We start from the raw sequence: 57,386 nt of genomic DNA, 5'->3' as shown, positions 1-57,386 counted from the left end.
GCCCAGCCGGCGCAGCGTCTCGAAAACGAGGAGTTTCTGACCGCGCCGAAAGCCGCATGGGATTTCGCCACCTACAAGAACCGTTTCGACCGCCTGCACCGCCATCTCATGCAAGGCGACTGTTACCAGGCCAATCTCACCATGCCGATTGAAGCCCGCTGGTCCGGCAACCCGCGCGCCGCGTTCTGGTCGCTGATATCACGTCAGCCGGTGAAGTACGGCGCGCTGGTCGACCTCGGTGGCCCGATCATCCTGTCGCGCTCGCCCGAGCTTTTCTTCCGCACCGACGAAAACGGCTGGATCGAGACGCACCCGATGAAAGGCACCGCCAAGCGCGGCGTTACCCCCGCAGAGGACGATGCGATCAAGGCCGAAATGCTCGCCGACATCAAGACGCAGGCCGAGAACCGCATGATCGTCGACCTCCTGCGCAACGACATATCCCGCATATCGGAAGTCGGCACGCTCGATGTCCCCAGGCTCTTCGACATCGAGACCTACCCGACGGTGCACCAGATGGTGAGCCATGTGCAGGCAAAGCTGCTGCCCGGCCTCGAAATCCGCGACATCCTCGCCGCCCTCTTTCCCTGCGGCTCGATAACCGGCGCCCCGAAGATCAGCGCGATGACGATCCTGCACGAGTTGGAAGACGGCCCGCGCGACGTCTATTGCGGCGCCATAGGCATGATCGCACCATCCGGTGCCATGCGCTTCTCCGTTGCCATCCGCACGCTGACCCTCTTCGACGACGGCCGCGCCGTCTTCAACGTCGGCGGTGGCATTGTCATCGATTCCACCGCCGAGGCCGAATACGAGGAGTGCCTGCTGAAGGCCCGCTTCGCCATCGGCGACCAGCCGATCGCAGGCACCGGGAGACCATGACAGTGGCCGATTTCTCGCTGATCGAGACCATGCGCTACGAGCCGGACACAGGCTTCATCCGCCAACGCCTGCATCTCGCCCGCCTCACCCGCTCCGCCAGACGCATCGGCTTTTCCGAGCCGGTCGATGCATTGGCAAGGCTCAAGGAAGCCGTTTCCGGCGCGCGCTCGGCCCAACGCGTTCGGCTAACCTTCGACGACAAGGGAAATATCTCAGTAACAACTGCGCCGTTCACGCCGCTCGCGCCCGACACGATATGGAGCATCCGCATTGCCGATCAACGGCTCGATTCCACCGACAAGCTGCTAAGAATAAAGACGACCCGTCGCGCCGTCTACGAGGCCGCCAGAGCCGAGTACCCGGCATCGGACGCAGACGAGGTCCTGATGCTGAACGAGCGCGGCGAGGTCTGCGAGGGCACGATCACCTCCATCTTCCTCGACGACGGCTCCGGCATGTTGCGCACGCCGCCGATCTCCTGCGGACTGCTGGCCGGCGTGCTTCGCACCGAACTCATCTGCCAGCGCAAGGCCCGCGTCGGCCGCATCACGCTTGATGACCTGAAAGCCGAAAAACTCTATGTCGGCAACTCGCTGCGCGGGCTGATATCAGCCAATCTCATTATCTAGGCGACGATCCGCAGCCTGTCCCGCCCGCCCTGCTTGGCGTGATAGAGAGCTTCATCCGCTCGCGCATAAAGCTCGCGCGCGGTTTCGCCGGGATGCAGTTCCGCCAGCCCCGCCGAGCAGGTGTAGGAGAAATTGGGCACGTTGCGGATCGGGCGAGCACCCCGCACGGTGGTCAGGATGCGCTCGACGATCAGCTCGCCCTGCGCCAATGTCGTGTCCGGCAGGATCAGCATGAACTCCTCGCCGCCGATCCGTCCGAAACTGTCGCGCCGCCGCACCAGCGGATGAACAAGACGCACGAAATCCACCAGCACGTCGTCTCCGGTCTGGTGACCATAAAGATCGTTGATGCGCTTGAAGTGGTCGAGATCGATGATGCAGATGCAGCCGCCCACCGGCTGTGCCACAGCCTGCCCGTTGGCGAGAGTATCGAGCGCCTTCATCATGAAGCGGCGGTTGGAAACGCTGGTCAGTTCGTCGGTCTGCGAGGCCTTCAGCGCGAAATCGCGGTCCTGACGAACATCCCGCTCGCTGGCTTTCAGATGCGTGATGTCGCTGGCGATGCAAAGCATCCAGCCGTCCTTCTGCACGGTCTCCGTCATCCAGAGCCAGCGTCCGTCGACCACATCCGTCTCGAAGGCGCGGAACGGAAGCTTGCCGCGGCGCGATTGCGCGGAGACCAGCCATGTCTCGAAATCCGTCGCGACGATGACCGTGCCCTTTCCCTCGCGGGTATTGCGCCGCATCAGGTCCGCCCACAGCGGGCATTCGTCCGGATCGAGCGCATAGGTGCTGCGAAATGCCGGGTTCGCGTAGCGCAGGCGATCGTCCTGATCGTAAAGCGCGATGAGGACCGAACTCTCCTGCTGCAATTCCGCAAGCCGCTCCGATATCTGGTTCATCCGATGGTTCCGGGGCGTAGAGATAACGATGATTCGCAGTCTGGAACAGAAATCTGAAAAGAAGATGGATGGTTCCCGGGTATTTGCATTATTCAGATGTTTCGGAACGCGACGCCTTGAAAGGAATTATCTGATGTTCATCCTCTCCCTGACCTATGTGAAGCCGAACGAAGAGGCTGACAAGCACATGGAGCCGCACATGGCCTGGGTGAAAGAAGGCTATGCCAAAGGCTGGTTCCAGGCTTCGGGACGCAAGGTCCCTCGCACCGGCGGCGTCATCCTCTCGCTCGGCACCCGCGCCGAGATCGAAGCCTACGTCGCCACCGACCCGTTTACCGTTTATGGCATCTGCGAATACGAGATCACGGAAGTGGCGATCACCACCGCGAATACCGGGTTGGAGATGTTGAAGGGGTGAGGCAATGAGCAACGAACTGCGCGACCAAATCCGCTTGCTCGAGGAACGGTTGTTCGACCAGAGTGTCCGCAACACGCGCAGTTCGCTCGAAACCCTGCTCTCATCGGATTTCCGCGAGATCGGCAGCTCCGGCCGCCTCTACTTTTATGAGGAAATCATCGTCGCCCTGCTGGAAGAGCCCAGCGACGGCACGACGCGCCATCTGACCGATTTCGAGGTTCAACCGCTGGCGCCGGACGTCGTGCTTGCCACCTATCGCTCGGAGCGCATTGTCCACGACGCTCCGCCGGTTCGCGCACTCCGCAGCTCCATCTGGCGCCGCAACGCCGATGGCACGTGGCGCATGGTCTTTCATCAGGGAACGCGGGAGCGTTAGAGTTCATCCATGACGCCACCGACCTACACCCCATATGACGGCACGGCCAAACCCTTCACCATCGGCCTGATGCCGCTCGACCCCAACCGTTGGATCGAGCCCGATGCCGATTGGGCCCGCTACGTCGGCGAAAAGCGTGCGCTGGTTGAGAGCAGCCGCGACGAGGTCTTCGTGGCGGTGGCCGATACCCTAGACGCCCAGCGGGAAGCACTCGTCCTGCTGCGGCAACATCTGCGTGAACACCATCCCCATCTCTGTCCTGACATCCCGGACAAAGACGCCTATCTGCCGCCGCTGCTCCGCGCCGGCCTGATGATACAAGATGATCTCGTCATCATGCGCCGCAAGGACGACGGCTGGCATCTCGTTGCCGGGTTCGTCGCCTTCCCGTCCTCGTGGTCGCTGCGGGAAAAGTTCGGCCGGCCGATGCAGACGATCCATGCCGATGTGCCAGGTTTCGGCGAAGGCACCCGCAATGCCGCGCTGATCACACGCATCTTCGACAATCTGCAGGTCGCCCAGCCGGTCGAACGGCTGAACTGGTCGGTGAACACCACAAGCGACCTATTCCTCCCGCTCTCGAAGCACCGCCGCCCTCCGCAGGCCGAGCCTTTCACGCTCTTGGAACGCTTCGCCCGCGTCGAGCGCCAGACGCTGCGCAAGCTGCCGCAGTCCGGAGACATCCTCTTCACGATCCGCGTCTATGTCGATCCGATCTCGGCCATCGCCGACCATCCGCAGGCGCCAAGGCTCGCCTCAAGTTTCGCCGCGCAGCTGGAAAGCCTCGACGACGACCAGGCAGCCTACAAGGGCCTTACCCTGCAGAAGCGCGAACTTGCAGCAAAGCTGCACGCGCTTGCAAGCCGAACCGGCTTCATCTGATATTTACATTCCCCGCTGGAACACTCTTTATTGTGACGTGATTTTATGGTTAGAGCCGGTCACTCAGCGGTATTTGAACGATTTCAGATGAATTGTTAAAGGCCGATCGCGCCTTCCTCGCCTTCCACAGGAGAAAAGAATGACGGAACAGAACCACCCGGTATATGCCGAAATTACCGGCCCGATCGTCATGATCGGCTTTGGCTCCATCGGCCGCGGCACGCTGCCGCTGATCGAGCGCCATTTCAAGTTCGACAAGAGCCGGATGGTCGTCATCGACCCGCGCGAAGAACCCTCCGACATGGAGATCCTCAAGCAGCACGGCGTCCGTCACATCAAGGAATATGTGACCAAGGACAACTACAAGGAGCTGCTGAAGCCGCTTCTGACTGAAGGCGAAGGCCAGGGCTTCTGCGTCAACCTCTCGGTTGATACCGGCTCGCTCGACCTGATGAAGCTCTGCCGCAAGCTCGACGTTCTCTATATCGACACGGTCGTCGAGCCGTGGCTCGGCTTCTATTTCGACAAGAACATGAAGAACGCCGACCGCACCAACTATGCGCTGCGCGAAACGCTCCGCAAGGAGAAGGCGAAGAACCCGGGCGGCACGACCGCCGTTTCCACCTGCGGCGCAAACCCGGGCATGGTTTCCTGGTTCGTGAAGCAGGCACTGGTCAACCTTGCCAACGACACCGGCCTGAAGTTCGACGAGCCGGATCAGCATGACCGCGAAGGCTGGGCCAAGCTGATGAAGAAGCTCGGCGTCAAGGGCGTCCACATCGCCGAGCGCGACACGCAGCTGACCAAGAACCCGAAGCCGCTCAACGTCTTCTGGAACACTTGGTCCGTGGAAGGCTTCATTTCCGAAGGTCTGCAGCCCGCCGAACTCGGCTGGGGCACCCATGAGAACTGGATGCCGAAGAACGCCAAGAAGCACAAGAAAGGCTGCAAGGCCGCCATCTACCTCGAGCAGCCGGGCGCCAACACCCGCGTCCGCACCTGGTGCCCGACGCCCGGCCCGCAGTACGGCTTCCTCGTCACCCATAACGAGTCGATCTCGATCGCCGATTACTTCACCGTCCGCGACAAGGACGGCGAAGTCACCTTCCGCCCGACCTGCCACTACGCCTACCATCCGGCAAACGACGCCGTTCTGTCGCTGCATGAAATGTTCGGCAACGGCGGCAACGCGCAGCCGGTTCACCACGTTCTCGACGAACATGAACTCGTTGATGGCGTCGACGAACTCGGCGTGCTGCTCTACGGCCACGAGAAGAACGCCTACTGGTTCGGCTCGCGCCTGTCCCTCGAAGAAACCCGCCGCATCGCGCCTTACCAGAACGCAACCGGCCTGCAGGTGACCTCGGCGGTTCTCGCCGGCATGGTCTACGCGCTCGAAAACCCGAAGGCCGGCATCGTCGAAGCCGACGAGATCGACTACAAGCGCTGCCTCGAAGTGCAGCTGCCCTACCTCGGCCCGGTCGAAGGTCACTACACCGACTGGACCCCGCTGGACGGTCGCCCGGGCCTCTTCCCCGAGGACCTGGACACGAAGGATCCCTGGCAGTTCAAGAACATTCTCGTTCGCTGATCGTTGAATGAACCACATCCAAAAATGCCCGCCGAAAGGCGGGCATTTTTGTAACGCCGGCTGTATAAATTCCCGCGGATGCCAGAGAAGCCTTGCCTTCCCGGAAAGCCCGCGCCATGTGTTCCTTAACCAAACGTATCTTTTCGGCCTGAATTTTCCGGGAGAATCTTATGAAGCTCAAAATCCTCCTCGTGATCGCGTCCGCCTCTGCCGCCTTGTCGGCCTGCGTTTCGCAGTCGCCGGGGCCGATGCCCGTCGCCGCGCGGCCGGCGCCCGTTGGTGTCGAAGGCTCCTGGGCCGATCCGAACGGTATCATCTCCACCTTCCAGGCCGGCACCTTCACGACCCGCACGACAGACAGCAACCAGATGCTGGCGTCTGGCACCTACATCAACACCTCCCCGACGGTGGTCGAGATCAACATGACCTCGCTGGTGCGCAAGACGCAGTCCAAGGTCAATTGCGCCCTGGTCACCCAGAGCCAGCTCAACTGCACCTCCGACAGCGGATCGCAGTTCAGCCTCACGCGCCACATGTAAGCGCCGCTTCAGCGCCTTCGATCAAAGCTCCCCTAGCGGGAGCTTTTTTTGTTTACCGCTCTTGGAATGGCGCCCCCTTGTCACAGGTTTTTCTCTTGCGGCCATTATTGGTTGATGAAACCATCGATCGTGCAGGGACGGCGAGGCATGGGGGACCGGTGGTCTGGTCCGGGCTCCGCCAGTAAAACCAGGAGAACAGGATGACGAAATCGTTTCAATTCGGTCTGCTGACCGCGTCCGTATTGGCGCTGTCGAGCAGCGCCGCCTTTGCCGATTACCAGCTCAATATTTTGCACATCAACGATTTCCACTCCCGCATTGAATCGATCAACAAGTTCGATTCCACCTGCTCGGCCGAGGAAGAAGGCAAGAACGAATGCTTCGGCGGCGCCGCCCGCCTGAAGACCGCGATCGACCAGCGCCGCGCGGCATTGGCCGGCCAGAACGTCTTGACGCTGAACGCCGGCGACAATTTCCAGGGGTCGCTGTTCTATTCGACCTACAAGGGCACGGCCGAACTGGAGATGGTCAACGCGATCAAGTTCGACGCCATGACGCTCGGCAACCATGAGTTCGACGACGGCGAAAAGGCGCTGGCGCCGTTCATGGACAAGGTCGCCTTCCCCGTCACCGCCGCCAATGTGGAGATCTCTGACGCCTCGACGATCAAGAAGAAGCCGGAACCCTCGGTCGTGCTCGATATCGGCGGCCAGAAGATCGGCATCATCGGCGTCGTCACCACCGAGACACCGGAGCTTGCCTCCCCCGGTCCGAACATCAAGTTTACCGACGATGTCGCGGCCATTACCAAGGAAGCCGCCAAGCTCAAGGCCGAGGGCGTCAACAAGATCATCGCGCTGACCCATGTCGGTTACACCAGGGACCTCTCCGCCATCGCCAAGATCCCCGATGTCGATGTGGTCGTCGGTGGACACTCGCACACGTTCCTGTCGAACACCGATCCGAAGGCCGAAGGCCCCTACCCAACCATGGTCGACAATCCCGGTGGCTATAAGGTCCCTGTCGTCACCGCCGCCTCCTACAGCAAGTATCTCGGCGATGTCGTGATCACCTTCGACGACAACGGCGTGATCAAGGAAGCCAAGGGCGATCCCATCCTGATCGACAGTTCCTTCAAGCCGGATCCCGAAATCGCCGCTCGCATCACCGAGCTCGCCAAGCCGATCGAAGACCTGCGCAAGAAGGTCATCGGCTCCTCCGAGGGCCCGATCGAAGGCGATCGCAAGGTCTGCCGCGTCGAGGAATGCTCGATGGGCAACCTCGTCGCCGACGCCATGCTCGATCGCGGCAAGAGCCAGGGCATGCAGATCGCCATCCAGAACGGCGGCGGCCTGCGCTCTTCGATCGACGGCGGCGACGTCACCCAGGGCGAAGTCGTCACCGTGCTGCCCTTCCAGAATACGCTCGCAACGTTCCAGCTGACTGGCGCCGATATCCGCAAGGCACTGGAGAACGGCCTCAGCCAGATCGAGGAAGGCGCGGGCCGCTTCCCGCAGGTGGCAGGCATGAAGTACAGCTTCGACAAGTCGAAGCCGCCAGGCAGCCGTGTCGTCTCCGCAGACGTCAAGGACGGCGACAACTTTGCGCCGCTCGACGATGCCAAGACCTACGGCGTGGTCACCAATAACTACATGCGCGCTGGCGGCGACGGTTATTCCATCTTCGCGACAGCGGGCAAGAACGCCTATGACTTCGGCCCCGATCTCGCCGACGTCACGGCAGACTTCATTGCCGCCCATTCGCCCTACAAGCCCTACACGGATGGACGCGTAACTGAGGTCGCCGCTTCGGCCGCAGCGCCTGCACCGACGGCATCGGACGCGCCCGCTGCACCATCGGCACCGGCCACCCCGGAAGCACCGCCCGCTCCCGCCGCCCCGGCGGCAACGGCACCGTCCACGGAAGCCCCAGCTCTCGCCCCGAACACGCCGACCACCCACGTCATCGCATCGGGCGACACGCTGTGGGATCTCGCCAAGCAGTTCTATGGCGACGGCACGCTCTGGAGGAAGATTTCCGAGGCCAACGGCAAGCCGACGCCGCGCCACCTGACCATCGGCAAGGAGCTGCAGATCCCGTCCAAGTAAGCTTCCGGCAGCACGGAAGTAAGACGATTTGTCCCAATGACGCGAGCCGGTCCGGGGTTTCCCGGGCCGGCTTTTGTTCCTATAGGGTGAACCATTCGATCTCGTCCGCGTATGAGCGGTCGAGCAGCTGACCTGAGGTTTGAATGACGACCGTTGATACCACGCACCATCCGGCGAACCACCCGCAGGTGAACTATGGCAAAGTGGGCGTCCTGCTCGTCAATCTCGGCACGCCTGATGGTACCGACTACATCTCGATGCGCCGCTATCTCAAGGAATTCCTGACCGACAAACGCGTCATCGAATGGTCGCCGTGGAAGTGGTATCCGATCCTCTTCGGCATCGTCCTGAACACCCGCCCGGGCAAGGTCGGCAAGGCCTATGAGCTGATCTGGAACAAGGAGAAGGACGAAAGCTACCTGCGCACCTACACCCGCAGCCAGTCCGAGCTGATGGCCGAGCGGTTGAAGGACTTGCCGAACGTCAAGGTCGACTGGGCCATGCGCTATGGCACGCCATCGATCGCCTCGCGCATCCAGGCGCTGAAGGACGACGGCTGCGATCGTATCGTCCTGTTCCCCCTCTATCCGCAATATGCAGCCGCCACCACCGCGACGGTCAACGACAAGGCCTTCCAGCAATTGTTGAAGATGCGCTGGCAGCCGGCGCTGCGCACCGTGCCCGATTACCACGACGACGACACCTACATCGAGGCGCTCGCCAACTCGATCACCCGGCATCTGTCGACGCTGGACTGGCAACCGGAAAAGATCATCGCCTCCTTCCACGGCATCCCCATGTCCTACTTCCAGAAGGGCGACCCCTACTACTGCCAGTGCCAGAAGACCGGCCGCCTGCTGCGCGAAAAGCTTGGCCTGTCGAAGGACCAGTTCATGATCACCTTCCAGTCCCGCTTCGGCCCGGAGGAATGGCTGCAGCCCTATACCGACAAGACGGTGGAGCAGCTCGCCAAGGACGGCGTGAAGAAGATCGCGGTGCTGAACCCCGGCTTCGTCTCCGACTGTCTGGAGACGTTGGAAGAGATCGCCGAGCAGGCGGCACATTCGTTCCATGAGAACGGCGGCGAGAAGTTCGCGCATATTCCGTGTCTGAACGACAGCGAGGATGGAATGGCGGTGCTGGAGAAGGTGGTGCGGCGGGAATTGTTGGGGTGGGTTTGAGATAAGTTACGCTGCGACCAGCAACACCCCCTCTGGCCTGCCGGCCATCTCCCCCACAAGGGGGGAGAAGACCCGCGGCACTCGACTGCCTCAATTGCGCACCGAGGGCGAGGCTAGGTTAAGCCCTCCCCCTTGTGGGGAGGGTTGGGAGGGGTCTTTTTATCGAGCCCCAAAAAGACCACTCACACCCCCCGCCGGTTCCCCCACAACAACACATGCAGTTGCGGCAACACCCGCGCCGAAAACCACCGATCCTCGGTCACCTTCCCCACCAGCCACAACATCCGCTCCATGATCCCATCGATATCGATCCTGGCATCATCGTCATCGGCAGGCGGCGGCGTGTGGTTTCCGGGCTGCAGGTAAACCGGCAGATCCGGATACCGCGCGGAAGCCTCCCGCGCATATCGATAATCCCGCTCATCGAACACGACGATCTTCAGCGCGATCTCAGGCCCGCCGGCGGCCTTCCGCAAACAGTCCTCGAACAGCGCCCAGTCCGTCTCCATGCCGCTCGACGGCGGCTTCGGGCTCAAGACCAGCGTGTCGAGATCGGCAAACCAATCTCTGGCGACACTGCCCTGCGTCTCCAGCGCGAACCGATAGCCCTCGCCATGTCCGCGCGCAATGAGCGGCCCGAGCGGCTGGATCGCAGGGTTGCCGCCGGAGAGGGAGACGGTGAGCGGCTGCCCGCCCGAGAGCGAAACGACCTCCGCCCAGATCTCGTCCACCGACATCGGCGTCCACTGATCGCGGTATTCGCTGTCGACGGCATGCAGCGTATCGCACCACGAACAGCGGTAATCGCAGCCGCCGGTGCGCACGAACACCGTGGGCAGGCCGATCAGCACGCCCTCACCCTGGATCGTCGGCCCGAAGATCTCGCTGACGCGGATCTTGTGATCGGCGCTCATGGCCGATACTCCGCCCACGTCTTCGGCGTCTCGCTGACCCGAACGGCCGACGTCTCCGGCAGGATCGCCTTGCACCAGTCGTAGAAATGCTTGGCGAGATATTCCGACGTGACACGATCATGACCAAGCACCTCGTTCAGATGCCGGTGATCGAAGCGCTCGTCGATATAGCGCTTCAGCGGCGACAGCTCGTGATAGTCGCGCACGAAGCCGTCCGCATTGAGCTCTGAAGCCGCAAGCTCGACGACGACGATATAGTTATGCCCATGCAGCCGCGCGCACTGGTGATCACAGGGCAGATGCGACAGCTGGTGCGAGGCGGAGAAGTGGAATTCCTTGGTGATGCGGAACACGAGCCTACACCTCCGTGGCCGCAAAGCCCGAGGTCGCCGCTTTCCAGAAATCGGGATCGTCGTATTCAGTGGGATCGGTCACGCCGGCGAGATGAAACGCCTCGCGCCGCTCGACACAGGTGCCGCAACGCCCGCAATGGCGCGCCCCGCCCTTGTAGCAGGACCAAGTCTCAGCAAACGGCGTCCCGTGCTTTTCCCCATCGGTCACGATGTCCGCCTTGCTGACGTTGACATAAGGCGCCTGCAGCCGGACGCTGGCATAGCCGTCGAGGGCCGCATCCTGCATCACCTGGAATGCGTCGATGAAACCGGGGCGGCAATCCGGATAGATGAAATGGTCACCGCCATGCACCGCGACGGCGACCGCATCCGCCTTCTGCGCGGCGGCTAGCCCAAAGGCGATGGCGAGCATGATGGCGTTGCGGTTCGGCACCACGGTCGATTTCATCGTCTCCTCGGCATAATGGCCGTCGGGGACGTCGATATCGTCGGTCAGCGCCGAGCCGGTGAGGTGGCTGCCAATCGGCCTGATGTCGATGATCTGATGCGGCACGCCGAGCCTAATGGCGCAGGCCGCCGCATAGTCGAGTTCCTTGCGGTGGCGCTGGCCGTAATCGAAGGAGAGCAGGCCGATGAGTTGCTGTTCCGCGGCGATCCTGTGCGCAAGCGAAACGGAGTCCAATCCGCCGGAGCAGATGACGATAGTCTTCATGATGTGTGATCCCTTGTTTTGACCGGGTGGGCTGCGACCGGATAGGCGCGTTCTAGGCCAAAGGGACCGCATTGTGAAGAACCAATCGAACTCCCATATCTGAAGGGCAAGGCTGCACGACGACCTGAGAGCGTGGCTTTTGAAATCGTCTCGGCTAAGGTGCGGCTATTCGATTCGGGTTTTGGGGAGGTATTTCATGGTTTTGGGCGGCTTCGACATCGTGGTCATCGCACTGGTGGTCTTCGTCATCCTGGTGCTCTTCGCCGGCATCAAGACGGTCCCGCAGGGCTATCAGTACACCGTCGAGCGCTTCGGCCGCTACACCCGCACGCTGGGTCCCGGCCTCAACATCATCACCCCCTTCATCGAGCGCGTCGGCGCCCGCATGAACGTGATGGAGCAGGTGCTCGACGTCCCCACGCAGGAAGTCATCACCCGCGACAACGCCTCCGTCTCGGCCGATGCCGTCGCCTTCTACCAGATTCTCAACGCCGCGCAGGCGGCCTATCAGGTCTCCAACCTCGAAAACGCCATCCTCAACCTGACCATGACCAACATCCGCTCGGTCATGGGCTCGATGGATCTCGACGAACTGCTCTCCAACCGCGACGCGATCAACGATCGCCTGCTGCGCGTCGTCGACGACGCCGTGCAGCCCTGGGGCATCAAGGTCACCCGCGTCGAGATCAAGGACATCCAGCCGCCGCGCGATCTCGTCGACGCCATGGCCCGCCAGATGAAGGCCGAGCGCGAGAAGCGCGCCCAGGTGCTGGAAGCCGAAGGCTCGAGGAACGCCCAGATCCTGCGCGCCGAGGGCGCCAAGCAGTCGGCGATCCTGCAGGCCGAGGGCCAGCGCGAATCCGCCTTCCGCAACGCCGAGGCGCGCGAACGCCTGGCCGAGGCCGAAGCCAAGGCCACCAAGATGGTTTCCGAAGCGATCGCCGCCGGCGACGTGCAGGCGATCAACTACTTCGTGGCGCAGAAATACACCGAGGCGCTGACCGCGATCGGCTCGGGCAACAATTCCAAGGTCGTGCTGATGCCGATCGAGGCCTCCGCCATTCTGGGCTCGCTGAGCGGCATCGGCGCCATCGCCAAGGAAGTCTTCGGCGGCGACGACAATCCGCCCGCAGCCCCTGCCCCGCGTCAGGTCCAGGCCCCGCGCACGACGCCGCAGGTCAACCCGTTCAACCCGAACCCGGAGCGCTGATCGATGCTGGCTGCCATCACGTCGGAACTGGGGCCGTGGAGCTGGTGGGTCGTCGGCCTCGTGCTGCTCGCCGCCGAGATGCTGGTGCCCGGCTTTTTCCTCGTCTGGATCGGGCTGGCGGCAATCGCCGTCGGCGCGCTCTCGCTGCTCTTCTGGGATAGCGCCTTCTGGGTCTGGCAGCTGCAGGCGATCCTGTTCGCCGCCTTCGCCGTCGCCGCCACCTTCATCGGCCGCAAGCTGACACGCGATCACGGCGAGACGGACGAGCCCTTCCTCAACCAGCGCGGCGCCAGCCTCGTCGGTCGCACCGCCACGCTCGCCGAGCCGATCGTCGAAGGACGTGGCCGCATCAAGCTCGATGACACCCAATGGAAGGTGAGCGGCCCGGATCTGCCGGTCGGCGCAAGGGTCAAGGTCATATCGAGCAACGGCCGCGACCTCACGGTCGAGGAAGCTTGAGAGCTTACCTCTAAAGCCGCGTCAAGCAGGATGGATCAGGGCGAGGCTCAAGCCACGCCGATCCTCAGCAGATCATGGAAATGAATGAGCCCGACCGGCCTGTTGTCGTCATCGACGACGATGAGCGCGCCGATGCTGTGCTTGTTCAGCAGGGCCAGCGCCGCGGTAGCGAGCACGTTCGGCTTTACCGTTTTCGGTGAGCGCGTCATGATATCGTCGACGATGAGTTCCGACAGGTTGCGCGTCAGATTGCGCGCAAGGTCGCCTTCCGTCACGATACCGCAAAGCCGCCCATCCTCATCGAGAATGCCGACGCAGCCGAAATGCTTGCGCGACAGCGTCGAGATCGCCTCGGGCAATGGCGTGCCCCTGGCCACCAGCGGCACGCTATCGCCGGTGTGCATGACATCGGCGACATGGCTGAGTGCCGCGCCGAGCTTGCCGCCCGGATGAAAGACATGAAAGTCACGCGCCGTGAAGCCGCGTGCATCGAGCAAAGCGATCGCCAGCGCATCGCCCAGCGCCAGCTGCAGCATCGTCGAGGTCGTCGGCGCCAGGCCGTGCGGGCAGGCCTCTTCCTCGTTCGGCATCAGGAGCACGATATCGGCAGCACTGCCGAGCGAGGATTTTTCCGCGCAGGTCAACGCAATCAGCGGGATGGAAAAGCGGCGCGTATAGGCGATGACGTTGCGCAGTTCCGCACTCTCGCCACCCTTGGAAAGAGCGATAACGGCATCCGTCGCGCCGATCATGCCGAGATCGCCGTGATTGGCTTCGGCAGCATGCACGAAGAAGGCGGGCGTTCCGGTGGAGGCCAGCGTCGCGGCGATCTTGACGCCGATATGGCCGCTCTTGCCGACACCCGTCACCACCACCCGGCCTGATATGGCAGAGATCGTCTCGACGGCCCGCAGGAACGGCCCGGCAAGGCCATCGTCGAAGGCAAGCTCCAGCGCTTCCAGGGCTCGTTTCTCGGTACGGACAGTGCGCTTGGCGGAAGCGAGAACGCCGTTTTCGATGAGATTTGCAGCTCTTCTGTTCATGCCCCTGCCTACCGGTTTTCCTGCCGCAAGTCCATCGGCTCCACCCGCTGTCAGCATCATCCGGAGCAATAGGCGTGATCCGGCCGAAACGATTGATTAACCACAAGGCTTTACGTTCGGGTAACGAATTCTAGGAATGCCGGACGCCAGTTTCATGGTCCATTGGAAAGACACGAGCAGTTTGACGCCGCTCCGCGCGGCAGGCTTTGCCGTGTCCGCCGCGCTGCTGGCCAGCATGCTTTCGATCCCGCAACCTGCACTCGCCCAGTCCGCGCAGACAACCCGTCAATCCACCGGCATGACGACCCCGCGCCCCGCCGCCGGTGCGACGACATCGACAGCTGAGGCTGACGATCCCCTTTTCCAGCCGACCGATGGCACCGCATCGACCGACCCGAACGCCCCGATCGGCGACGACACGACGGCGCAACAGACGACAACTCAGGCCACGACCGGTCAGCCGGTCAGCGACGAAACCACCGGCTCGATCCTCGACGAGGACATGATGCGCCTCAACACCCGCGAAGCGCCGATCGACGAGCGCCTGCCGGCGCGCAAGCCCGAGCCGAACATCGCTACCGAGGAGACGCCGGGCATCCGCATCGGCACCTTCGTGCTCCGCCCGACCGTCACCCAGAGCATCAACGGCGAAACGAAGCGCGACGGCGGCACCAAGACCAGCCGGACCTTCCTCGAAACCGACATGCTAACGACGCTGACCTCGGACTGGGCGCTGCACCAGTTGACGGTCACCACGGAAGGCGCCTGGCAGAAGAACATCGGCGGCACGGGCGAAGAACAGCCCGACTTCAAGATCAATGGCGATCTCCGGCTCGATCTGCCGCAGGATACGACAGCGCATCTGACGACCGGCTACCACTTCTACCGCGAGGATACCGACGACCCGAACGCACTGCAGGATGCCGACAAGCAATCCGACGTCCAGCAGTTCGACGTCGGCGCCTCGATCGAGCGCGACTTCGGCATCCTTCGGGGGAGCACCGGGCTCGAACTCAGCCGCACGATCTATTCCGACGCCACGCTCTCGGACGGCACCACCGTCTCCCTCAGCGATCGCGACCAGACATCAGGCACCCTCCGCGGCCGCATCGGCTATGAGCTTTCCCCCGCGCTCATTCCCTTCATCGAGGCCAGTATAGGCAAGACCGTCTACGACGAGACCGCCGATGCCCAGGGCTACCGCCGCTCCGGGCAAAGCTACGGCGCCAAGGCTGGCGTCGAGATCGACATGGGCGAGAAGCTGCGCGGCGAAGTCGGCGTTGGCTACGAGATCGCGACCTTCGACGACGATCGTCTCTCCGACATAGACGCAGCCGTCATCGACGCCAACCTGCTGTGGTCGCCGCTGCGCGGCACGGACGTCAATTTCGGCCTGCAGACCAGCATCCAGCCCTCCACCACCGCAGGCGAATCCGGCTATGTCTCGCATGCATTGACGACGACCATCGCCCACCAGCTGCGCGACAATCTTACGGGCACGGTTCTCGGCGGCATCACGCTCCGGGACTATCCGTCGGACAGCAGCACCAGCGACGAAACGGTCTACACGACAAGCGCGGGGCTGACCTGGAACATCAACCGCTATCTCGATCTGACCAGCACGATCGGCTACGAGCTCACCTCCCGCAAGGAGGGCAGCGATTCCCAGCAGTGGCGGGCGGGCGTCGGCCTGAAGCTGAAGCGCTGAACGCAACGGACGAAACAAAAAAGGCCGCGCTCCCTTCGAAGCGCGGCCTTTTTCGTCATATGAACGATCAGATACCCTTCAGCAGGTCCTTGAAACCGTCGATCACGGTCGGGCGGATATCCGCGCGCTCGAGAGCGAAGGCGACGTTGGCGAGGATGAAGCCATCCTTGGCGCCGCAGTCGTAGGTCGTGCCCTTGAAGTGGTAGCCGGCGAAAGCCTGGTCCTTGAGCAGCTTCAGCATGCCGTCGGTCAACTGGATCTCGTTGCCGGCGCCGCGTTCCTGGGTCTCGAGGATCTTGAAGACCTCGGGCTGCAGGATGTAGCGGCCGTTGATGAAGAAGTTGGACGGCGCGGTGCCCTTGGCGGGCTTCTCGACCATGTCGGTGATGCGGAAGCCGTCGCCGATCGCGTCGCCGACGCCAACGATGCCGTACTTGTGGGCCTGGTCTGGCTCGCACTCTTCGACGGCGATGATGTTGCCGCCGCTCTGTGCATAAAGGTCGATCATGCCCTTCATGCAGCCCTTGCCTTCGCTCTTCATGATCATGTCGGGAAGAAGCAGGGCGAACGGCTCGTTGCCGATGATTTCGCGGGCGCACCATACGGCATGGCCGAGACCGAGCGGCTCCTGCTGACGCGTGAAGCTCACCGTACCAGCCTTGGGCAACTGGCCGGCGAGCAGCGTGATCTCGGCCTTCTTGGACCGTTCGCGCAGCGTCTGCTCGAGTTCGAAATGGATGTCGAAGTAGTCTTCGATGATGTGCTTGTTGCGCCCGGTCACGAACACGAAATGCTCGATACCCGCCTCAAGCGCCTCGTCCACCACGTATTGAATGATGGGCTTGTCGACGACGGTCAGCATTTCCTTGGGAACGGCCTTCGTAGCCGGAAGGAAACGAGTCCCGAGGCCAGCGACCGGAAATACTGCTTTGCGAACTTTTTTATGCTCTGCCACACAATCCTCCTGCGATATCGTTATCGCTTGAAATGAAAGGAAATTTTGTCCCGAGTAGATAAGATCTGCTACGTTTTTGCAAATGAGTGACTGCGTTCTTTAGTCATGGTAAAGATTTTGTTGACTCCGTTCGGTTAGTCTTCGGCCTGAACGGAACTGCGCGTTCCGCTGTGCCTGAAACGAAAGGACGGATGACCGCCGATGACTCAAAATCACAGAAACTCCCTTCGTGGTCTTGCTCTCGCATTCATCTTGACCGCGTCTGCCGGTCTGGTCCCGCAAAACGCGAAAGCCGACCAGCGGTTCCAGAAGTGGATCGCGGACTTTTATCAAACAGCCGCTCAAAGTGGCATCAGCAAGGCAACCTATCGTAAAGCTTTCGCCGGTGTGAGCGATCCGGACCCGACGGTCCTCGAGAAGGCTGCCTATCAGCCTGAATTTACGACTAAAATCTGGGATTATGTGGATTCTCGTGTAAATCCTTATACCGTTCAGATTGGTCGCCAGATGGCGGCGAAACACGCCTCCACGTTGAATTCGATCGAGCGCCATTTCGGTGTCGACAAGACGATTCTGCTCGCCATCTGGTCGATGGAATCGAACTACGGCGCCGTTCTTGCCAAGGATGACCGCCTACATTACGTGCCCCGCGCATTGGCAACGCTGGCCTATGCCGACCAGAAGCGCGCCAAGTTCGCACAGAAGCAGCTGATCGCCGCCCTGAAGATCCTGCAGAACGGTGATATCTCGCCCGACGGCATGACCGGTTCCTGGGCAGGTGCCATGGGCCACACCCAGTTCATTCCGACCAGCTACTTGCTTTACGCCGTCGACGCCGACGGCAACGGCCACCGCGATATCTGGAACTCGGTTCCCGACGCGCTCGCCACCTCCGCCAACCTTCTGATGAAGAACGGCTGGGAGAAGGGCAAGACCTGGGGCTACGAGGTCGTCGTTCCCGACAGCGCCCGCAAGTATGTCGGCAAGACCTACACGCTGTCGCAATGGGCATCGCTCGGCATGAAGCGCCCGAGTGGCAAGGGCTTTCGCGACGGCGGCACCAGGGCTGTCCTGAAGATGCCGGCCGGCGGCGACGGTCCGGGGTTCCTGATGACAAGCAACTTCTTCACGATCAAGAAGTACAACGCCTCCGACAGCTACGCGATCGGCGTTGGCCTCCTGGCCGACGAGATCGCCGGCTATGGCGGCATGCAGCAGCGCTGGCCGCGTCCGGGCGGCACGCTCGACGTCAAGGAAAAGTTCGAGTTGCAGACCCGCCTGAAGACGCTCGGCTATTATGACGGCGAGGTCGACGGCAACTTCGGCAGCGGCTCGAAGGCCGCCATCGCCGCCGTCCAGGCGCGCATGGGTCTAGAACAGGACGGCGAACCCTCGCTGCCGCTGCTGAAAGCCCTGCGCAAGTAAGCGCGGGCAAAGAGCACGGACAGCCGGTGGGATAAAGCACCGCCACCGACAACAGGGTGTGGACGCCGGTCCGCACTCCATGCGAGAATACGGCAGATGCGAGGCTGCTGACGATGCGTAAACGAGTAAACCGGCCAACACTGCGTTTGGGCGCGCTGGGCGCGACCGTGCTGGTCGTCACCGCAGCCGTCATGCCGCCCCTCAATGTCGCGGAAGCCCAGGAGCGCTATTACCAGCGCCGGTCGATCCTCGATTTCTTCCTTGGCCGCCGCTACATCGACGAATATCCGGCGCCCCCGCCCGGGCAGAACGCCGCCCCGCGCCGACAGGTCGTTCCCAAGAAGAAGGTCGCACCCAAGGCCGTCGCTACACCACGCCCGTCAGCGCCTGTCGTGCCCGAGGAAAAGGCCGTTCAGAAACTGGACAACGCTCAGAAGATTCTCGTCGTCGGCGATTTCCTGGCCGGCGGCCTCGGCGTCGGCCTCGAAGCCGCGTTCCAGGATTCGCCCGGCATTGTCATCGAGACCCATAGCAACGTCTCCTCCGGCCTCGTTCGAGACGACTATTACAACTGGCCAGCCCAGCTGACGAAATTCATGGACGAGGCCAAACCCGCCATGGTCGTCGTCATGCTCGGCGCCAACGACCGCCAGCAGATGGTCACCGACGTCGGCAAGGAGAAGTTCCGCACGGATGGCTGGTACGCCGAGTACCAGCGCCGCGTCGTCGCCTTCGGCAAGCAGGTGACATCCCGCAAGATCCCGCTCCTCTGGGTCGGCCTGCCCGCATTCGATTCGCCGTCGATGACGGCGGATGCCGTGCAGATGAACCTGCTCTACCGCAAGCAGGCGGAATCAGTCGGCGCCGAATTCGTCGATATATGGGACGGTTTCGTCAGCGAAGGCGGCGATTTCATCGTTACCGGTTCCGACATCAACGGCCAGCAGGTGCGCCTGCGCACATCCGATGGCATCAACCTCACCGATGCCGGCCGCCGCAAGCTCGCCTTCTACGTTGAAAAGCCCGCACGCCGCATTCTCGGCACTCAGGCGAGCCCCGATCTCGTGCGTCTCGATACCGGCAATGGTCCGGGCCTGGACCTGCCGGCGAATACCGTCGGCCGCACCGAGCCGATCAGCCTGTCCGACCCCAATCTCGACGGCGGAACCGAACTGCTCGGCGGCAGGGCGCTGCCGACGGGCAACGGCAAATCGCCGCGCGACCTGCTTGTCGAGCAAGGCGAGATGGCTCCCGCCCCCACCGGCCGTGTCGACGACTACCGCATCACCTCCGCAAAGGCGGAACCTGAGGTTTCGACAAAGTAGATCGCTTGCGTTTCAGGTGGGGTCAGGCCCGTCGCGCCTGCCTATCCATCACGTCCATATGACCACCACGACCGGTGAGCCCCAATGCCGGTAAGATTTTTTTTGCCGAAGCCTGCTATCTTCGCACTTGGCCTTGGTTGACGCGCACGAAACCTATAAGAACTCAAGCCGGATAACACTGCCGCCCTTGGCGCTGCTCTCAGTGCCGACACCTTACGACGTTGGAATCGCGATGAACCTTTATTTGGATTACCTGGCCGAGATCAAAAGCAGAGAAACCCAAGGGCTTGCTCCCAAGCCGATCGATGATGGTGCGCTCACCGGCGAGATCATCACACTGATCGAGGACTCCGGCAGCGAACACCGCGCCGATGCACTGAAGTTCTTCATCTACAACACGCTGCCGGGCACGACGAGCGCCGCAGGCGTCAAGGCCGCCTTCCTGAAGAAGATCATCCTCGGCGAGACCATTGTCCCCGAGATCACCCCGAAATTCGCCCTCGAATTGCTGTCTCACATGAAGGGTGGCCCGTCGGTAGAAGTGCTGCTCGACGTCGCGCTTGGCAACGATGCCGAAATTGCCTGTCAGGCCGGCGACGTGCTGAAGACCCAGGTCTTCCTCTACGACGCCGACATGTTCCGTCTGCGCGATGCGTACAAGGCCGGCAATGCCGTCGCCAGGGATGTTCTCGAGAGCTACGCCAAGGCGGAGTTCTTTACCAAGCTTCCCGAAGTTGAGGACGAGATCAAGGTCGTGACCTTCATCGCCGCCGAAGGCGACATCTCGACCGACCTTCTCTCCCCGGGCAACCAGGCGCACTCGCGCTCCGACCGTGAGCTGCACGGCCAGTGCATGATCACGCCTGAGGCGCAGGCCGAGATCGTCGCCCTGCAGCAGCAGCACCCGGACAAGCGGGTCATGATGATCGCCGAAAAGGGTACGATGGGCGTCGGCTCCTCGCGCATGTCCGGCGTCAACAACGTGGCGCTGTGGACCGGCAAGCAAGCGAGCCCCTACGTGCCCTTCGTCAATTTCGCCCCTGTTGTCGCCGGCACAAACGGCATCTCGCCGATCTTCGCGACCACCGTCGACGTTACCGGCGGCATCGGCCTCAACCTGAAGAACTGGGTCAAGAAGCTCGACGAAAGCGGCAAGCCGGTCCTCAACAACGAAGGTAACCCGATCCTTGACCAGAAGTTCTCGGTCGAAACCGGTACCGTGCTGAAGATCGACGCGAAGAACAAGAAGCTGCGCGACGAGGCCGGCAACGAGCTGGTCGATGTCACGTCTTCCTTCACGCCGCAGAAGATGGAGTTCATGAAGGCCGGCTCGTCGTACGCCATCGTCTTCGGCAAGAAGCTCCAGACATTCGCCGCCCAGACGCTCGGTGTCGAAGCGACCCCGGTCTTCGCGCCGAACAAGGAAATCGCGATCGACGGTCAGGGCCTGACGGCGGTCGAGAAGATCTTCAACCGCAACGCTGTTGGCGTGACACCCGGCAAGGTGCTGCATGCCGGCTCCGACGTGCGCGTCAAGGTCAATATCGTCGGCTCTCAGGACACCACCGGCTTGATGACCGCGCAGGAACTGGAAGCGATGGCGGCAACCGTCATTTCGCCGCTGGTCGACGGCGCCTATCAGTCGGGCTGCCACACGGCATCGGTCTGGGACAAGAAGGCTCAGGCCAACATCCCCAAGCTCATGTCCTTCATGAACAATTTCGGCGTCATCACCGCGCGTGACCCGAAGGGCGTCTACCACTCGATGACTGACGTCATCCACAAGGTGCTGAACGACATCACCGTGGACGACTGGGACATCATCATCGGCGGCGACAGCCATACGCGTATGTCGAAGGGCGTCGCCTTCGGTGCCGACTCCGGCACTGTGGCGCTGGCGCTCGCCACCGGCGAAGCCACCATGCCGATCCCTCAGTCGGTCAAGGTCACCTTCAAGGGCACCATGCAGCCCTACATGGATTTCCGCGACGTCGTGCACGCCACCCAGGCGCAGATGCTCAAGCAGCACGGCGACAACGTCTTCCAGGGCCGCATCATCGAAGTCCACATCGGCACGCTGCTCGCCGACCAGGCCTTCACCTTCACCGACTGGACGGCCGAGATGAAGGCCAAGGCATCGATCTGCATTTCGGAAGACGAGACGTTGATCGAGTCTCTCGAGATCGCCAAGTCGCGCATGCAGATCATGATCGACAAGGGCATGGACAATGAGGCGCAAACCCTGAAGGGCCTGATCGCCAAGGCCGATCGCCGCATTGCCGAGATTCGTTCGGGCGAAAAGCCGGCGCTCAAGCCGGATGATAATGCCAAGTACTTCGCCGAAGTGGTCGTCGACCTCGACCTGATCGACGAGCCGATGATCGCCGACCCCGACGTCAACAACGCAGACGTCTCGCGCCGCTACACCCACGACACGATCCGCCCGGTCTCCTACTACGGCGGCACCAAGAAGGTGGATCTCGGTTTCGTCGGTTCGTGCATGGTGCACAAGGGCGACATGAAGATCGTTGCCCAGATGTTGAAGAACATCGAGAAGAACGAAGGCAAGGTCGAGTTCAAGGCGCCACTCGTCGTCGCCGCACCGACCTACAACATCATCGACGAGCTGAAAGCCGAAGGCGACTGGGAAATCCTCCAGAAGTATTCGGGCTTCGAATTCGATGACGTGAAGCCGAAGACATCGAACCGCACCGCGTACGAGAACATCCTCTATCTCGAGCGTCCGGGCTGCAACCTGTGCATGGGCAACCAGGAAAAGGCCGAGAAGGGCGACACCGTTCTCGCCACCTCGACCCGCCTGTTCCAGGGCCGCGTGGTTGAAGACACCGCCGAGAAGAAGGGTGAATCGCTGCTCGCATCCACGCCGCTGGTGGTACTGTCGGCGATCCTCGGTCGGACACCGAGCATCGAGGAGTACCGCGTCGCTGTTGAAGGCATCAACCTGACGAAGTTCGCGCCGCCGAAGACCAAGCCGATCGATAGCCTGTCGGTTCATTACTAGGTCAGGCTAAAATAGAAGACGCCCCCTAGATGAAACACTTTGGGGGGCGTTCTTTCTATTGTGTGCCGCAGCCTTGCCGTATCGTCAGTCGATCTTTACGAGCGCAGGGGGCCAATAGGTGCCATTGGCAACACCATCGAGTGGCCCGTAGAAGCGGAAGGTTAGCCTGAACTTCTGACCTCTTGGGATGGGCAGCCAGTTTCCGTCGGGAGCATCAGCGGGCTTCTCCATGGCGAAGTACAGTGTCAGCGACCCATCCGGCCCATATTGCGGGTTGGTCTGTTCATTGAGCAGAAACCGGTTGATCGAATTGGGCAAGACCCGAAAACGCACATTGTCGACAGCGATGACCGACCAGAAGTATTTTGCAAATCGCGAAGGCAGCGCGTCTTTGGGGAAAATCATCTTGTAGGTGTGGTCGCCAGTCAAGTCAGCGCCACTTTCGTCCTTTCCTCCCCGGTAATACAGCACTTCCGGCTTGACGTTAGCCCATATGCCGCCGTTGTTCACGAGCGTTCGCGCGATATAGTCCAGACCGTACTCTCCGACGACACCGGGTCTGGCCCAACCATTGTGAACGACCCCATGACCAATGGTGAGGCCGGCCTTGGCGATCTCGGGAAGCGCTAGCTGTTTGATGACCGCATCGACCCGCTCGCGGTCTTTCGCGTTGCCCTTGATTTCGGCTGCGATCATCCGGGCGTGCTCTTGCAGTTGTTCCAAACCAGGATTTATGTCCTGCTCGCTGTCGAGCGCCACCAAGGCCGCGTCAAACGCCTCTACACCTGGAAGATGTTCCAGTTCGCAAACCGGGGTCTTCGGGATAGCGGGCAATTTCGGGCTTCCGGTCGCCCGCAGCTTGAACTGGTGCTGCAGTTCGACGGCGCGCTCCGGATCGCTGCCGAGCGCGACACGTGCAAGGACACGAGAGTGCTCGACGGGAAGATCGATGCGCATGGCGTCGGGAGGCAGGTCGACCTTGGCACCTCTCAGACACATCGCGAAATCGCCGGAGCGCCTGTTGGGGAAAACACGCTCGTTGATGTTGGCGAGGGTTTCACCCCATCCGTTGAGGAACTGAACCGTGTAGTATCGATCTTCGATCTTCGGGACGGTGACAATGGTGCAACTCGTGTTGTCGACCGCTACCCACGCCTCGGAATAGGCCACATCTAGGTTTGGGTTGGGCCAGTCGACCGCACCTGGCCTGCGATGGACGAGTTCGTTCCACCTGAAACCTTCGCGAAAGTCGAGTTGCTGCTGTCGGGTGATCAGCAATCTCCCGAGGAGGTAAATATAGGCCTGGCTGATTTCGCTTTCGCCAATAGGGCTCGCCGCAAAGGTTTGATTACCCGTTGCCAACACGGATACAAGCGCGGCGACAATAGTCACTTGTTTGTGAAACATCGCATGTCTCCCTGGGAAGGAGATTGGCCACGATCTGTCTGTCCGAAAAGTACGCAACGGTAAATTTCACCACACACTCCGCCTTTGCGGCCCTTGCCCACAAACGACTTCGGGGCCGCGCAAGGCGGCCCCGAGATAAAATCAGTCAAAGCGTCCTGGCGCTTACCGCGGCAGAACCGTCGAGCCCATCAGCGCCTCGTCGATGGCGCGGGCCGCCTGACGACCTTCACGGATCGCCCAGACGACCAGCGACTGGCCGCGGCGCACGTCGCCCGCCGTCCAGAACTTGTCGACCGAGGTCTTGTAGTCCTTATCGTTGGCAACGACATTGGTCGAGCCGCGACGGTCCGTGTTGAGAACAAGCTTGCCGTCGAGTTCCTTGAGCACGCTCGTGGTGAACGGGCCGCTGAAGCCGATGGCGATGAAGGCGAGGTCGGCCTTGATGATGAACTCCGTGCCGGCGATCGGCTTGCGGCGCTCGTCGACTTCGCAGCACTTGACGCCGGTCAAGACGCCGTCTTCGCCGATGAACTCGAGCGTCGCCACCTGGAATTCGCGGACAGCGCCTTCGGCCTGGCTGGAGGAGGTGCGCATCTTTGTGGCCCAGAAAGGCCATACCGCGAGCTTGTCTTCCTTTTCCGGCGGCTGCGGGCGGATGTCGAGCTGGGTGACCTTCACGGCCCCCTGGCGGAACGCCGTGCCGACGCAGTCCGATGCGGTATCACCACCGCCGACGACGACGACATGCTTGGCGCCTGCTAGGATCGGATCCGATGCCCAGCCGACGCTGTCGATGTTTTCGCGGCCGACGCGCTTGTTCTGCTGCACGAGGTAAGGCATCGCGTCGTGGACGCCCGAAAGCTCGGTGCCCGGGATGCCGGCCTCGCGCGGGGTTTCCGAACCGCCGCAGTAGAGAACCGCGTCATGATCAGCGATGAGCTGCTCGACCTTCAGGTCGACGCCGACATTGACGCCGTAGTGGAAGGTCACGCCTTCGCCGGACATCTGCTCGACACGACGATCAATGAAGTTCTTCTCCATCTTGAAGTCGGGAATGCCATAGCGCAGCAGGCCGCCGGCCTTGCTCTCGCGCTCGTAGACATGAACCTCGTGACCAGCTCGACCCAGCTGCTGCGCAGCCGCCATGCCGGCAGGGCCGGAGCCGATGATCGCCACCTTCTTGCCGGTGCGAACGGCGGCCGGCTGCGGCCGGATGAAGCCGAGCTCATAGGCCTTGTCGGCGATCGCCTGCTCGACGGTCTTGATGGCGACAGGCGTATCCTCGAGATTCAGCGTGCAGGCTTCCTCGCAGGGCGCGGGGCATACGCGGCCGGTGAACTCGGGGAAGTTGTTGGTCGAATGCAGGTTCTGGATCGCCGCTTCCCAGTTGTTGTTGTAGACGAGGTCGTTCCAGTCGGGGATCTGGTTGTGCACGGGACAACCGGTCGGGCCATGGCAATAGGGGATGCCACAGTCCATGCAGCGCGCGGCCTGTTTCTGCACTTCCGGGTCCGACATCGGGATTGTGAATTCGCGGAAATGCCGGATACGATCCGACGCCGGCTGATACTTGGCTACCTGCCGGTCGATTTCCAGAAACCCTGTTACCTTACCCATGCTGCTGTCTTCCCTTACACTCATGACCGCCTCTTTCGTCAGCGCAGCCAGTTCAATCTATGTCCAACTTCGGCGTCTCAACAGGCCAAGTCTCGTTTTTCCATTCAACGAACGGATTAAACCTTGCGTACAACTCTTCTGCGGCATGCTCTTCTGCCGGGTAGATGGAGATTGTGCCGTCTCGATCCTGAAGGACCGTTACCTCTTCGCCGATCAGAAAGAACTCTTCCGGAATAACCACCATCCGGACGCCGTCCTTCTGAACGACCTTGCTTTGCGAACGCTTCGTAATTGGTCCCATCGGCGCCTCCAACATTGAGTTTCACTCATATCATGAGGCGCCGGTGAGTAACTACTCCGCGGCGATCCCCATCCGGGCCCGCTCCATTTCCTCGAGCGCACGACGGTACTCGACCGGCATGACCTTGCGGAACTTCGGACGATACTCCGCCCAGTTATCCAGGATCTGCTTGGCACGGGTCGATTCCGTGTAGTGCAGATGGTTGGAGATCAGCTGGTAGAGACGTTCCTCGTCATGGCGGGTCATGTCGCCGGAGACGTCGACGCGTCCCTTGTGGGCGATGTCGCCGCCATGATGATGCAGCTTCTCCAGCATGTCGTCCTCTTCCGGAACCGGCTCGAGCTCCACCATCGCCATGTTGCAGCGCTTGGCGAAATCGCCGCTCTCGTCGAGAACATAGGCCACGCCGCCCGACATGCCGGCCGCGAAGTTGCGGCCGGTCTCGCCGAGCACGACCACCACGCCACCCGTCATGTATTCGCAGCCGTGGTCGCCCACGCCTTCGACGATGGCGATGGCGCCGGAGTTGCGCACCGCGAAGCGCTCGCCCGCGACGCCGCGGAAGTAGCACTCTCCCTCGGTCGCGCCGTAGAGCACGGTGTTGCCGACGATGATCGAGTCCTCGGCGACGATGTTCGAGTTCTCAGGCGGGCGCACGATGATCTTGCCGCCCGAAAGCCCCTTGCCGACATAGTCGTTGCCGTCGCCGATCAGCTTGAAGGTCACGCCGCGCGCCAGGAACGCGCCGAACGACTGACCGGCCGTGCCGCGAAGTGTCACGTTGATCGTGTCTTCCTTCAGGCCGCGATGGTTGTAGCGCTTGGCGACTTCGCCCGACAGCATGGCGCCGGCCGAACGGTCGACGTTCTTGATGCCGACTTCGAAGGTGACAGGCGTCTTCGAAGACAGCGCCGGCTCGGCCTCGGCGATCAGCTTGCGGTCAAGAATGTCGTCGATCGGGTGCTTCTGGCGCGTCGTCCAGTAGGTGGCTTCCTTCGGCGCCTCGACCTTGTGGAAGATGCGGCTGAAGTCGAGACCCTTGGACTTCCAATGCGCAAGCATCTCGTCCTTCTCGAGCAGCTCCGAAGCGCCGATGATCTCATCGAACTTGGTGAAGCCAAGCGATGCCAGGATCTCGCGCACCTCGTTGGCGACGAAGAAGAAGTAGTTGATGACATGCTCGGGCGTGCCCTTGAAGCGCTTGCGCAGGACAGGATCCTGCGTGGCGACACCCACCGGGCACGTGTTGAGATGGCACTTGCGCATCATGATGCAGCCGGCGGCGATGACTGGCGCGGTCGCGAAGCCGAACTCGTCGGCGCCGAGCAGCGCCCCGATGATGACGTCGCGGCCGGTCTTCAGGCCACCATCGACCTGCAGCGCGATGCGCGAACGAAGACCGTTCAGCACCAGCGTCTGCTGCGTTTCCGCAAGGCCGATTTCCCACGGAGAACCGGCATGCTTCAGCGAGGTCAGCGGCGACGCGCCGGTACCGCCATCGAAGCCGGAGACAGTGATATGGTCGGCGCGCGCCTTGGCGACGCCGGCGGCAACCGTGCCGACGCCGACTTCCGAGACCAGCTTGACCGAGACATCCGACGTCGGGTTGACGTTCTTCAGGTCGTAGATCAGCTGCGCCAGGTCTTCGATCGAATAGATGTCATGGTGCGGCGGCGGCGAGATCAGGCCGACACCCGGCGTGGAATGCCGGGTCTTGGCAACCGTCGCATCGACTTTGTGACCGGGCAGCTGACCGCCTTCGCCGGGCTTGGCACCCTGCGCCACCTTGATCTGCAGCATATCGGCATTGACCAGATATTCGGTCGTCACGCCGAAACGTCCCGACGCGATCTGCTTGATCGCCGAGCGCTCGGGGTTGGCCGATCCGTCCGGCAGCGGGAAATAGCGATCACTCTCTTCGCCACCCTCACCGGTGTTGGACTTGCCGCCGATCTTGTTCATTGCAATGGCGAGCGTCGTATGCGCCTCGCGGCTGATCGAGCCGAAGGACATCGCGCCCGTCGAGAAGCGCTTGACGATCTCTACCGCCGGCTCGACCTCGTCAAGCGAGACGGGGGTACGGCCGATCTGTTCGGCGGTCTTGATGTTGAACAGACCGCGGATGGTGTTCATCCGCAGCGCAGACGTGTTCACCATCTCGGCGAATTCACGGTAACGATCTTCCGAGTTGCCGCGGACGGCGTGCTGCAGCGTCGCTACGGCATCCGGCGTCCAGGCATGGCTTTCGCCGCGCATACGGTAGGCGTATTCGCCGCCGATATCGAGCGTGGTCGCCAGCAGCGGATCCTTGCCGAAGGCGGAGGTGTGGCGGGCAACGGTCTCTTCGGCGATCGCCTTGAGGTCGACGCCCTCGATCATCGTCGCGGTGCCGAAGAAATACTTGTCGACCAGCTCCTGCTGCAGGCCGATCGCGTCGAAGATCTGGCCGCCGCAATAGGATTGATAGGTCGAGATGCCCATCTTCGACATGACCTTGAGGATGCCCTTACCAACCGCCTTGATGTAGCGGTAGACGACTTCGGAAGCATCGACTTCCTTCGGAAACTCACCGCGCATGTGCATGTCGGTGAGCGTGTCGAATGCGAGATACGGATTGATCGCTTCGGCGCCATAGCCCGCGAGCAGGCAGAAGTGGTGCACTTCGCGCGGTTCGCCGGTCTCGACGACGAGGCCGACGGAGGTGCGCAAACCCTTGCGGATCAGGTGGTGATGCACGGCGGCCGTCGCCAAAAGCGCCGGGATGGCGATACGATCAGGTCCGATCTGGCGGTCCGAGAGCACGATGATGTTGTAGCCGCCCTTGACGGCCGCTTCCGCGCGCTCGCAGAGACGGTCGAGCATGTCGGGCATGCCTTCGGCGCCGCGCTCCACATCATAGGTGAAGTCGAGCGTCTTCGTGTCGAAACGGTCTTCCGTGTGGCCGATCGAGCGGATCTTCTCCAGATCGCCATTGGTAAGGATCGGCTGACGCACCTCCAGGCGCTTGGCGTTGGCCGCACCCTCGTGGTCGAGAATGTTCGGGCGCGGGCCGATGAAGGACACCAGGCTCATGACCAGTTCTTCGCGGATCGGATCGATCGGCGGGTTGGTGACCTGCGCGAAGTTCTGCTTGAAATAGGTGTAGAGCAGCTTCGACTTTTCCGACATTGCCGAGATTGGCGTATCGGTGCCCATCGAACCCACGGCTTCCTGGCCCGTCGTCGCCATCGGCGACATCAGGATCTTGGTGTCCTCGGTGGTGTAGCCGAAAGCCTGCTGGCGGTTGAGCAGCGATACGTCGCGACGCAGCGCGCGCGGCTCCACCGGCTTCAGATCCTCGAGGATAAGCTGCGTGCGGTCGAGCCACTTGCCATACGGATGGCGAGTCGCGAGTTCCGTCTTCAGCTCCTCGTCGGAGACGATCTTGCCCTTCTCCATGTCGATCAGCAGCATCTTGCCCGGCTGCAGACGCCACTTCTTGATGATGTTTTCTTCCGGCACCGGCAGCGTGCCGGCTTCCGACGCGAGGATGACGCGGTCGTCGTCGGTCACGAGATAGCGGGCCGGGCGAAGGCCGTTGCGGTCAAGCGTCGCGCCGATCTGCTTGCCATCGGTGAAACAGACCGCCGCCGGGCCGTCCCACGGCTCCATCAGCGCGGCATGGTATTCGTAGAACGCCTTGCGTTCCTTCGACATCGACTGGTTGCCGGCCCAGGCTTCCGGGATCAGCATCATCATCGCATGCGCCATGGAATAGCCGCCGCGCACGAGGAACTCGAGCGCGTTGTCGAAGCAGGCCGTATCCGACTGTCCCTCGTAGGAGATCGGCCAGAGCTTGGAGATATCCTCGCCGAAGAGCGGAGAAGACACCGACGCCTGGCGCGCCGCCATCCAGTTGACGTTGGAGCGCAGCGTGTTGATTTCGCCGTTGTGGGCGACCATGCGGTAGGGGTGCGCCAGCTTCCAGGACGGGAAGGTGTTGGTCGAGAAGCGCTGGTGCACGAGGGCAACCGCCGACTCGAAACGCGGATCGGACAAGTCCGTGTAATAGGCGCCGACCTGATAGGCCAGGAACATGCCCTTGTAGACGATGGTCGAGGACGACAGCGACACCGGATAGAAGTGGCTCTCCTCGCCGTCGAACTCATCGTAGATGCGGTTCGAGATCACCTTGCGCAGCGTGAACAGGCGGCGTTCGAATTCATCGGTGGTCGCAGCACTTTCGCCCGCGCCGATAAATATCTGACAGTGATGCGGTTCGGTGGCGGCGATATCGGGCGCCTTGGAAAGCGACGAGTTGTCGACGGGTACGTCGCGGAAGCCGAGCAGAACCTGGCCTTCCTCGGCAATGACGTCGTGCATGACCTTCTTGAAATGCTCGATCTGCTTCTCGTCACGCGGCATGAAGATATGGCCGACACCATACTCGCCAGCCTTCGGCAGGGTGATGCCCTGCTTGGCCATTTCCTCGCGGAAGAAGCGATCGGGAATCTGCACGAGAATACCCGCGCCGTCACCCATCAGCGGGTCGGCGCCGACAGCGCCGCGATGCGTCAGGTTCTCGAGAATGAAGAGACCGTCCTTGACGATCTGGTGCGACTTCTGGCCCTTCATATGCGCGACGAAGCCGACGCCGCAGGCGTCATGTTCGTTGCGTGGGTCGTAAAGCCCCTGTTTGGCCGGCAGACCGGTGGCAGGTTTGCGCGTATTGGCCACCGCGCGCATGTCTGCTGCTGCGAACTGGTCAATACCCGTGGATGGCGTGTTCTTCGTCATCGTTTTGCCTCCTGTCAGAGCCCGCTACTGTGCGGGCGGCTCTTCGTCGCACACCGCCCCCGAATCTTAGGGTCGGCGCGTGACAGCGCTGTTGCATTATCGAAGATCCGGTCGCCGGCGGCAGCCTTTCCCCGGGGAAAGCAGCCGTTGCGCTCCGCGCCTGCCATGCGTTCCTCGCGGGGAGCTTCGTCCGCGCTCGGGGAACTATAGCGTGAAACCCAACGAGTGTAAGGTCTTTTGGCGCCTCTTCGGCCTTAGCGGCCAAAATAGGACAGCAACCCTGTCCTAATTCATCGGTTCTATGCCAGAAACGTGACAGGTCCGCAAGGGCCATGGATTAAAAAAACGTCAATTAACGACGGAAGATTGCCAAATTGATCAGCACTGCGACATAAAATTACGCCCGATCGTCCCATATTGTTTCTTGATTGCGGAATTCAATTTCTGTGATGGGTCGCGGCCCAATTGCTTGATCCGGTGAAGCTTTGGATTAAGCTCCCGTCCGAATCCAACCCCCCACCCATTTTTTCCAGGCTTTTTCGATGATTTTCGCTTCCGACAATTGGGCTGGCGCCCACCGTTCCATTGCCGAACGCCTGCTACAGGAATCCGGCGGTTTCGCCGCCGCCTATGGCACCAGCGATCTCGACCGCCGCGTCGAGGCCCGCTTCGCCGAGATTTTCGAGCGCGACGTCGCGGTGTTCTTCGTGGCGACGGGTACGGCCGCGAATTCGCTTTCGCTCGCCAGCGTCCAGCGCCCCGGCGGCATCACCTTCTGCCATTCCGAAGCTCATGTGATTGCCGATGAATGCGGCGCGCCAGATTTCTTCAGCGGCGCCCGATTGGCGCCCGTCGATGGCGAGGCCGGCAAGATCGATCCCGCGAAGCTCGCAAAGGCGGTCGCTGCCTTTCCCGAGAATTCCGTTCACCACGGCCGCGCCACGGCGGTCACCATCACCCAGGCCACCGAGATCGGTACCGTCTATACGCTCGATGAGATCGACGCCATTGCCGCGATCTGCAAGACGAGCAAGCTGCCGCTCCACATGGACGGCGCCCGCTTCGCCAATGCGCTGGTGGCGCTCGGAGCCAGCCCCGCCGAGATGACCTGGAAGCGCGGCGTCGACATCCTCTCCTTCGGCGGCACCAAGAACGGCTGCTGGTGCGCGGAAGCAATCGTCTTCTTCAATCCCGAGCAGGCGAAGGAAATGCCCTTTATCCGCAAGCGCGCGGCCCAGCTTTTCTCCAAGTCCCGTTTCATCGCCGCCCAGTTCGACGCCTATCTGAAGAACGGTCTTTGGCTCGATCTTGCCGGCCACGCCAATGCCATGGCCGACCGCCTGCGAACAGGCATCGGCGCCAGCAAATCCGCCCGCCTTGCCTGGTCGACGACATCGAACGAAGTCTTCGCCATTATAAAGAAGAGCGCCGGCAGGACCGCCGAAGACAAGGGCGCCAAGTTCTACGAATGGCCGATCCCGGCAGCCACGCCCGATCTCGTCGGCGCCGATGAAATCTTGATCCGCCTCGTCACCAGCTTCGCCACCGAAGAGAAGGACGTCGATGGTTTCCTGAGCTGCCTGGCATCGTGACCCTATGAAACGGGATCGGCCCGGCGATCGAGATCACCGGGCCGATCCTTGAGGCGCTGCGCCCCTGCACGCAGCGCGCACTCTCTTTACATGTTGCTCATTTCACCCGTGGTCATCGGCATCATGTTGACGTTCATGTTGTACATGACCCAGATCGTGCCGATGATGGTGATGCCGACGATGATGGCCGTGAACACGAAGGCGAGCAGTGTCCAGCCCTCCTCCGAACGGCTGTCGACATGCAGGAAGCAGACGACGTGGACGACGATCTGCACCATGGCGAGGACGAAGATCGTCACCGTGGTCGCCATCGCGCTCTCAAGCGCTCCCGACATGACCAGCCAGAAGGGGATGACCGTCAGGATGATCGACAGGATCGATCCGGTCCAGAGGCTGCCCTTGCTGCCGTGAGCGGGTTCGGTGTGATGATGTGTGCTCAACGGAGTGCTCCAAACAGGTAGACGACGGTAAAGACGCCGATCCAGATGATGTCGAGGAAGTGCCAGAACATCGACAGGCACATCAGCCGGCGCTTGTTGTCAGCGGTCAGGCCATGCCTGGCGAGCTGCACCAGAAGCGTAACCAGCCAGATCAGGCCGAACAGCACGTGCATGCCGTGCGTTCCGACCAGAGTGAAGAACGCCGACAGGAAAGCGCTGCGCTGCGGCGTGGCGCCCTCGGAGATCAGTGTGGCGAACTCGTAGAGTTCCACGCAGAGGAACGCCGCGCCGAGCAGGCCGGTGACGGCGAGCAGCCGCCACATCGCGGTGGTTCGACCAGCCGCCATGGCCTGCATGCCGATCGAAAGCACGATCGACGATGCCAGCAGGAAGCCGGTGTTGAGCGCCACCAGCGGCAGCTCGAACAGATGCTGCGGCGGAGGCCCACCCGCATAGTTGCGGCTGAGCGTTCCATAGACGGCGAACAGCGAGGCGAAGATCAGCGCGTCGCTCATCAGGTAGATCCAGAAGCCGAGCATCGTGGCCCCGCCACTGTGGTAATGCTCCTCGGCCTCCGGCAGGTGGTAGACGCGCTGGGCGTCCTTGTTGACGAGTTGGATGGTCATGTCAGGCCCTCGCTGCCGGCTGCCGCGCGCGCTTGCCTTCGGTGAGCGCGATCGTATCGGCCGGGATGTAGTAGTCGCGGCTGTAGTTGAAGGTGTGGATGATCGAGACCACGAGGATGCCCGCGGCGCTCAATGCCGCCAGCCACCACATGTACCAGACCATGCCGAAGCCGAGCGTTACGGCGAGTGCCGAAACCACGATGCCGGTCGCGGTGTTGCGCGGCATGTGAACCGGTCGGAAGCCTTCCGTCGGATGCTTGTAGCCATGCTGTTTCATGTCGTGCCAGGCGTCGAGTTCGTGGACGACGGGCGTGATCGCGAAGTTGTAGGCAGGCGGAGGCGAGGTCGTCGACCACTCCAGCGTACGACCATCCCAGGGATCGCCGGTGACATCGCGCAGCTTGTTGCGCTTCACGATGCCCATGACGATCGCCATGACGAAGCCGAGCACGCCGATGAGGATGATGACGGCGCCGATCAGCGCGATGACGAAGTAGGGCTGCAGCGTCGGATCATCGAAGTGGTTGACGCGACGTGTGGTGCCCATCAGGCCGACGATGTAGATCGGCGTCCAGGCGACCCAGTAGCCGATGACCCAGCCCCAGAAGGCGACCTTGCCCCAGAACTCGTCCATCTTGAAGCCGAAGGCCTTCGGGAACCAGTAGGCCATGCCGGCGAACAGGCCGAACACGACGCCGCCGATGATGGTATTATGGAAGTGAGCCACCAGGAACAGCGAGTTGTGCAGCACGAAGTCGGCCGCCGGCACGGCAAGCAGAACGCCGGTCATGCCGCCGACCACGAAGGTCAGCATGAAGGCGACGACCCACATCATCGGCAGTTCGAAGCGGATCTCGCCGCGGAACATCGTGAACAGCCAGTTGAACACCTTGGCGCCCGTGGGAATGGCGATCACCATCGTGGCGATCCCGAAGAAGGCGTTGACGCTCGCACCCGATCCCATGGTGAAATAGTGGTGCAGCCAGACGAGGTAGGAGAGGATGGTGATGACCACGGTCGCGTAAACCATCGACGAGTAGCCGAACAGACGCTTGCCGGTGAAGGTCGAGGTAATCTCCGAATAGATGCCGAAGGCCGGCAGGACGAGCACGTAGACCTCCGGGTGACCCCACATCCACACCATGTTCCAGTAGAGCATGGCATTGCCGCCGAGATCGTTGATAAAGAAGGCAGTGCCGGCGTAGCGGTCGAGAAGCAGCAGGAAGAAGGCCGCCGTCAGCGCCGGGAAGATGGCGATTGCGAGAACGTTGCTGCAGAGCGCCGTCCAGGCGAAGACCGGCATCTTCATAAGGCTCATGCCGGGCGCGCGCATCTTGACGACTGTCGCCACCATGTTGACGGCCGATAGCGTCGTGCCGATGCCGGCGATCTCCAGCGACCACAGATAGTAGTCGACCCCGCTGTCAGGGCTGAAATCCAGCTCCGCCAGGGGCGCGTAGGACAGCCAGCCGGTGCGGGCGAATTCGCCGACGAAGAGCGAGATCATCACCAGCACCGCACCCGCCACCGTCAGCCAGAAGCTGAGGTTGTTCAAGTAGGGGAAGGCGACGTCACGCGCGCCGATCTGCAGCGGCATGACGAAGTTGACGATGCCGACGACCAGCGGGATCGCCACGAAGAAGATCATGATCGTCCCGTGGGCGGTGAAGATCTGGTCGTAGTGGCTCGAATGCAGGAAGCCCTCGTTGCCACCGAAGGCGACGGCCTGCTGCAGGCGCATCATCACGGCATCCGAGAAGCCGCGCAGCAGCATGATGATGCCGAGGACGATGTACATGATGCCGATCTTCTTGTGATCGACGGTCGTGAACCACTCTTTCCAGAGGTAGCCCCAGAGCCTGAAGTAGCTGAGCGCGGCGACAACGATCAGTCCGAGTGCCGCGACCGCGATGAAGGTGCCGACCAGGATCGGCTCGTGGATCGGCAGCGAATCGAGCGTCAGCCGCCCGAACACTGTCGTGAGAAAACTATGGTCTTGCATGGTTGCCCTGCTGTTCAGGCGCGGTGGGCGCGCCGGTGTTGGTGTGATCGTGAGCGGCCGGGGTTTCGGGAGCGGCGTTCTCGGCCATGGACGGCATGCTCTCGCTCATCGTCATGGATGCGTGGTTCATCGCCGGTGGCGCGAACATGCCGCCATTGTCGCTATCGAGCGCGCGGTCCTTGCGCATGATGTCGGCGATGCATTCGGTGCCGGCAACGACGCAGCGGTTGACGACCCTGTCGAACAGGCCCTTATCCACCGCAGAGAAGTGCATGACCGGCACCTTTTCGCTCGGCTGGTCGAGCGCAACGTAGCGATCCCTCGACAGTGCCTCGCCCGCAGCCTTTACCCCCGCGGCCCACTGGTCGAAGCCCGCCTGATCGAGGCCGTGCATCTGGAAACGCATGTCCGAATAACCGCGGCCGGTGTAGTTGCCCGAGTATCCCCAGCTGTCGCCCGGCTCATTGAGCACGGCATGCAGCATCGATTTCATGCCCGGCATCGCATAGATCATGCCAGCCAGCGTCGGGATCGAGAGCGTGTTGAACTGGCTTGTCGAGGTAATGGAGAAACGCACGGGGACATCGACCGGGAGTGCCAACTCGTTGACGGTCGCGATGCCTTGTTCGGGATAGATGAAGAGCCATTTCCAATCCATCGCCACGACCTGGATGTCGAGCGACTTGTGATCCCTGGCGAGCGGCTTGCCGGCCGAAACCCGGTCCAGCGGCCGGAACGGATCGAGCGTATGCGAGGTGATCCAGGTGACCACGCCCAGCGAGGCGATGATCAGCAGCGGGATGGACCACACTACCAGCTCGATCTTCGTCGAATGGGTGAAATTCGGATCGTACCTGCCGGGCGCTCGGCCCTTTCTGTATCTGAGCGCGAAGACCACGATCAAGGTCAGCACCGGAATGACGACGATGAGCATCATGCCGAGTGCGACAAGAATGAGATTACGCTCCTGAAGAGCGATGTCCCCGGTGGGGTTCATCACCACCATGTTGCAGCCGCTCAGGAGAGCGAGTGCAAGTGGCGCGACGAACCAGCGAAAGTATCGATTTGTGAATGTTTTCTGGCGCATGGCCGGAAACTATGTCGCCGCCCGCACGGCAGCTTTGACATAGATCAAATACCCCGCCGCGAGGCTACGGATTTGGCTGCGACATTTTGGGATGCAGCCGATCGAAAAATGCCTTCAGAGCGGCTGACTGCGACGCATGTGGCAAACGCGCTGTCCGGCCTTGGATGCAGCCGGCCAGCGCGTTCGCTTTCTCTTTCAATTCTGATGTAACATGACGGCTGACGGCGGTGCGCCGCTATCCGTCGTCTTCGCATCGTGGCCAGCCACGACGATGAGCATCACGCAGGCAACCAGCCCGGAAACGAAGAGTGCTCCATATATCATCGGTCCGTTCTCCCTGTAGCCCCGAACGTCGACCATGAGCCGGTGCTAAAACTAGGCCCGCGGAGTAACCAGAAGCCTAAGCGACAGGGTTGAGAGACACTTAAAATTCTACGGAACGGATTAACCATCCGCTGTCGCGTCCAGGTATTGGTCTCAATTCGACCTGAGGCTCCTCACCTTGGAAAGGATATCGTCAGACAGCGCCTGTACCAGCGCCTGATCGGCCCCTTTGCGCGGCACCAGCACGAACTCGACATCTTCAAGGACGGGCAGCCTGCCCTTGCCGATCTCCTTCAGCCCTGACGGCGCCATGCTGCGCGGCTGAACGAGCACGCCCATGCCGGCGCGCGCCGCTGCCGTCAGACCGCTGAGGCTGCCGCAGGTGCAGACGATCCGCCACGAAATCTGTTGCCGACCGAGCGCCTCCAGCGCGATGCTGCGGGTGACGCTCGGCGGCGGGAAGGCGATGAGCGGCAGCGGCGCGGTATTCAGCACGTGCTCCGGATCGCGCGCCAGCCACACCAGCGGCTCGCGATAGACCAGTTGCCCGCGCGCATCGCCCAGCCGCCGCTTGGCGAGCACGAGATCGATCTCGGCATTGTCCTGCATTTCATAAAGAGCGCCGGAGAGCGCCACCGTCAGCTCCAGATCGACGGATGGATGCGAGCGCACGAAATCCTCCAGCACGGCAGGCAGCTGGCTGGTGACGAAGTCCTCGGAGACACCGAGCCTCAGCTTGCCGCGCAGGCTACGCCCGCCAAACAGCGATTGCACCTGTCCTTCGATCGAAAGCATGGCACGCGCATGCGACAACAGCGCCTCGCCATCCGTCGTCAGCACCACCTTGTGCGTATCGCGGGCAAGAAGCCGACGGCCGACCGAGGTCTCCAGTCGCTGGATATGCTGGCTGACGGTCGATTGCCCGAGCCCGAGCCGCTCCGCCGCCAGCGTGAAGCTGCCCATCTGCTCGACGGCCACGAAGCTGCGCAATTGCGTAAGGTCAAGCATGGTCATCCCATTTCACGATAACTGTTATTCCTTGCATCCTGTATCATAATGGAAGAAACAGGATTCATCCATCAAAAGCCGAACAGCCGAGTATAGTCGCATGCGCCGCTTCCTGCCCGATACCTTCACGATCCTTCTGGTCTGCACGGTTATCCTTGCATCGATCCTGCCGGCCAGCGGCACCTTCGCCGGTTACTTCGGTACGGCGACCACCATCGCGATCGCGCTGCTCTTTTTCCTGCATGGCGCGCGCCTGTCGCGCGACGTGGTGATCGCGGGCCTGCTGCACTGGCGGCTGCACCTCGTCATCCTGCTCACCACCTTCGGCATCTTCCCGCTGCTCGGCATGGCCCTGGGCCTTGTGCCGGAATCGATCCTGCCGCACCCGCTCTATCTCGGCATTCTCTTCCTCTGCGTGCTGCCCTCGACGGTGCAGTCGTCGATCGCCTTCACCTCGATGGCCGGCGGCAACGTGCCGGCCGCGATCTGCTCGGCTTCGGCGTCCAACATCTTCGGCATGTTCCTGACCCCGCTTCTCGTCGGCCTGCTCTTCTCCGTCGGCGGCCATGGCGGCTTCTCCTGGAATGCGCTGCTGCAGATCTTCACGCAGCTGCTGCTGCCCTTCATCGTCGGCCAGGCGCTGCAGCCCTGGATCGGTGACTGGATCCGCGCCAAGAAGAAAATCCTGATGCCAGTCGATCGCGGCTCGATCCTCATGGTCGTCTACCTCGCCTTCTCGACCGCCGTCGTCGAGGGCCTGTGGCACACCTTCTCGCTGTCCGACATCGCCGTCGTCATCATCGCCGATATCGTGCTGCTGGCACTCGTCCTCTTCGCCACCACCTTCGGCAGCCGCCTCATGGGCTTCAACGAGGCCGACCAGATCACCATCACCTTCTGCGGCTCGAAGAAGAGCCTGGCGAGCGGCGTCCCCATGGCAAACGTCATCTTCGCCGGCCAGGCGATCGGCGCCATCGTCCTTCCACTGATGCTCTTCCACCAGATCCAGCTGATGGTCTGCGCCGTCATCGCCCAGAAATACGCCGCCGCCCACCACCGCCGCGCTACCGCCGCCGAAGTCGAGGAAGCCGCCAACCCGGCGTGATGAAACAAGGCATAGCGGCCCAAATTCGCCGCTATGCCGCGCAACTCAACATATGTACCGCTTATCTGTTGACACGGATTCGTCCGGGTGAATTATACGCTCATGAGCGATGAAAACCTGATCGGCATGGGGGTTTACACACCTGCGGAAGCGGGAAGATTGCTGCGTGTCGCTCCGGCGAAGATATCGCGCTGGCTTCGTGGACATTATATCAAGAACAAGTTCTATCCGCCGCTTTGGACATCCGAGGTTTCGCTCGGTGATGACCGGATATTCCTGAGCTTCCGGGATATGATGGAAATCCGCGTCGCCGACGCTTTTATAAAGCGCGGCGTTTCCTCGATCCGGGTACGCGCGGCAATCGCCGTGGCTCGCGAAGTCATTGGTCAGGATCATCCGTTGTCGACAAACCGTTTCCGGACGGACGGGCGGGAGATTTTTCTCCATATCATCAGCGAGGACGAAGACGGCGAGAAGCGCGAGCAACTGCTCAACCTGTTCCGCAAGCAGTTCGAGTTCAACGAGATTCTTGATCCCCTCCTGAAGACGGTCGATTTCAGCGAGAGCGGCAATCCGCTTGTCTGGTGGCCGGGCGGAAGGCGATTGAACGTCATGGTCGATCCGAAACGCTCTTTCGGCCAGCCGATAGACGCGCAGTCGAGTGTCCCGACAGCAATCCTGGCGGCCGCAGTATGGCAGGACGGCGATGTGAAAGCTGTCGCCCGCGCTTACGATGTACCTGAAATATCGGTCAAACACGCCGTCGAATTCGAAACAATGATGGAACAACGGCTGGCTGCGTGAACGTCTTCTTCGACAACTGCACGTCCCCCGTTTTCGCCAGCAATGGATTCATCGCTCACGAAGGGCACCAAGCCGTCCACATACGAGACTTGGGTGCACTGCCGAACGGTCGCCACTCGGCGGATGTCGAGTGGATCGACTTCCTTCGAAAATCAAATGACGAGTGGATATTCTTTTCCGGAGACGGCCGAATTCTGAGGAACCCTGCCGAAAGAGCTGCCCTGCGCTCGGCGGGCCTGCACGGCTTCATCCTTGCTCCGGCCTACCAGAAGACACCCATTCATCAAGTCGCATCCCTCCTGGTATTGCGATGGCCCGAGGTCGTGCAGATCGTAAAGCTGCTTCAGCCGCCGTCCATGCATGAAATCCCGATCAATAGGCACGCAAAGCTGAGATCGCTCTCCTTCTGACAACAAAAAAGCGGCGCCCCATCGGGACGCCGCTTCGTTGCCATATCCTGGGAGGGATTGGTTAGTTGGTGACCTGAGCCTCGATGGCCTTAGGCGCGCTCACCGGCTCGGCGGCGATCGCGATCTTGCGGGGCTTCATGGCCTCGGGAATGCTGCGAAGAAGGTCGATGTGAAGCAGACCGTTCTTCAGCGAAGCAGCCGTCACCTCGACATGGTCGGCGAGCTGGAAGCGACGCTCGAAGGTGCGTTTGGCGATGCCGCGATAGAGGAATTCGCTGTTATCCGCATTGTCTTCCTTCTTCTCACCCTTGACGGCGAGAGCATGGGCCTGCGCTTCGATCGAGATTTCGGTTTCGTCGAAACCCGCGACGGCCATGGTGATGCGGTAGGTGTTTTCACCGGTGCGCTCGATATTGTAGGGCGGATAGGTCTGGCCCTGGTCGGGCTGGCCAAGGCTGTCGAGCATGGTGAAGAGGCGGTCGAAACCGACCGTGGAGCGATAGAGGGGGGTAAAGTCTACGTGACGCATGATGTCCTCCTGAGGAAGCGACTGTTAGCGATAGTTGCCCCTGAAACCCCTTGATCGGCAGCTTCGGGACGGTTCCGCGGACCCGTTCTGGCGTCCGCTACCATGAGATGGGGATGGATTTTTGCGACTTCAAGGGTCTTTTCTAAAGCCCGCGCCTGCATGCGTGAACCCCGCATGAACGGCCGGTTCGGCATGCATTCAGGCGAACGGCGATAGAGATACGGGCATCGGGTTTACACTGGCCTGATGGCTGGAGAGTATCGTCCCTTCGTCTTCAGCCCGATCTCCGGCCGGCATCGCGACATCCCTCGATCTCGCATGTCGGCCTCTTTTTTTGATCTCTTCGATTATGGGCTGAGCTGCGCCAGAAGCGCCGCCGACAGCGCCTGCTGCTGGCCCGGCAAGCCGCGCCGGCGGGCGGCCTCCTCCAGCGCTCTCGTTGCATATTCGTAGATGCGGTAGCGCGCCGGGTTCTGGTCGACCCCGGCATTGGTGGGATTGGGCCCGAACACCACCTGCTGACAGCGCGGCAGCGAGGTCGAAGTGAAGCTACGACAGGAAAGCGGACGGACCTCATAGACCGAACAGCCACCCTCGTCGTTGAGCAGCGGACAGGGTGCGCGCACCGCCTGCGGATCCTCCGCATCCCGGAACCGCGCGACCGCTTCCTCAAGCCGCACGATCAACGCTTCCCGTTCCTCGCCGCTGAAGGCCGTATCGATATGCTCCGCCATCGCCTCGGCGACACCGGGCGGAATGGCGACGATCAGGTGACAGCAGGCGCTGCAGCCCTTGGCGCAGGCAAAGCGCGGCTGGCCGACGAAGTTGGTGCGGAAACCCTCGACCGCGGTATCGGCCATCTCCATGGTGAAGCGGGCGGCCTCCGCCATGCTGGCGGCGTCGTCGAGCGTCTCGACCAGCACACCGTAGAAGCTCGAGAAGATCGCCTCGTAGCGCTGCGATACCTGCCGGGTCAGTTCGCCGACCTCGGAGATCTGATCCACAACACGCTTCTTCGCCAGTTCCTGGTCCATCGCTCTACCGAACATTTCGATCCGCCGTCCGCCGACCGCAACGTCTCTTCTTATCGCGATTCGCGGCGGCCCCGGTGGCGACGTGTCGCCCATGCACAGCAATCGTGCGCCATGTTGCGGGCAGCATGCCACGCGTTCATGATATGGTTGTTTCCTGTCGCCAATCTGGAATGCCCCATGCGCATCTTTCTCGTTCGCCACGGCGAATCCCTCGGCAATATCGACGAGCGCGCCTATGGCCAGTTCGGCGACCACAACGTTCCGCTGACACAATGGGGCCACCGCCAGGCCATCCAGGCCGGTGAGGCTATCGCCGCCCATATTGCCGGGCTGACTGGCCCCGACCTCGGCAAGCTGCGCATCTGGTACTCGCCATTCCTGCGGACACGCCAGACCAGGGACGCGCTTCTCACCGTTCTTCCACCTGATCGGATCGGCCACGCCAGCGAGGATTATCTGCTGCGCGAGCAGGACTTCGGCCTCTTCACCGAGATCTACGACCGCGCCGAGCAGAAACAGAAATTTCCCGACGAGTTCGAGAAGTGGGCGCGCCTGCGCAGCAACAGCGGCAAGTTCTACGCCCGGCCGCCGGATGGCGAAAGCCGCGCGGATGTTGCGCAACGGGTACGGCTCTTCCTGCAGACGATGATGCACGATGTCAGCAACGGCAACGACAATGTCGTGATCGTCGGCCACGGCGTCACCAACCGCGCCTTCGAGATGAATTTCCTTCAGCATCCGGTCGAATGGTTCGAGCGCTCCGACAATCCCGGCAATGCCGATATTACCCTTATCGAGGGCAGCCATGCGCACGGCTACACCTCGACCCTGCTGCACCAGGCCGCCGACCGGCAAAACGGAGAGGAGGAACTGCGCGACGCCTATGGCGCCGAGATGATGATCGCGCCGAAACCCGGTCTCTGATAAGACCCGGACGATGACCCTCGCCCCCGCATCTGCATTGCCCCTTCCGAACCACACCTGCGGCACCTGCACCCTGTGCTGCCGGCTGCCCGAAATCCAGGAATTCGATAAGCCGGCCAACGCGTGGTGCGAAAACTGCGCGGAAGGCCAGGGCTGCGCGATCTATGACGAGAGGCCGCAACTCTGTCGCGACTTCCTCTGCCAGTGGATGATCGACGACACTCTCGGCCCGGAGTGGGAGCCATCGATATCCAACATGATGGTCTATCGGCAGGGTCCGCAAATCACCGTCCTGGTCGATCCCGATTACCCCGCGACATGGCGGCGGGAACCCTATCTCACCGAGCTTCGCCGTTGGGCCGCCGAATCAGCGCGCGATGGCGGCTATGTCATCGTCTTCTCCGGTGACGATGTCACCAAAATCGGCCCCCCGGCCGAAGCGAATCATGGCTGAACGACCGCGAAAAGACCTTCGAAACATGTCGAACCGTCACATTTTTTGTATAGCAAATGCCGAGAAACCGGGCACTTCGCGCCAGCGAATTAGCCGCCTGATGGTTTTTGAGCGCTATGCGTTTGAAAATATTTCAAATGTCGGGTAATTTGTTCACTCTTGATGGGTTAAGGGCTGCACTAATCAAATAGGAGGCACCTGGCGTTGAGGGCGCAAAAAACGTGGGGGATATCCCTTTCAGGGATTCTGTTCGTCGGTTTGGCGGCTACCGGATGCACAAGTGCGTCCACATCATCGTTGGAAACGGTGAGTCATTCGACCAAGCCGATCGGCACGAAAAAGGTCAGCTATAGCTACACCTCAGAAGATCGCTCCTGCCTGAAGCGGGCGATGTATTTCGAATCTCAGCATTCCGATCACCAGGGCTACATGGCCGTAGGCACGGTGGTGATGAACCGCCTGACATCTGGCGCCTACCCGCCCACGATCTGCGGCATCGTCGCGCAGGAAAAGCAGTTCGCTCCCGGCGTGATGACACGGGAAGTGAAGGACGTTGCCGAGCCGGATCTCAACGCCGCCGCCGACGCAATCCTCGTCAAGGGCGACCGCAATCCCGACGTGAAGGAAGCCATGTTCTTCCACACGGACGGCTTGAAATTCCCTTACAACAACATGCACTATACGGCAGTTGCCGGCGGAAACGCCTTCTACGAGAAGCGCGGCGCGGATGGCGAACTGCAGACCCCGGCGCCGCTGCCGGCCTACGAAGTGGCGATGAACTACGTCGGCGTGCAGCAGCCGTCGCCGACCCAGTTCGGCATTCTCATTCCTGAGGCGGTTCCCGTTCCCACGCAGCCGTCGATGCCCGCGGCCGCCATCGTTCCCGATGTCGCAACCGATACCTTCCCTGAGGTGGAACTGCCACAGGTTCCCACCATGGTGGTCGTTCCGACCCCTCGCCCTGATGAAGTCGATAGCGCCTCGCTGCGCGGCGGTTTCTATCAGGTCGGCGGCTGATACCAGGCAAACCGATGCAAATCCGGCGGCGGCCTTTCAGGGCCGCCTTGCCGTATCACGGCCGCTCGCGCCGCCGCTTTTTTCTTTGATTTGACACCATGATCCCCTATCCCTTCTACTGATTTGCCAATCGGCCCGAGGGAACGATCGACCCGCCATGGAACAGGTTCTTTTTTCGACACCGGACAACCCGATCCCGGAGAACCGCACCGAAGGTTTCTTCGAGACTCATGACGGGCTGCAACTGCGATATGCGGTGTTTCGGTCCAGCGCGCCGGTCGCCAAGGGAACGGTCGTGCTGCTGCACGGCCGCAACGAATATATCGAGAAGTATTTCGAGACGATCCGCGACCTGACGGAAAAAGGGCTGTGGGTAGCGACTTTCGATCTGCGCGGCCAAGGCGGCTCGCATCGCATGCTGAAGAAGGCTCATCTCGGCCATGTCAGGCGCTTTGTCGATTACGAGCACGACCTCGACACTTTCCTCGAAAAGATCGTATTGCCGGATACACGTCTGCCCTTCTATCTGCTGGCGCATTCGACCGGCGCGCTGATCGCGCTTTCGGCAGCACCCTATCTCTCGACCCGCATCGAACGCATGGTGCTGACGGCGCCTTTCATAGGCCTTTCGGGCCAGTCCGCCTCCGAGGGAACGATCCGCCGTCTGGCGACCGTTGCCTGCTCGCTCGGTCTCGGCTCGTTGCCGCTCAGCCGCAAGATGAAGCAATCCGCTTTCCGGGACAATCCGCTGACCTCGGACGAGGTCCGCTTCGAGCGCAACGCCGCCATCTCCGAGGCCTATCCGGACCTGATGCTCGGCATGCCCACGGCGCGGTGGCTGGTCGAATCGTTCCGCGCGATCGATCGCGCGACGTCTCCCAACCATCTCTTCTCGATTACCATCCCGACGGTCGTGATCGCCCCCACGCGCGATGCGATCGTGCCCTATATCGCGCAGGAGCGCCTGTCGCGTTACTTCCGCGCGGCCCAGTTCGTGCCGATCAACGGCTCGCGCCACGAGGTTCTGCAGGAGCGCGACGTCTACCGGAAGGCAGCGCTTGCCGCCTTCCATGCCTTCATTCCGGGAAGCGATGCCGAAGCGGTCGAGGAAGTCGAGGGCTTCGGCACCTGATCGCTGCTAAGCCGCGGTCGAGAAACGCGCCGACGTTGTCCCTGAGGCATCGTCAACCTTGAACTGACCAATCAGTTCGAACAGTCCCTGAGCTTCCGAGGCAAGGCGACGGCTGGCCGATGCGGTCTGCTCGACCATGGCGGCGTTTCTCTGCGTATCCTGATCCATCGACATCACGGCGATATTGATCTGGTTGAGGCTCGACGACTGCTCCTTGGCCGCCTCGACGATCCCCGACACGTTCTCGCGAACCTGCAGTACCTGAACGGCGATCGCCTCGAGCGCGGATCCCGTCTTGTCGACCAGCACCACGCCGTCCTTTACGAAGCGCTCGGAGTCCTGGATCAACGTCTTGATTTCCTTGGCGGCGCTGGCCGAGCGCTGGGCAAGCTCGCGAACCTCATGCGCCACCACGGCAAAACCCTTGCCCGCTTCACCGGCGCGTGCGGCTTCCACACCGGCGTTCAGCGCCAGCAGGTTCGTCTGGAAGGCGATCTCGTCGATCACGCCGACAATGCCGGCGATGCGCGCCGAAGACGCCTCGATCTTCGACATCGCATCGACCGTCTGCCGAACGACGCTCGCAGATTCCTGCGCGCTTCGCGTCGTTTCCTCGACCAGATTTCCGGCCTCCGTCGCCCGGCGCGCGGAATCGGTTACCGTCGTGGAAATCTCCGTAACAGCTGCGGCGGTTTCCTCGACGGAAGCGGCCTGCGTTTCGGTGCGTCGGGCAAGATCGTCGGATGCGAGTTGAATTTCACGGGAGCCGGATGCGATGAGCGTGGCGTTCTGCCGGATGGCATGCATGGCCGAACGCAAGCGACCGATGGAGGCATTGTAGTCGGTGCGCAGCTTTTCAAGCGCCGGGATAAACGGCTGCTCGATGGTCGAATGGAGGTCACCCGCGGCCATCGCCTGCAGGCCATCACCGAGTTCGTTGACGGCGCGCACGCGCTCGGTGACATCGGTCGCGAACTTCACGACCTTGAAGACCTTGCCGCTCATGTCGAAGATCGGGTTGTAGGACGCCTGGATAAATACCTTCCGGCCGCCCTTGCCGATGCGCATGAATTCGTCGGCGGCGAAGTTTCCTTCCGACAGGTTCTTCCAGAAGTCCTTGTAGCCCTGCGTCGCGACATAGGCGGGATCGCAGAACATCGAATGATGGCGGCCTCGAATCTCCTCCGCCGTGTAGCCCACCGTCGCCAGAAAATTGCTGTTTGCGTTCAGGATGTGTCCGTCGGGCGTGAACTCGATCGTTGCCTGCGCCCGCGACAGGGCGTCGAGCTTGCCGGAATCCTCGGCGCTCTTCAGCTTGATGTCGGTGATGACAGTCGCAAGCTTGATGACCTTATAGGGCACGCCGCCGCGCATGACGGGATTGTAGGACGCCTCGATCCAGACCTCGCGCCCGCCCTTGCCGATACGCTTATACTGACGGCGGTCGAACTCGCCGCGAGCAAGCCGCTCCCAGAATAGCCGGTATCCATCGCCCTGTACCTCCAAGGGATCGACGAACATGCGATGATGCTGGCCGACGATCTCTGAAATGTCATAGCCGAGCGCCTGACAGAAGTTATCATTGGCTCGCAGGATCTTGCCGGTCAGATCGAACTCGATGACGGCCTGGGAACGATTGACGGATTCGAGGACAGCCTTGGCATCGGCGCCGCTCGTCAGAGGGAAAAGAGACATGATCAAAGTGCCTTCAGTAAGAATAGCTTCTCAGACGAAATAATTTCCCTCAAATCGATTGCAGCGAAATATTGCATCTCTCTTAAGCTTCAGGGGAAATGCCGTGCAAAAACGCGATTGGTATGATTATTTCGCCTGAAGGCACAACTTTCAAAAATATAAATTCAGCGAATAAATCACAGATTGCATGACGCCTTACTGAAAGGCGCGTGCGATTGCTTGCAGCAATGTCGGTATTTATTCAAAAATGACTATGTGTAGGTGCGCTCTACTGTCGACGCAGAATGGCAACCGCCTGCTCATAAACCGCAGGGCTGCCGGCCGCGATGATCGAACCGCCGTTCTCCGGCCTGCCGCCATCCCAGGTCGTGATGATCCCGCCGGCCCGCTCGATGACGGGAATAATCCCGCCGACGTCGTAGGGCTTGAGGCTGTTCTCGACCACCAGGTCGACATGACCGGCCGCCAGCAGCGCATAGGCATAGCAATCCGTCCCGTAGCGGAAGAGGCGCACCTGGCTTTCGATCTCGCGGTACCGCTCCATCTCCGTTCCGGCGAAGAGATGCGGCGAAGTGGTGAACATGATAGCGTTCGAAAGCGCCCCGCAATCGCGCACCTGCAAGCGACGCTCGCCTTCCGGACCGGCATAGAATGAGGCCGTCTCGTCGGCGAAGTACCGCTCGCCGGTAAAGGGCTGCTCGATCATGCCCATGATCGCCCGGCCGTTCTTGTAGAGGCCGATCAGCGTTCCCCAGACGGGCACGCCGGAAATGAATGCGCGCGTCCCGTCGATCGGATCGACCACCCAGACATATTCGCGATCGAGACCGATGCTTCCATGCTCCTCGCCAAGAATGCCATGATCGGGAAAATGCGCCTCGATCAGCTTGCGAATGGCCACCTCGGCCGCCTGGTCGCCTTCCGTCACCGGATCGAACCCGCTCGACAGCTTGTTGGCGACATCGAGCCCGGAGCGGAAACGCGGCAATGTCTCGGCCTTTGCGGCTTCCGCAAGCAGATTGAAGAAGGAACGGTCAGGAAGCATGGAGAGGGTCCGATCGGCTGGCTGCAATGGCGTTTTTCATAGCGGAAATGCGGCTTGATGCAAACGCGGCAAGCAACCCCTCTGGCCGTTGCCCATAAATTTTGCACTGCAATAAAATGATTGACAATTGTGCAACGCGATAGTAGCGTCACATTACAGTCTTCTGACTGTAAATACCCTCCTTGGGTGTTTCCTCCCTAGACTTGGACCGCCGCGAGGCGGTCTTTTTTTTGGAGTGACTTCAGGGGCTTATTCGGCCGCGAGCGCCGTATCGGTCGCGAACTGCGCGACATAGACCGCCATCTGCCGCATGAAGGATGAGATCGCCGCCGCCACCAGCGGGAAATCGGCGCGCTTCTGAAGCGTCACCTCGTCCACATAGATCGCACGGTTGACCTCGATCTGCAGCGCGTGAAGCCCGCGTGACGGGCGTCCGTAATGCTCGGTGATGAAGCCGCCGGCGTAAGGCTTGTTGCGGATCGCCGTGAAACCCATTTCCTCGAATAGCCCGACCGCCGTTCGCGACAGCTCCGCCGAAGCGCTGGTCCCGTAACGATCGCCAATGATGAAGTCCGGTCGCGCATTGCTCCCGGCGACACGAATGCTGCCCGGCATGGAATGGCAGTCGATCAGCACACCAAAGCCGAATTGCACATGCGTACGCGCGATCAGGCGCCTCAGCGCAGCGTGATAGGGCTTATAGACATTCTCGATGCGGTCCAGCCCCTCTTCCACGCGCAGGCGGCGCGCATAGATTTCCATGTTCTCGGCGACGATTCGCGGGATGGTGCCAAGACCACCTGCCACGCGCAGCGAGTTGATATTGACATAGGGGGGCAGGATGCCGTCGAACATCCGGGGATCGAGCTCGTAGGGCTCGCGGTTCACATCGAGATAGGCGCGCGGGAAATTGGCGACGAGAAACGGTGCGCCGAGCGCGGTCGCGTCGGAAAACAGCTCGTCGACGTAATGGTCCTCCGAACGCCGGATGGAAATGCCTTCCAGCCGCGACTGCGCGATGAACTCGGGCGGATAGATGCGGCCGCTATGCGGGGAGTTGTAAACGAAGGGAATGGCATGCGAGGCAGGCTCCCGGATCTCGAAAAGCGCGTATTCGGGGATTTCCTGCACCTTCTTCCCTCTTTTATCAGCCAAGAGGCCACTGTGTCGCGCATGTTGCCAGTTGCCGGGCGCCAAGTCCATACTATCTCATGGGGATGAAGTGCCGCACAGGCTCTTCATCGGTTGTTTACCCGAGGAAACCTAGTGTAGATGGCTAAAGCCCACATATAATTCCCACTGATCAGCGGTCTGGATAATGACTCAAAAGATACTTCTCGCCGAAGACGACAACGATATGCGTCGCTTCCTGGTAAAGGCGCTCGAAAAGGCGGGCTACAAGGTCCTCTCCTACGACAACGGTGCCAGCGCCTATGACCGACTTCGCGAGGAGCCTTTTTCCCTTCTGCTGACTGATATCGTCATGCCCGAGATGGACGGCATCGAGCTGGCGCGCCGCGCCACCGAACTCGATCCCGACCTCAAGGTCATGTTCATCACCGGCTTCGCCGCCGTTGCATTGAATCCTGATTCGAAGGCACCGAAGGATGCCAAGGTTCTTTCCAAGCCTTTCCACCTCCGCGACCTTGTGGATGAAGTGAACAAAATGCTTGCCGCATAGGGGTTCGAGCGGCGCGTGTCACAAATCCGAAAAAGGCTATTGACGGCCAAATGGGTTTGTGGTCTATGCGCCGACATCGGATGGGCGTGTAGCTCAGCGGGAGAGCACTACGTTGACATCGTAGGGGTCACAGGTTCAATCCCTGTCACGCCCACCATCCGATCTCCTTGATTTGAAATGATATTTTCCGCGATGCGCCGGAGTGACGCGGAAGCCGCCACGCAATTGCGCAACGAAGCGTCCGCCCCAATTCCCCTTGTTTCGGCTACCTGTCGCAAGTCATCTTCGATGCGTGGGAAAGAGCCTCGGACACCTGTGGAAAACACCGGCCCTGGCAGGCCCAGACGCAACCTTTCCGACCGATCCGCGATAACCCGTCCACCAGACACATAGTACGTTTCCCTATTTCCATGGGGAGATCGGCAACGCCGTTTGATTGCGTCCATACGAGCATCATCGGTTCGATCATCCGCGTCGGGGAAATCACACTTCCCTTAGGTAAGCTTTGAAGGCCCCGCCATCCGCGCTCTGGGCTAGTGTCTCCTTACCGTCAATCCGGCGGAGGAAGAGGAGATAACCATGAAGATCAAGGGCGTAATTTTCACCGCAGCGATTGCACTCTCGTCGATCACTGCAGCCTATGCAGGCGGCAACAATTCCTTCACGTCGCAGTCCGGCTGGGGCAACAAGGCCGGCACCGGCCAGGCTGGCTGGGGCAACTTCAGCGGCACGGGCCAGACCGGCTTCTTCAACAATGCCAATACCATCCAGTACGGCAAGTACAACATGTCGGGCACGTCTCAGTATGGCATCGGCAACAACTCGCTAACCGTCCAGGACGGCTGGGGCAACGTTTCCGGCACGTTCCAGTATGGCTACGGCAACAACTCGACGACCTATCAGAACGGCGTCGGCAACAGCTCTACCACTGTTCAGTACTAAGTTCGGTGACGTACCTAGGGCCAGCGCTGACAACGCTGGCCTCCTTTTTTTTGATGAAAGGAGCGGCGAGATGATGGCGATGGCACCCCCGGTAGAATGCATCATCGAGCATCACGACAGGGGCGGCATGCTCACCCTCGTACCAATGATCAATGGCGAAGGCCGTGGTCAGGGCAGCTACCAGTTCGAGATCGTCTCGAGTTCAGGCGGGAACACTTCCAGCAACATGCAGGGCGGCGATTTCGAAAAGACGGCAGCAGGGCGTCTGTCGCTGTCGCAGGTCGTCGTCTCGGCGTCCGACAACGGCTGGAGTGCGCGCCTGACGGTTTATGGCCCGACCGGTGAAACGCTGTGTCGCATATCGGTCCCGTGACATTTCTGCATCGCCTAATGCACGGCGATGTGCCGCCAGCCTCCAGGCGATTGATTATATTCTAATATAATGTACCGTTTCGCTCAGGATTCGGCCGAGGGGTTGGCCGACAGTGGGGGTAGCGGAGAAGAATGGGGAGTTCTGTATCCATTCGTTCGGGCAGGCTGGCAGTTGTTGCCGCCTCCGTGTTGACGGCATTGACAGGTTCCGGCGCCTTTGCCCAGGACAATTCAGCCAAAACCGGCAACAATGACAGCTTGTCGCCATCCTTCGAGCTCGAAACCGGCGTCAATTGGCTGAACCTGCCAAGCTGGGATGCCCGAGACACGGATGTCTTCACCGGCAGCGCCGGCAGTCGCGTGACCGATATCGGGCTCGGCATCGGCTACACTCTCAATCTCCCGATCGGCGAAATCGGCGAACAGCCGCTGGTCCTGGAATGGAGCGGCGGCATCGCCGGGCTTTCGACGGATTCATCGAGCCGCACGAGTTTGGCTGGGGGAAGCTCGTTCGATCTGACTTTGGGAAACACGGGGTACGGCTCGATCACGCTTGGATTCCCGGCACCCGCTGCAACTACAGCTGTTGTCACTGTAACCGATAGTGCGGGAGGGACTGCTGGTATCAGTGCCAGCGCGGCATCCGCCGGAACCGGGCAGATAACGCAGTTCGCCTCCAATAGCGCCATTACCGGCGGTGTATTTACGGCGCTTGTTACAAATGGCGCGACTGGCAGCGCAACGGCTGTTGGTGCCTATGGTGACAATACCGGTTTCACCTTGAGGGCCGAAGGCGACCTCAGCGGCAGCGCGCTCGTCTCTTCCCGCTCCGAAGACGTCACCGCATTTGATCAGACGCTGCTCCTTGGCGCCCCGATCGCCCTCTCCGACGGCTGGACGATCACACCCAAGATCGGGCCAACCTACCGCTCCATCGACCGCGATGTCGACTTCACGCAGACGCTCGATATCGGCGCCAGCATTCCCGGCGTCGATGTGCCCGACGTCGGTGTCGCGCAGAACGATGAACTGGACGCGCGTTATATCGGCGCGATCGCCGGGCTATCCCTGAGCAAGCAGATCCAGCCGGATCTCGCGCTCACGCTGGACGCCACCCTGGGCGCGGCACACCTGCATTCGCGCTATCGCAGCCAGTATTCGGCGATCATCCCGGGTGTATCCGTTGCCGGCTTTGATTCCATCTCGGAGACGCGCAACGACGCCGCCATCCTTGCCGGCCTCAATGCCGGCATCCGCTACGACGCCAGCGAGAATGTTGCCGTCGGCTTCACCACGGGCATCGATTTCACCAGCAAGGTGCCGACGATCAAGTATGTGGCCGATGGCGCCGGCGGCACGACGCCGACGGTCGACACCAGCCACGCCATCAACTTCTCCGCCAAGGCCAATATCACCTGGCGTTTCTGACGACGAATTGCCGGCGCCTGTTGCGCCGGCCTCGGTTCTCAATGCGTGAAGTTCGCGAGCCCCGCGAGGCAATGCATGAACTGCGTCTGACGGTTCACCCCCACCCGAGCCATCGCCGAAGCAAGCTGATTGTGGATGGTGTTCTTCGATACGCCGCGCTGACGCGCGATTTCCGAAGCTGTATCCCCGTTCAAGAGGCTGTGGGCCAGATTGGCCTCCGTCGCCGTCAGCCCGAAGATCGATTTGATCATTTCCGGCCTGAGCAGTGTATTCTTGCCGAGTTCGCGGATGGTCAGCATGAACACCCCTTCGTTGCTCGCGAATACGCTCTTGAACTGCGTTCCGAACGCGCCCCGCCCGGACAGCGCGTCGACGCTGACCAGCCATTTCACGCTTTTCGTCCGATCTTCCGCGCAGGCGATGTGCCGCATGCGGCTGTGTGAGGTCGCCAAAGACAGAAGCTGGGAGATGGCGTCCTCCAGCATCGGATCGATGAAATCGAGCGCCGAGTCGCGATACTCGAGCAACTGGTGCGACGCTTCGGCGAACTTCTCGAAGCTCTGGTTGGCGCAGCGCACCTGGTAATCGGCGGTAATGATGGCCGAGGGCGCAGGCGAACTGAAGAAGGCACTCTCCATCTGCGAGGAGCGCTCCCGTTCCTGCAGGTTGGCCTTCTGGATCGCGATCGCCGTCTGGCAATGCGGCAGAAGCTTCATCAGCGCATGCGTCGCATATTCGATTTCGTTGCGGTGCGTGTGATTGAAGTGAACGAGCAGCGAGATCTGCCGCCCCGCCTCCTTCATCACCACGAGAACCAGCAGCGTCCCTTCGTTGCCGAAGCATTCGTGCAGCGATGGCCCCCATTCCGGGCTGAGCCGTGTCTTGAAGTCGATATTGACCACCGCGCCCTGCCCCACCGACATGGTGCAGGCATAGAGCGCGCTGACGACCTGAGGGCTGCAGAGCAATGTCTTGGAAATCCCTTTTGCCAGGCCGCTGACGCGCCGGTCGTCCTTTCCCTTGAAGCCGACGACGGCGCCGGCCGAGGCATGAGTGATATTGACGATTTCAGCGATGACCTTCTCCCATTCGCGGGGATCGACCACCGTTTCATAGATTGATTGCACAAGCGACAAATACGCATCGTCACCGAAGATGTTGATCATCGGACCTACTCCCTACCTGGCACCACAGCCGTCCGCACCGGCGGCTGTCTCCCCGTTAACATTGTAGTCTGCCGCGACAGCACGCGAGCGCATCTAGCCCGCAGCGTCTGCATCCCGTTCGAAGTCCTAAGCAATTCGATATTTCGACAAGCACGCGCCTTCCCAGCCAGACCGGGCGACGCCAGGTCAACTGCGGCAGACTGTACTTCAAGTTGAAAGGCCGCACTCCTCGGAGAAACTTTACCCTGGACGCAAACTATACTCTACAGGACGCGGTTACCTCGGGGAGATCGGCAGTGAACGGCCAATTGAGGCGCTCGAATTCCCTGCCAATTCTTTGTATGTGGATATTGTTACTACACTCACCCCCTATATTCCACATATCTTTTAAGTTAGGACGTACTACATCAGTGGTAACTAATGTTTTTTCGCGATCTTTCACTGTAAACCGACCAAGTGGTGCACCGATCTGCCGGCCCATGAGTATCAAATGCAACACTGCATCGTTTTACTTCCGTGTCTGCACCCTCAATCGGGTAAGTTCGACGGAGAAACACTACCGCTTCGGTAGTGACCGGGATTACGGCCTGCGATCGGCACCGCACGCCCGGCGAGCCCCGGGCGTCGCCCGCAAGCATCGCGATTAAGCCATTCGGTAGTGTACCTGAACCCGGCCATGGAATTCCGACCGCGTCACCAGGGCGCATACCCCGAAAACATCCTTGATCAACGTTTCAGTCAGCACCTCCTCGGGCGTGCCCGAAGCGACCAGCCGGCCATAATGCAGTACGGCCAGACTGTCGCAGAACATCGCCGCGAGGTTCAGGTCATGGAGCGCCACCACGCTCGTCACCGGTATCCGAGAGACCAGCGACAGAATCTCCAGCTGGTGCTGGATATCGAGATGATTGGTTGGTTCGTCGAGCAGCAATTCGCTGGGCGTCTGCGCCAGTGCGCGGGCGATCTGCACCCGCTGCCGCTCGCCGCCGGAGAGCGTATGCCAAAGCTGCCCGGCGCGCTCGGCCATGTCCACCTGCTTAAGCGCATTGCTTACTGCCCGCTGGTCATCGGCATTCCACGCGCCAAGCGCCCCGCGATGCGGCGTTCGCCCGAGCTTCACCACGTCACCGACGGTGAGTTGTGCATCGGTGCCGCTTTGCTGCTCCACGAGGGCCACGCGCCGTGCGATCTCGATGCGCCGCATCGAGGAGACATCGGCGTCGCCAAGCCGGATCACGCCGCTCTTCACCTTGCGCAATCCCGAGATCAGCCGCAGCAGGCTGGATTTTCCCGATCCGTTCGGACCGAGCAGCCCCAGCATCTTGCCAGGTGTCACGTCGAGGCTCACACCATCGACGATCAGTCGATTGCCGGCCGCCCACTGTACCTTGTCGACCGTGATGCTCATGCAGCCGTCCTTGCTCTGTAAAGAATGACCGCGAAAGCCGGCGCGCCGAACAGCGCGGTAACGACCCCGATCGGCAGGATCTGCTGCGGTATGATGATGCGCGAGACGATGTCGGCCGCGACCATGAAGATCGCCCCCATCAGCGTCGCGGCCGGCAGCAGCCGCTGATGCAGGGGGCCGACGATGAAACGCGCCGCGTGCGGAATGACCAGTCCGACGAAACCGATCGACCCGACGATACTCACCACGGCGGCCGTCATCAACGCCGTCAGCCCGAGCAGGACGATGCGTACGCGACGCACGGAAATCCCGAGTGTCTCCGCCGCATCCACGCCGAACGCGAAGGCATCCAATGCCCTGGCATGCAGCATGCAGATGATGAACCCCGCAAGCGCGATCGGCGCGGCGAGATAGACGTCCGACCAGCGCACGCCGCCGAGGCTGCCGAGCAGCCAGAACATCACGCCGCGCGCCTGCTCCGCATTGGCCGAGGTCGTCACGATATAAGAGGTCAGCGCATTGAAGAGCTGCGAGCCCGCGACGCCGGCAAGCACGATCCGGTCGCTTTGCCCACCCGTTCCAGCGGCAAGCACCGCCACGAACAGAAAGGCCACCACGGCGCCGACGAATGCGCCTGACGACAGCGTCAGCAGACCATAGCCGAACCCCAGGATCATCACCGCCACCGCCCCGGTCGAGGCGCCCGCGGAAATACCGAGCACGTAGGGTTCCGCCAGCGGATTGCGCAGCAGCGCTTGCAGGATCACGCCACATAGCGCCAGCGCCGCCCCCACGCTCGCCGCCACCAGCGCCCGGCTCAGCCGGTAGTCCCAGATGATCCCCTGATGAATACGGCTAAGCTCGAACGACGCGCCAAAGACACGGTTGGCGATAGCCTTTGCCGTCGTCGACAGCGGAATGGCGATCTCCCCGATCGACACGGCCAGGCTGACCATGAACGCCAACAGGACAAGCGAGAGGGTGATGAGCGCACCCAGCGCCCACCACCTGTCGCGAAGCACGGTCACCCCGCTCACTGCGTCAGCCCGAACGCCTTGATGCCGCTGGCGAGTTCCTCGATCCCGTCGATGGTCCGGATCGTCGGGTTCATCGACTGTGCATCCATCATCACGAAGCGCCTGTTCTTCACGGCATCGAGCTGGCTGGTCACCGGGTCCTTCTCCAGAAAGTCGATCTTGACCGCCGGATCGTCGGCCGCATAGCGGCGGCGGTCCATGGTGGCGATCACGATGACCGAGGGATTGGCCTCGGCGATCGTTTCCCATCCGACCAGTGGCCACTCCTCCTCCGTCGTCACGACGTTCCGCGCCCCGATCGATTTCAGGATATAGGCCGGCGCGCTGTTCTTGCCGGCGATGAAGGCATCGCCATTCACTTCCTTGCTGGAGAACCAGAAGACGACGGGCAGGTTCTTCGCCGCAGCACCGGAGATCGATGCGGTCGCCTTCGCCTCGCGCGCCTCCAGCTCCGAGATCAGCGCATCGCCGCGATCGCTGATGTCGAAGATCGCCGAAAGCTCGCGGATCTCCTGGTAGATCAGCTCCATCGTGAAGAGTTCCCTGCGCACGCCATCGCCGCCGTCGGCATTGATCTTCGCCACGCAATCCGCAGGCGCGATGTAGCTGTTTATGCCGAGCTCGGAAAATTGCTCGCGCTTGCCGACCGATCCTTGGGCGCCGACATGCCACTCGAACTCGGCGGCCACCAGATCGGGCTCCTGTCCGACGACGGCCTCGAAGCTCGGATCGTTATCGGCAAGCCGCCTGATCTTGGCGTTGTCGGCGGCGAACTGCAGCAGCACCGGACCGACCCAGACGGCCGTGCCGGCGATCCTGTCCTTGAGACCGAGCGAAAAGAGGATTTCCGTCATTCCCTGACCGATCGACACGATTTTCGCCGGCGCCTTGTCGAAGGTAACCGTCTGCCCGCAATTGGAAATCGTCAGCGGATACTGCGTTGCCGCCATGGCGGGCGCGGAAAGTCCGGCAGTGAAAGCAATGAGGCTGAATGCCTGAAGAAACTGGCGCATGAATGAACCCTTGAAAATGGAGAGGACGCTCGCGCCCGCGGCCAAGCGCGGCGACGCGATGCAAATGGCGGGCACAGCCGAACCGGCACGGGACCTCTGCCCGCGTGGCGGAAGACGTGCGTGACCGTGTCTAGAGGTGAATGGCCCGATCAGGGCTGCAGCCAAGGCAGGCAATGCCGATGGCCAGAGGTTTCGCGCCGTCGTCGAATATCGTCATCTTCGCTCCTGTTCCGGGCATCCCCGCCCGGTTGATGGGATCTTTCTTTGACGGCAGGTCTCCTGGCTCGCGAATATCGGCGTCTCATCTGCCTTCCCGCGAAACAGCTTCGCAGTGGCACGACCTCCGGAAGAAGGTCACGAGGATGATCGGCATCCG

At 61.4% G+C, this 57,386-nt stretch carries 52 protein-coding genes, 1 tRNA gene and 1 riboswitch (2 of these 54 cut by a window edge); of the genes, 28 read left to right on the top strand and 25 right to left on the bottom strand.

Annotated elements, in window-relative coordinates; translation table 11 throughout:
- Both QTL95_RS08060 and QTL95_RS08055 read left to right on the top strand, forming a co-directional pair.
- Nucleotides 1-882, top strand: partial view of an aminodeoxychorismate synthase component I gene (locus QTL95_RS08060; protein ID WP_289719464.1) — the 3' portion only. It extends 291 nt beyond the left edge of the window; the window shows 882 of its 1,173 coding nt (coding positions 292-1,173); the start codon falls outside the window, past its left edge; it ends in the stop codon at nt 880-882.
- A gap of 2 nt (nt 883-884) precedes the next feature.
- Nucleotides 885-1,511: an aminotransferase class IV family protein gene (locus QTL95_RS08055; RefSeq protein ID WP_289719591.1), complete on the top strand. Its 627-nt coding sequence runs from the start codon at nt 885-887 to the stop codon at nt 1,509-1,511.
- Here the strand turns inward: QTL95_RS08055 and QTL95_RS08050 are convergent.
- Nucleotides 1,508-2,413 (bottom strand): sensor domain-containing diguanylate cyclase, encoded by a 906-nt coding sequence (locus tag QTL95_RS08050; protein ID WP_289719463.1) that lies wholly within the window; start codon nt 2,411-2,413, stop codon nt 1,508-1,510. The two genes, QTL95_RS08055 and QTL95_RS08050, sit on opposite strands and share 4 nt — an antisense overlap.
- Before the next feature lie 133 nt (nt 2,414-2,546).
- On the opposite strand from QTL95_RS08050, the gene QTL95_RS08045 reads away from it, so the two are divergent.
- The 7 genes from QTL95_RS08045 to hemH all read left to right on the top strand — a co-directional run bounded on the left by QTL95_RS08045 (nt 2,547) and on the right by hemH (nt 9,508).
- A complete protein-coding gene (locus QTL95_RS08045; RefSeq protein WP_289719462.1) occupies nt 2,547-2,831 on the top strand; it encodes a YciI family protein in 285 nt (94 codons plus the stop codon).
- 4 nt (nt 2,832-2,835) lie between these two features.
- On the top strand, nt 2,836-3,207 hold the full coding sequence (locus QTL95_RS08040) for a nuclear transport factor 2 family protein (protein ID WP_289719461.1): 372 nt from the start codon (nt 2,836-2,838) through the stop codon (nt 3,205-3,207).
- 9 nt (nt 3,208-3,216) lie between these two features.
- A complete protein-coding gene (locus QTL95_RS08035; RefSeq protein WP_289719460.1) occupies nt 3,217-4,089 on the top strand; it encodes a heme-dependent oxidative N-demethylase family protein in 873 nt (290 codons plus the stop codon).
- A 139-nt stretch (nt 4,090-4,228) separates the two neighbouring features.
- Nucleotides 4,229-5,680, top strand: a complete 1,452-nt coding sequence (locus QTL95_RS08030; protein WP_037182813.1) for a homospermidine synthase — start codon at nt 4,229-4,231, stop codon at nt 5,678-5,680.
- A gap of 170 nt (nt 5,681-5,850) precedes the next feature.
- The gene (gene omp10, locus QTL95_RS08025; protein ID WP_112534032.1) at nt 5,851-6,219 is read left to right on the top strand and encodes an outer membrane lipoprotein Omp10; all 369 of its coding nucleotides are present in this window, start codon (nt 5,851-5,853) and stop codon (nt 6,217-6,219) included.
- Nucleotides 6,220-6,419: 200 nt separating this feature from the next.
- The gene (locus QTL95_RS08020) at nt 6,420-8,327 is read left to right on the top strand and encodes a 5'-nucleotidase C-terminal domain-containing protein (protein WP_289719459.1); all 1,908 of its coding nucleotides are present in this window, start codon (nt 6,420-6,422) and stop codon (nt 8,325-8,327) included.
- Nucleotides 8,328-8,470: 143 nt separating this feature from the next.
- Nucleotides 8,471-9,508, top strand: coding sequence for a ferrochelatase (hemH, locus tag QTL95_RS08015; protein WP_289719458.1), 1,038 nt, complete (start codon nt 8,471-8,473; stop codon nt 9,506-9,508).
- A 182-nt stretch (nt 9,509-9,690) separates the two neighbouring features.
- On the opposite strand, the gene queE is transcribed toward hemH, so the two are convergent.
- From queE to queC, 3 genes are read right to left on the bottom strand one after another with little or no spacing between them, the layout of a single operon-like run.
- The gene (queE, locus tag QTL95_RS08010; RefSeq protein WP_289719457.1) at nt 9,691-10,422 is read right to left on the bottom strand and encodes a 7-carboxy-7-deazaguanine synthase QueE; all 732 of its coding nucleotides are present in this window, start codon (nt 10,420-10,422) and stop codon (nt 9,691-9,693) included.
- Nucleotides 10,419-10,775: a 6-carboxytetrahydropterin synthase QueD gene (queD, locus tag QTL95_RS08005; RefSeq protein ID WP_289719456.1), complete on the bottom strand. Its 357-nt coding sequence runs from the start codon at nt 10,773-10,775 to the stop codon at nt 10,419-10,421. The genes queE and queD overlap by 4 nt, the downstream gene beginning before the upstream one ends.
- Nucleotides 10,776-10,779: 4 nt before the next feature.
- Complete coding sequence (queC, locus tag QTL95_RS08000) at nt 10,780-11,487, bottom strand: 7-cyano-7-deazaguanine synthase QueC (protein WP_289719455.1); 708 nt, start codon at nt 11,485-11,487, stop codon at nt 10,780-10,782.
- 196 nt (nt 11,488-11,683) lie between these two features.
- On the opposite strand from queC, the gene QTL95_RS07995 reads away from it, so the two are divergent.
- A complete protein-coding gene (locus tag QTL95_RS07995) occupies nt 11,684-12,697 on the top strand; it encodes an SPFH domain-containing protein (protein ID WP_289719454.1) in 1,014 nt (337 codons plus the stop codon).
- A 3-nt stretch (nt 12,698-12,700) separates the two neighbouring features.
- Entirely contained in the window at nt 12,701-13,156 is a 456-nt protein-coding gene (locus QTL95_RS07990) for an NfeD family protein (protein WP_289719453.1), read from the top strand.
- Nucleotides 13,157-13,203: 47 nt separating this feature from the next.
- On the opposite strand, the gene QTL95_RS07985 is transcribed toward QTL95_RS07990, so the two are convergent.
- Nucleotides 13,204-14,199: a KpsF/GutQ family sugar-phosphate isomerase gene (locus tag QTL95_RS07985; protein ID WP_289719452.1), complete on the bottom strand. Its 996-nt coding sequence runs from the start codon at nt 14,197-14,199 to the stop codon at nt 13,204-13,206.
- 154 nt (nt 14,200-14,353) lie between these two features.
- Here QTL95_RS07985 and QTL95_RS07980 point away from each other — a divergent pair, with 154 nt between their 5' ends.
- Complete coding sequence (locus QTL95_RS07980) at nt 14,354-15,907, top strand: outer membrane beta-barrel protein (RefSeq protein WP_289719590.1); 1,554 nt, start codon at nt 14,354-14,356, stop codon at nt 15,905-15,907.
- A gap of 67 nt (nt 15,908-15,974) precedes the next feature.
- Here QTL95_RS07980 and galU read toward each other — a convergent pair whose 3' ends face one another.
- Nucleotides 15,975-16,862 carry a UTP--glucose-1-phosphate uridylyltransferase GalU gene (gene galU / locus QTL95_RS07975; protein ID WP_289719451.1) on the bottom strand — a complete coding sequence of 296 codons (888 nt, stop codon included), beginning with the start codon at nt 16,860-16,862 and terminating at the stop codon, nt 15,975-15,977.
- Nucleotides 16,863-17,063: 201 nt separating this feature from the next.
- Between galU and QTL95_RS07970 the strand changes: the two genes are divergently transcribed.
- The 3 genes from QTL95_RS07970 (at nt 17,064) to QTL95_RS07960 (ending at nt 22,634) form a co-directional block, all read left to right on the top strand.
- Nucleotides 17,064-18,287 (top strand): lytic murein transglycosylase, encoded by a 1,224-nt coding sequence (locus QTL95_RS07970; protein ID WP_289719450.1) that lies wholly within the window; start codon nt 17,064-17,066, stop codon nt 18,285-18,287.
- Between the two features lie 113 nt (nt 18,288-18,400).
- Nucleotides 18,401-19,612, top strand: a complete 1,212-nt coding sequence (locus QTL95_RS07965; RefSeq protein WP_289719449.1) for an SGNH/GDSL hydrolase family protein — start codon at nt 18,401-18,403, stop codon at nt 19,610-19,612.
- Between the two features lie 232 nt (nt 19,613-19,844).
- Nucleotides 19,845-22,634, top strand: a complete 2,790-nt coding sequence (locus tag QTL95_RS07960; protein WP_289719448.1) for a bifunctional aconitate hydratase 2/2-methylisocitrate dehydratase — start codon at nt 19,845-19,847, stop codon at nt 22,632-22,634.
- Nucleotides 22,635-22,718: 84 nt separating this feature from the next.
- Here QTL95_RS07960 and QTL95_RS07955 read toward each other — a convergent pair whose 3' ends face one another.
- From QTL95_RS07955 to gltB, 4 genes are all read right to left on the bottom strand, one after another.
- Nucleotides 22,719-24,041: a DUF1214 domain-containing protein gene (locus QTL95_RS07955; RefSeq protein ID WP_289719447.1), complete on the bottom strand. Its 1,323-nt coding sequence runs from the start codon at nt 24,039-24,041 to the stop codon at nt 22,719-22,721.
- 162 nt (nt 24,042-24,203) lie between these two features.
- Nucleotides 24,204-25,658 carry a glutamate synthase subunit beta gene (locus QTL95_RS07950; RefSeq protein ID WP_289719589.1) on the bottom strand — a complete coding sequence of 485 codons (1,455 nt, stop codon included), beginning with the start codon at nt 25,656-25,658 and terminating at the stop codon, nt 24,204-24,206.
- A 52-nt stretch (nt 25,659-25,710) separates the two neighbouring features.
- A complete protein-coding gene (locus QTL95_RS07945; RefSeq protein WP_162698456.1) occupies nt 25,711-25,959 on the bottom strand; it encodes a hypothetical protein in 249 nt (82 codons plus the stop codon).
- Nucleotides 25,960-26,010: 51 nt separating this feature from the next.
- Nucleotides 26,011-30,735, bottom strand: a complete 4,725-nt coding sequence (gene gltB, locus QTL95_RS07940; RefSeq protein WP_289719446.1) for a glutamate synthase large subunit — start codon at nt 30,733-30,735, stop codon at nt 26,011-26,013.
- 542 nt (nt 30,736-31,277) lie between these two features.
- On the opposite strand from gltB, the gene QTL95_RS07935 reads away from it, so the two are divergent.
- The gene (locus tag QTL95_RS07935; RefSeq protein ID WP_289719445.1) at nt 31,278-32,327 is read left to right on the top strand and encodes a threonine aldolase family protein; all 1,050 of its coding nucleotides are present in this window, start codon (nt 31,278-31,280) and stop codon (nt 32,325-32,327) included.
- Nucleotides 32,328-32,413: 86 nt separating this feature from the next.
- Here the strand turns inward: QTL95_RS07935 and cyoD are convergent, their stop codons facing one another.
- From cyoD to QTL95_RS07905, 6 genes are all read right to left on the bottom strand, one after another.
- A complete protein-coding gene (gene cyoD / locus QTL95_RS07930) occupies nt 32,414-32,767 on the bottom strand; it encodes a cytochrome o ubiquinol oxidase subunit IV (protein WP_289719444.1) in 354 nt (117 codons plus the stop codon).
- Nucleotides 32,764-33,393 carry a cytochrome o ubiquinol oxidase subunit III gene (gene cyoC / locus QTL95_RS07925; protein ID WP_289719443.1) on the bottom strand — a complete coding sequence of 210 codons (630 nt, stop codon included), beginning with the start codon at nt 33,391-33,393 and terminating at the stop codon, nt 32,764-32,766. The genes cyoD and cyoC overlap by 4 nt, the downstream gene beginning before the upstream one ends.
- A 1-nt stretch (nt 33,394) precedes the next feature.
- Nucleotides 33,395-35,395, bottom strand: coding sequence for a cytochrome o ubiquinol oxidase subunit I (gene cyoB, locus QTL95_RS07920; RefSeq protein WP_289719442.1), 2,001 nt, complete (start codon nt 35,393-35,395; stop codon nt 33,395-33,397).
- Nucleotides 35,382-36,482: a ubiquinol oxidase subunit II gene (gene cyoA, locus QTL95_RS07915; RefSeq protein ID WP_289719441.1), complete on the bottom strand. Its 1,101-nt coding sequence runs from the start codon at nt 36,480-36,482 to the stop codon at nt 35,382-35,384. Before cyoA ends, cyoB begins: the two co-directional genes overlap by 14 nt.
- 195 nt (nt 36,483-36,677) lie before the next feature.
- Nucleotides 36,678-36,806 carry a hypothetical protein gene (locus tag QTL95_RS07910; RefSeq protein WP_289719440.1) on the bottom strand — a complete coding sequence of 43 codons (129 nt, stop codon included), beginning with the start codon at nt 36,804-36,806 and terminating at the stop codon, nt 36,678-36,680.
- Between the two features lie 153 nt (nt 36,807-36,959).
- Complete coding sequence (locus QTL95_RS07905) at nt 36,960-37,814, bottom strand: LysR substrate-binding domain-containing protein (RefSeq protein ID WP_289719588.1); 855 nt, start codon at nt 37,812-37,814, stop codon at nt 36,960-36,962.
- Between the two features lie 100 nt (nt 37,815-37,914).
- Here QTL95_RS07905 and QTL95_RS07900 point away from each other — a divergent pair, with 100 nt between their 5' ends.
- The 3 genes from QTL95_RS07900 to QTL95_RS07890 all read left to right on the top strand — a co-directional run bounded on the left by QTL95_RS07900 (nt 37,915) and on the right by QTL95_RS07890 (nt 40,133).
- Complete coding sequence (locus tag QTL95_RS07900; protein ID WP_289719439.1) at nt 37,915-38,919, top strand: bile acid:sodium symporter family protein; 1,005 nt, start codon at nt 37,915-37,917, stop codon at nt 38,917-38,919.
- A gap of 102 nt (nt 38,920-39,021) precedes the next feature.
- Nucleotides 39,022-39,723 (top strand): hypothetical protein, encoded by a 702-nt coding sequence (locus tag QTL95_RS07895; RefSeq protein WP_289719438.1) that lies wholly within the window; start codon nt 39,022-39,024, stop codon nt 39,721-39,723.
- Nucleotides 39,720-40,133, top strand: coding sequence for a hypothetical protein (locus QTL95_RS07890; protein ID WP_289719437.1), 414 nt, complete (start codon nt 39,720-39,722; stop codon nt 40,131-40,133). The genes QTL95_RS07895 and QTL95_RS07890 overlap by 4 nt, the downstream gene beginning before the upstream one ends.
- Nucleotides 40,134-40,194: 61 nt before the next feature.
- Here QTL95_RS07890 and QTL95_RS07885 read toward each other — a convergent pair whose 3' ends face one another.
- The gene (locus QTL95_RS07885; RefSeq protein WP_037182891.1) at nt 40,195-40,662 is read right to left on the bottom strand and encodes an Hsp20 family protein; all 468 of its coding nucleotides are present in this window, start codon (nt 40,660-40,662) and stop codon (nt 40,195-40,197) included.
- 347 nt (nt 40,663-41,009) lie between these two features.
- Nucleotides 41,010-41,711, bottom strand: a complete 702-nt coding sequence (locus QTL95_RS07880) for a YkgJ family cysteine cluster protein (protein ID WP_289719436.1) — start codon at nt 41,709-41,711, stop codon at nt 41,010-41,012.
- Between the two features lie 162 nt (nt 41,712-41,873).
- Between QTL95_RS07880 and QTL95_RS07875 the strand changes: the two genes are divergently transcribed.
- From QTL95_RS07875 to QTL95_RS07860, 4 genes are all read left to right on the top strand, one after another.
- Nucleotides 41,874-42,620 (top strand): histidine phosphatase family protein, encoded by a 747-nt coding sequence (locus QTL95_RS07875; protein WP_289719435.1) that lies wholly within the window; start codon nt 41,874-41,876, stop codon nt 42,618-42,620.
- Between the two features lie 13 nt (nt 42,621-42,633).
- On the top strand, nt 42,634-43,074 hold the full coding sequence (locus QTL95_RS07870; RefSeq protein ID WP_289719434.1) for a hypothetical protein: 441 nt from the start codon (nt 42,634-42,636) through the stop codon (nt 43,072-43,074).
- A gap of 204 nt (nt 43,075-43,278) precedes the next feature.
- Entirely contained in the window at nt 43,279-44,091 is an 813-nt protein-coding gene (locus QTL95_RS07865) for a cell wall hydrolase (RefSeq protein WP_289719433.1), read from the top strand.
- Between the two features lie 157 nt (nt 44,092-44,248).
- Nucleotides 44,249-45,223 (top strand): alpha/beta fold hydrolase, encoded by a 975-nt coding sequence (locus QTL95_RS07860; protein ID WP_289719432.1) that lies wholly within the window; start codon nt 44,249-44,251, stop codon nt 45,221-45,223.
- A gap of 6 nt (nt 45,224-45,229) precedes the next feature.
- Here the strand turns inward: QTL95_RS07860 and QTL95_RS07855 are convergent, their stop codons facing one another.
- The 3 genes from QTL95_RS07855 to QTL95_RS07845 form a co-directional block, all read right to left on the bottom strand.
- Nucleotides 45,230-46,918: a methyl-accepting chemotaxis protein gene (locus QTL95_RS07855; protein WP_289719431.1), complete on the bottom strand. Its 1,689-nt coding sequence runs from the start codon at nt 46,916-46,918 to the stop codon at nt 45,230-45,232.
- Nucleotides 46,919-47,186: 268 nt separating this feature from the next.
- Nucleotides 47,187-47,963: a histidinol-phosphatase gene (hisN, locus tag QTL95_RS07850; protein WP_289719430.1), complete on the bottom strand. Its 777-nt coding sequence runs from the start codon at nt 47,961-47,963 to the stop codon at nt 47,187-47,189.
- 249 nt (nt 47,964-48,212) lie between these two features.
- Entirely contained in the window at nt 48,213-49,094 is an 882-nt protein-coding gene (locus tag QTL95_RS07845) for an N-formylglutamate amidohydrolase (RefSeq protein ID WP_289719587.1), read from the bottom strand.
- Between the two features lie 187 nt (nt 49,095-49,281).
- On the opposite strand from QTL95_RS07845, the gene cpdR1 reads away from it, so the two are divergent.
- The 5 genes from cpdR1 (at nt 49,282) to QTL95_RS07820 (ending at nt 52,386) form a co-directional block, all read left to right on the top strand.
- Complete coding sequence (cpdR1, locus tag QTL95_RS07840; protein WP_003542883.1) at nt 49,282-49,644, top strand: response regulator CpdR1; 363 nt, start codon at nt 49,282-49,284, stop codon at nt 49,642-49,644.
- A gap of 82 nt (nt 49,645-49,726) precedes the next feature.
- Nucleotides 49,727-49,801: transfer RNA gene (locus QTL95_RS07835), tRNA-Val, on the top strand.
- A 422-nt stretch (nt 49,802-50,223) separates the two neighbouring features.
- Nucleotides 50,224-50,586 carry a hypothetical protein gene (locus QTL95_RS07830; RefSeq protein ID WP_289719421.1) on the top strand — a complete coding sequence of 121 codons (363 nt, stop codon included), beginning with the start codon at nt 50,224-50,226 and terminating at the stop codon, nt 50,584-50,586.
- 73 nt (nt 50,587-50,659) lie between these two features.
- A complete protein-coding gene (gene csgH / locus QTL95_RS07825) occupies nt 50,660-50,959 on the top strand; it encodes a curli-like amyloid fiber formation chaperone CsgH (protein WP_289719420.1) in 300 nt (99 codons plus the stop codon).
- Nucleotides 50,960-51,090: 131 nt separating this feature from the next.
- On the top strand, nt 51,091-52,386 hold the full coding sequence (locus QTL95_RS07820; protein ID WP_289719419.1) for a hypothetical protein: 1,296 nt from the start codon (nt 51,091-51,093) through the stop codon (nt 52,384-52,386).
- A gap of 38 nt (nt 52,387-52,424) precedes the next feature.
- On the opposite strand, the gene QTL95_RS07815 is transcribed toward QTL95_RS07820, so the two are convergent.
- The 4 genes from QTL95_RS07815 to QTL95_RS07800 form a co-directional block, all read right to left on the bottom strand.
- Nucleotides 52,425-53,552 (bottom strand): helix-turn-helix transcriptional regulator, encoded by a 1,128-nt coding sequence (locus QTL95_RS07815; RefSeq protein WP_289719418.1) that lies wholly within the window; start codon nt 53,550-53,552, stop codon nt 52,425-52,427.
- 643 nt (nt 53,553-54,195) lie between these two features.
- Nucleotides 54,196-54,960 carry an ABC transporter ATP-binding protein gene (locus QTL95_RS07810; protein ID WP_289719417.1) on the bottom strand — a complete coding sequence of 255 codons (765 nt, stop codon included), beginning with the start codon at nt 54,958-54,960 and terminating at the stop codon, nt 54,196-54,198.
- Complete coding sequence (locus tag QTL95_RS07805; RefSeq protein ID WP_289719416.1) at nt 54,957-55,997, bottom strand: FecCD family ABC transporter permease; 1,041 nt, start codon at nt 55,995-55,997, stop codon at nt 54,957-54,959. Before QTL95_RS07805 ends, QTL95_RS07810 begins: the two co-directional genes overlap by 4 nt.
- Nucleotides 55,994-57,010 (bottom strand): ABC transporter substrate-binding protein, encoded by a 1,017-nt coding sequence (locus QTL95_RS07800; RefSeq protein ID WP_289719415.1) that lies wholly within the window; start codon nt 57,008-57,010, stop codon nt 55,994-55,996. Before QTL95_RS07800 ends, QTL95_RS07805 begins: the two co-directional genes overlap by 4 nt.
- A 252-nt stretch (nt 57,011-57,262) precedes the next feature.
- Nucleotides 57,263-57,386: riboswitch (cobalamin riboswitch) on the bottom strand (it continues 112 nt past the right edge of the window).

This window comes from Rhizobium sp. S152 (assembly GCF_030380735.1).
Taxonomy (GTDB): Bacteria; Pseudomonadota; Alphaproteobacteria; order Rhizobiales; family Rhizobiaceae; genus Rhizobium.
Note: the sequence above shows the minus strand (reverse complement) of the source record. Positions and strands in the feature narration are given on the sequence as shown.

Bases quoted from the DNA above. Each gene is read 5' to 3' on its own strand.
- QTL95_RS08040 (WP_289719461.1), top strand. From the start codon at position 2,836: ATGAGCAACGAACTGCGCGACCAAATCCGCTTGCTCGAGGAACGGTTG.
- QTL95_RS07895 (WP_289719438.1), top strand. From the start codon at position 39,022: ATGAGCGATGAAAACCTGATCGGCATGGGGGTTTACACACCTGCGGAA.
- QTL95_RS07965 (WP_289719449.1), top strand. From the start codon at position 18,401: ATGCGTAAACGAGTAAACCGGCCAACACTGCGTTTGGGCGCGCTGGGC.
- cyoC (WP_289719443.1), bottom strand. From the start codon at position 33,393: ATGACCATCCAACTCGTCAACAAGGACGCCCAGCGCGTCTACCACCTG.
- QTL95_RS07870 (WP_289719434.1), top strand. From the start codon at position 42,634: ATGACCCTCGCCCCCGCATCTGCATTGCCCCTTCCGAACCACACCTGC.
- QTL95_RS07950 (WP_289719589.1), bottom strand. From the start codon at position 25,658: ATGGGTAAGGTAACAGGGTTTCTGGAAATCGACCGGCAGGTAGCCAAG.
- QTL95_RS07820 (WP_289719419.1), top strand. From the start codon at position 51,091: ATGGGGAGTTCTGTATCCATTCGTTCGGGCAGGCTGGCAGTTGTTGCC.
- omp10 (WP_112534032.1), top strand. From the start codon at position 5,851: ATGAAGCTCAAAATCCTCCTCGTGATCGCGTCCGCCTCTGCCGCCTTG.
- cyoA (WP_289719441.1), bottom strand. From the start codon at position 36,482: ATGCGCCAGAAAACATTCACAAATCGATACTTTCGCTGGTTCGTCGCG.
- QTL95_RS07945 (WP_162698456.1), bottom strand. From the start codon at position 25,959: ATGGGACCAATTACGAAGCGTTCGCAAAGCAAGGTCGTTCAGAAGGAC.
- QTL95_RS07810 (WP_289719417.1), bottom strand. From the start codon at position 54,960: ATGAGCATCACGGTCGACAAGGTACAGTGGGCGGCCGGCAATCGACTG.
- QTL95_RS07960 (WP_289719448.1), top strand. From the start codon at position 19,845: ATGAACCTTTATTTGGATTACCTGGCCGAGATCAAAAGCAGAGAAACC.
- QTL95_RS07980 (WP_289719590.1), top strand. From the start codon at position 14,354: ATGGTCCATTGGAAAGACACGAGCAGTTTGACGCCGCTCCGCGCGGCA.
- QTL95_RS08035 (WP_289719460.1), top strand. From the start codon at position 3,217: ATGACGCCACCGACCTACACCCCATATGACGGCACGGCCAAACCCTTC.
- QTL95_RS08050 (WP_289719463.1), bottom strand. From the start codon at position 2,413: ATGAACCAGATATCGGAGCGGCTTGCGGAATTGCAGCAGGAGAGTTCG.
- QTL95_RS07970 (WP_289719450.1), top strand. From the start codon at position 17,064: ATGACTCAAAATCACAGAAACTCCCTTCGTGGTCTTGCTCTCGCATTC.
- QTL95_RS07900 (WP_289719439.1), top strand. From the start codon at position 37,915: ATGCGCCGCTTCCTGCCCGATACCTTCACGATCCTTCTGGTCTGCACG.
- QTL95_RS07800 (WP_289719415.1), bottom strand. From the start codon at position 57,010: ATGCGCCAGTTTCTTCAGGCATTCAGCCTCATTGCTTTCACTGCCGGA.
- QTL95_RS08020 (WP_289719459.1), top strand. From the start codon at position 6,420: ATGACGAAATCGTTTCAATTCGGTCTGCTGACCGCGTCCGTATTGGCG.
- cyoB (WP_289719442.1), bottom strand. From the start codon at position 35,395: ATGCAAGACCATAGTTTTCTCACGACAGTGTTCGGGCGGCTGACGCTC.
- QTL95_RS07955 (WP_289719447.1), bottom strand. From the start codon at position 24,041: ATGTTTCACAAACAAGTGACTATTGTCGCCGCGCTTGTATCCGTGTTG.
- QTL95_RS07910 (WP_289719440.1), bottom strand. From the start codon at position 36,806: ATGATATATGGAGCACTCTTCGTTTCCGGGCTGGTTGCCTGCGTGATG.
- QTL95_RS07880 (WP_289719436.1), bottom strand. From the start codon at position 41,711: ATGTTCGGTAGAGCGATGGACCAGGAACTGGCGAAGAAGCGTGTTGTG.
- QTL95_RS07885 (WP_037182891.1), bottom strand. From the start codon at position 40,662: ATGCGTCACGTAGACTTTACCCCCCTCTATCGCTCCACGGTCGGTTTC.
- QTL95_RS08045 (WP_289719462.1), top strand. From the start codon at position 2,547: ATGTTCATCCTCTCCCTGACCTATGTGAAGCCGAACGAAGAGGCTGAC.
- QTL95_RS07860 (WP_289719432.1), top strand. From the start codon at position 44,249: ATGGAACAGGTTCTTTTTTCGACACCGGACAACCCGATCCCGGAGAAC.
- QTL95_RS07905 (WP_289719588.1), bottom strand. From the start codon at position 37,814: ATGCTTGACCTTACGCAATTGCGCAGCTTCGTGGCCGTCGAGCAGATG.
- QTL95_RS07875 (WP_289719435.1), top strand. From the start codon at position 41,874: ATGCGCATCTTTCTCGTTCGCCACGGCGAATCCCTCGGCAATATCGAC.
- QTL95_RS07855 (WP_289719431.1), bottom strand. From the start codon at position 46,918: ATGTCTCTTTTCCCTCTGACGAGCGGCGCCGATGCCAAGGCTGTCCTC.
- cpdR1 (WP_003542883.1), top strand. From the start codon at position 49,282: ATGACTCAAAAGATACTTCTCGCCGAAGACGACAACGATATGCGTCGC.
- QTL95_RS07830 (WP_289719421.1), top strand. From the start codon at position 50,224: ATGAAGATCAAGGGCGTAATTTTCACCGCAGCGATTGCACTCTCGTCG.
- queC (WP_289719455.1), bottom strand. From the start codon at position 11,487: ATGAAGACTATCGTCATCTGCTCCGGCGGATTGGACTCCGTTTCGCTT.
- QTL95_RS08030 (WP_037182813.1), top strand. From the start codon at position 4,229: ATGACGGAACAGAACCACCCGGTATATGCCGAAATTACCGGCCCGATC.
- QTL95_RS07990 (WP_289719453.1), top strand. From the start codon at position 12,701: ATGCTGGCTGCCATCACGTCGGAACTGGGGCCGTGGAGCTGGTGGGTC.
- QTL95_RS07995 (WP_289719454.1), top strand. From the start codon at position 11,684: ATGGTTTTGGGCGGCTTCGACATCGTGGTCATCGCACTGGTGGTCTTC.
- QTL95_RS07985 (WP_289719452.1), bottom strand. From the start codon at position 14,199: ATGAACAGAAGAGCTGCAAATCTCATCGAAAACGGCGTTCTCGCTTCC.
- QTL95_RS07815 (WP_289719418.1), bottom strand. From the start codon at position 53,552: ATGATCAACATCTTCGGTGACGATGCGTATTTGTCGCTTGTGCAATCA.
- hemH (WP_289719458.1), top strand. From the start codon at position 8,471: ATGACGACCGTTGATACCACGCACCATCCGGCGAACCACCCGCAGGTG.
- gltB (WP_289719446.1), bottom strand. From the start codon at position 30,735: ATGACGAAGAACACGCCATCCACGGGTATTGACCAGTTCGCAGCAGCA.
- csgH (WP_289719420.1), top strand. From the start codon at position 50,660: ATGGCGATGGCACCCCCGGTAGAATGCATCATCGAGCATCACGACAGG.
- queE (WP_289719457.1), bottom strand. From the start codon at position 10,422: ATGAGCGCCGATCACAAGATCCGCGTCAGCGAGATCTTCGGGCCGACG.
- QTL95_RS07935 (WP_289719445.1), top strand. From the start codon at position 31,278: ATGATTTTCGCTTCCGACAATTGGGCTGGCGCCCACCGTTCCATTGCC.
- hisN (WP_289719430.1), bottom strand. From the start codon at position 47,963: ATGCTTCCTGACCGTTCCTTCTTCAATCTGCTTGCGGAAGCCGCAAAG.